General features: G+C 45.0%; 52 protein-coding genes and 7 pseudogenes (1 of these 59 running past the window's edge). 28 read left to right on the top strand and 31 right to left on the bottom strand.

Going from position 1 to position 57671, the window contains the following annotated elements:
• Nucleotides 1–98: the 3' end of a GDYXXLXY domain-containing protein gene (locus B4V02_RS00280; protein ID WP_208618718.1), read on the top strand. The gene continues 2227 nt to the left of window position 1, outside the view; 98 of the gene's 2325 nt are visible here — the last part of the coding sequence; the start codon falls outside the window, past its left edge; its stop codon occupies nucleotides 96–98.
• Between the two features lie 177 nt (nucleotides 99–275).
• On the opposite strand, the gene mmuM is transcribed toward B4V02_RS00280, so the two are convergent.
• Complete coding sequence (gene mmuM / locus B4V02_RS00275; RefSeq protein ID WP_094153339.1) at nucleotides 276–1223, bottom strand: homocysteine S-methyltransferase; 948 nt, start codon at nucleotides 1221–1223, stop codon at nucleotides 276–278.
• Nucleotides 1224–1515: 292 nt separating this feature from the next.
• Here mmuM and B4V02_RS00270 point away from each other — a divergent pair, with 292 nt between their 5' ends.
• Nucleotides 1516–2571, top strand: a complete 1056-nt coding sequence (locus tag B4V02_RS00270) for an AEC family transporter (RefSeq protein ID WP_007433092.1) — start codon at nucleotides 1516–1518, stop codon at nucleotides 2569–2571.
• Between the two features lie 17 nt (nucleotides 2572–2588).
• Nucleotides 2589–3608, top strand: coding sequence for a 2-hydroxyacid dehydrogenase (locus B4V02_RS00265; protein WP_094153338.1), 1020 nt, complete (start codon nucleotides 2589–2591; stop codon nucleotides 3606–3608).
• Between the two features lie 50 nt (nucleotides 3609–3658).
• Here the strand turns inward: B4V02_RS00265 and B4V02_RS00260 are convergent, their stop codons facing one another.
• Together B4V02_RS00260 and B4V02_RS00255 are read right to left on the bottom strand one after the other, a co-directional pair.
• Nucleotides 3659–4396: a response regulator gene (locus B4V02_RS00260; RefSeq protein WP_094153337.1), complete on the bottom strand. Its 738-nt coding sequence runs from the start codon at nucleotides 4394–4396 to the stop codon at nucleotides 3659–3661.
• The gene (locus B4V02_RS00255; protein ID WP_208618696.1) at nucleotides 4393–6060 is read right to left on the bottom strand and encodes an ATP-binding protein; all 1668 of its coding nucleotides are present in this window, start codon (nucleotides 6058–6060) and stop codon (nucleotides 4393–4395) included. Before B4V02_RS00255 ends, B4V02_RS00260 begins: the two co-directional genes overlap by 4 nt.
• A gap of 122 nt (nucleotides 6061–6182) precedes the next feature.
• On the opposite strand from B4V02_RS00255, the gene B4V02_RS00250 reads away from it, so the two are divergent.
• Entirely contained in the window at nucleotides 6183–6365 is a 183-nt protein-coding gene (locus B4V02_RS00250; RefSeq protein ID WP_007433096.1) for a hypothetical protein, read from the top strand.
• 99 nt (nucleotides 6366–6464) lie between these two features.
• On the opposite strand, the gene B4V02_RS00245 is transcribed toward B4V02_RS00250, so the two are convergent.
• The 3 genes from B4V02_RS00245 to rlmN all read right to left on the bottom strand — a co-directional run bounded on the left by B4V02_RS00245 (nucleotide 6465) and on the right by rlmN (nucleotide 9316).
• Nucleotides 6465–7397, bottom strand: a complete 933-nt coding sequence (locus B4V02_RS00245; RefSeq protein WP_094153336.1) for a dihydroorotate dehydrogenase — start codon at nucleotides 7395–7397, stop codon at nucleotides 6465–6467.
• Entirely contained in the window at nucleotides 7378–8079 is a 702-nt protein-coding gene (locus B4V02_RS00240) for a dihydroorotate dehydrogenase electron transfer subunit (protein ID WP_094153335.1), read from the bottom strand. Before B4V02_RS00240 ends, B4V02_RS00245 begins: the two co-directional genes overlap by 20 nt.
• 139 nt (nucleotides 8080–8218) lie before the next feature.
• Nucleotides 8219–9316 carry a dual-specificity RNA methyltransferase RlmN gene (rlmN, locus tag B4V02_RS00235; protein ID WP_094153334.1) on the bottom strand — a complete coding sequence of 366 codons (1098 nt, stop codon included), beginning with the start codon at nucleotides 9314–9316 and terminating at the stop codon, nucleotides 8219–8221.
• A gap of 248 nt (nucleotides 9317–9564) precedes the next feature.
• On the opposite strand from rlmN, the gene B4V02_RS00225 reads away from it, so the two are divergent.
• Nucleotides 9565–10434 (top strand): AraC family transcriptional regulator, encoded by an 870-nt coding sequence (locus B4V02_RS00225; protein WP_094156907.1) that lies wholly within the window; start codon nucleotides 9565–9567, stop codon nucleotides 10432–10434.
• 266 nt (nucleotides 10435–10700) lie between these two features.
• On the opposite strand, the gene B4V02_RS00220 is transcribed toward B4V02_RS00225, so the two are convergent.
• A complete protein-coding gene (locus B4V02_RS00220; RefSeq protein WP_244188416.1) occupies nucleotides 10701–11429 on the bottom strand; it encodes a YheC/YheD family protein in 729 nt (242 codons plus the stop codon).
• Between the two features lie 272 nt (nucleotides 11430–11701).
• On the opposite strand from B4V02_RS00220, the gene B4V02_RS00215 reads away from it, so the two are divergent.
• The 4 genes from B4V02_RS00215 to B4V02_RS00200 all read left to right on the top strand — a co-directional run bounded on the left by B4V02_RS00215 (nucleotide 11702) and on the right by B4V02_RS00200 (nucleotide 14324).
• On the top strand, nucleotides 11702–12247 hold the full coding sequence (locus tag B4V02_RS00215) for a glutathione peroxidase (protein WP_094153332.1): 546 nt from the start codon (nucleotides 11702–11704) through the stop codon (nucleotides 12245–12247).
• Nucleotides 12248–12380: 133 nt separating this feature from the next.
• Nucleotides 12381–12959, top strand: coding sequence for a TetR/AcrR family transcriptional regulator (locus tag B4V02_RS00210; RefSeq protein WP_094153331.1), 579 nt, complete (start codon nucleotides 12381–12383; stop codon nucleotides 12957–12959).
• A 29-nt stretch (nucleotides 12960–12988) separates the two neighbouring features.
• On the top strand, nucleotides 12989–13729 hold the full coding sequence (locus B4V02_RS00205; RefSeq protein ID WP_094153330.1) for an SDR family oxidoreductase: 741 nt from the start codon (nucleotides 12989–12991) through the stop codon (nucleotides 13727–13729).
• 58 nt (nucleotides 13730–13787) lie between these two features.
• Complete coding sequence (locus tag B4V02_RS00200; protein WP_094153329.1) at nucleotides 13788–14324, top strand: Crp/Fnr family transcriptional regulator; 537 nt, start codon at nucleotides 13788–13790, stop codon at nucleotides 14322–14324.
• Here the strand turns inward: B4V02_RS00200 and B4V02_RS00195 are convergent.
• From B4V02_RS00195 to B4V02_RS00160, 8 genes are all read right to left on the bottom strand, one after another.
• On the bottom strand, nucleotides 14257–14778 hold the full coding sequence (locus B4V02_RS00195; RefSeq protein WP_094153328.1) for a DinB family protein: 522 nt from the start codon (nucleotides 14776–14778) through the stop codon (nucleotides 14257–14259). The genes B4V02_RS00200 and B4V02_RS00195 overlap by 68 nt on opposite strands.
• A 67-nt stretch (nucleotides 14779–14845) precedes the next feature.
• Entirely contained in the window at nucleotides 14846–15790 is a 945-nt protein-coding gene (locus B4V02_RS00190) for a helix-turn-helix transcriptional regulator (RefSeq protein WP_094153327.1), read from the bottom strand.
• Nucleotides 15791–15893: 103 nt separating this feature from the next.
• Nucleotides 15894–16634 (bottom strand): YheC/YheD family protein, encoded by a 741-nt coding sequence (locus tag B4V02_RS00185; protein ID WP_094153326.1) that lies wholly within the window; start codon nucleotides 16632–16634, stop codon nucleotides 15894–15896.
• A gap of 15 nt (nucleotides 16635–16649) precedes the next feature.
• Nucleotides 16650–17762: a 2-aminoethylphosphonate aminotransferase gene (locus tag B4V02_RS00180; protein ID WP_094153325.1), complete on the bottom strand. Its 1113-nt coding sequence runs from the start codon at nucleotides 17760–17762 to the stop codon at nucleotides 16650–16652.
• Complete coding sequence (gene aepY / locus B4V02_RS00175; RefSeq protein WP_094153324.1) at nucleotides 17759–18919, bottom strand: phosphonopyruvate decarboxylase; 1161 nt, start codon at nucleotides 18917–18919, stop codon at nucleotides 17759–17761. Before aepY ends, B4V02_RS00180 begins: the two co-directional genes overlap by 4 nt.
• Entirely contained in the window at nucleotides 18919–19818 is a 900-nt protein-coding gene (gene aepX / locus B4V02_RS00170; RefSeq protein WP_094153323.1) for a phosphoenolpyruvate mutase, read from the bottom strand. Before aepX ends, aepY begins: the two co-directional genes overlap by 1 nt.
• A gap of 42 nt (nucleotides 19819–19860) precedes the next feature.
• Nucleotides 19861–20589 (bottom strand): YheC/YheD family protein, encoded by a 729-nt coding sequence (locus tag B4V02_RS00165; RefSeq protein WP_094153322.1) that lies wholly within the window; start codon nucleotides 20587–20589, stop codon nucleotides 19861–19863.
• A 330-nt stretch (nucleotides 20590–20919) separates the two neighbouring features.
• Entirely contained in the window at nucleotides 20920–21588 is a 669-nt protein-coding gene (locus B4V02_RS00160; protein ID WP_094153321.1) for a hypothetical protein, read from the bottom strand.
• Between the two features lie 217 nt (nucleotides 21589–21805).
• Between B4V02_RS00160 and B4V02_RS00155 the strand changes: the two genes are divergently transcribed.
• Together B4V02_RS00155 and B4V02_RS00150 are read left to right on the top strand one after the other, a co-directional pair.
• Nucleotides 21806–22969 (top strand): glycosyl hydrolase family 28-related protein, encoded by a 1164-nt coding sequence (locus B4V02_RS00155; RefSeq protein WP_244188415.1) that lies wholly within the window; start codon nucleotides 21806–21808, stop codon nucleotides 22967–22969.
• Between the two features lie 111 nt (nucleotides 22970–23080).
• Complete coding sequence (locus B4V02_RS00150) at nucleotides 23081–23704, top strand: acetate uptake transporter (RefSeq protein WP_007433114.1); 624 nt, start codon at nucleotides 23081–23083, stop codon at nucleotides 23702–23704.
• A gap of 79 nt (nucleotides 23705–23783) precedes the next feature.
• On the opposite strand, the gene B4V02_RS00145 is transcribed toward B4V02_RS00150, so the two are convergent.
• The gene (locus B4V02_RS00145) at nucleotides 23784–24770 is read right to left on the bottom strand and encodes an aldo/keto reductase (RefSeq protein ID WP_094153319.1); all 987 of its coding nucleotides are present in this window, start codon (nucleotides 24768–24770) and stop codon (nucleotides 23784–23786) included.
• Nucleotides 24771–25055: 285 nt separating this feature from the next.
• Here B4V02_RS00145 and B4V02_RS00140 point away from each other — a divergent pair, with 285 nt between their 5' ends.
• Nucleotides 25056–26594: an FAD-dependent oxidoreductase gene (locus B4V02_RS00140; RefSeq protein WP_094153318.1), complete on the top strand. Its 1539-nt coding sequence runs from the start codon at nucleotides 25056–25058 to the stop codon at nucleotides 26592–26594.
• A gap of 143 nt (nucleotides 26595–26737) precedes the next feature.
• On the opposite strand, the gene B4V02_RS00135 is transcribed toward B4V02_RS00140, so the two are convergent.
• The 6 genes and pseudogenes from B4V02_RS00135 to B4V02_RS00115 form a co-directional block, all read right to left on the bottom strand.
• Nucleotides 26738–27367, bottom strand: coding sequence for a YfbR-like 5'-deoxynucleotidase (locus tag B4V02_RS00135; RefSeq protein WP_007433117.1), 630 nt, complete (start codon nucleotides 27365–27367; stop codon nucleotides 26738–26740).
• A gap of 258 nt (nucleotides 27368–27625) precedes the next feature.
• Complete coding sequence (locus B4V02_RS00130) at nucleotides 27626–28600, bottom strand: aldo/keto reductase family protein (RefSeq protein ID WP_094153317.1); 975 nt, start codon at nucleotides 28598–28600, stop codon at nucleotides 27626–27628.
• Between the two features lie 339 nt (nucleotides 28601–28939).
• Nucleotides 28940–29026: a putative holin-like toxin gene (locus tag B4V02_RS26350; protein WP_244188577.1), complete on the bottom strand. Its 87-nt coding sequence runs from the start codon at nucleotides 29024–29026 to the stop codon at nucleotides 28940–28942.
• Between the two features lie 52 nt (nucleotides 29027–29078).
• Nucleotides 29079–30038: a radical SAM protein gene (locus B4V02_RS00125; protein ID WP_094153316.1), complete on the bottom strand. Its 960-nt coding sequence runs from the start codon at nucleotides 30036–30038 to the stop codon at nucleotides 29079–29081.
• Nucleotides 30039–30169: 131 nt separating this feature from the next.
• Nucleotides 30170–31384, bottom strand: a complete 1215-nt coding sequence (locus B4V02_RS00120) for a spr1629 family repressor/antitoxin (protein WP_094153315.1) — start codon at nucleotides 31382–31384, stop codon at nucleotides 30170–30172.
• Nucleotides 31385–31423: 39 nt separating this feature from the next.
• Nucleotides 31424–31660 (bottom strand): annotated as a pseudogene (locus tag B4V02_RS00115) (spr1630 family ClpXP-sensitive toxin); the annotation flags it as partial.
• Between the two features lie 260 nt (nucleotides 31661–31920).
• On the opposite strand from B4V02_RS00115, the gene B4V02_RS00110 reads away from it, so the two are divergent.
• Both B4V02_RS00110 and B4V02_RS00105 read left to right on the top strand, forming a co-directional pair.
• Nucleotides 31921–32397 (top strand): DsrE/DsrF/DrsH-like family protein, encoded by a 477-nt coding sequence (locus B4V02_RS00110; protein ID WP_043891432.1) that lies wholly within the window; start codon nucleotides 31921–31923, stop codon nucleotides 32395–32397.
• 134 nt (nucleotides 32398–32531) lie between these two features.
• A complete protein-coding gene (locus B4V02_RS00105; RefSeq protein ID WP_094153314.1) occupies nucleotides 32532–34040 on the top strand; it encodes an aminotransferase class V-fold PLP-dependent enzyme in 1509 nt (502 codons plus the stop codon).
• Nucleotides 34041–34189: 149 nt separating this feature from the next.
• Here B4V02_RS00105 and B4V02_RS00100 read toward each other — a convergent pair whose 3' ends face one another.
• The gene (locus B4V02_RS00100; RefSeq protein WP_094153313.1) at nucleotides 34190–35242 is read right to left on the bottom strand and encodes an LLM class flavin-dependent oxidoreductase; all 1053 of its coding nucleotides are present in this window, start codon (nucleotides 35240–35242) and stop codon (nucleotides 34190–34192) included.
• A gap of 232 nt (nucleotides 35243–35474) precedes the next feature.
• On the opposite strand from B4V02_RS00100, the gene B4V02_RS00095 reads away from it, so the two are divergent.
• Nucleotides 35475–35909, top strand: a complete 435-nt coding sequence (locus B4V02_RS00095) for an Rrf2 family transcriptional regulator (RefSeq protein WP_094153312.1) — start codon at nucleotides 35475–35477, stop codon at nucleotides 35907–35909.
• A gap of 147 nt (nucleotides 35910–36056) precedes the next feature.
• The gene (locus tag B4V02_RS00090) at nucleotides 36057–36914 is read left to right on the top strand and encodes an SDR family oxidoreductase (protein ID WP_094153311.1); all 858 of its coding nucleotides are present in this window, start codon (nucleotides 36057–36059) and stop codon (nucleotides 36912–36914) included.
• Between the two features lie 116 nt (nucleotides 36915–37030).
• Here the strand turns inward: B4V02_RS00090 and B4V02_RS00085 are convergent, their stop codons facing one another.
• Together B4V02_RS00085 and B4V02_RS00080 are read right to left on the bottom strand one after the other, a co-directional pair.
• On the bottom strand, nucleotides 37031–37372 hold the full coding sequence (locus B4V02_RS00085) for a zinc ribbon domain-containing protein YjdM (RefSeq protein ID WP_007433126.1): 342 nt from the start codon (nucleotides 37370–37372) through the stop codon (nucleotides 37031–37033).
• Between the two features lie 113 nt (nucleotides 37373–37485).
• Nucleotides 37486–38028, bottom strand: a complete 543-nt coding sequence (locus B4V02_RS00080) for a hypothetical protein (protein WP_007433127.1) — start codon at nucleotides 38026–38028, stop codon at nucleotides 37486–37488.
• A 95-nt stretch (nucleotides 38029–38123) separates the two neighbouring features.
• Here B4V02_RS00080 and B4V02_RS00075 point away from each other — a divergent pair, with 95 nt between their 5' ends.
• Complete coding sequence (locus B4V02_RS00075) at nucleotides 38124–39038, top strand: phosphatidate cytidylyltransferase (protein WP_094153310.1); 915 nt, start codon at nucleotides 38124–38126, stop codon at nucleotides 39036–39038.
• A 186-nt stretch (nucleotides 39039–39224) separates the two neighbouring features.
• Here B4V02_RS00075 and B4V02_RS00070 read toward each other — a convergent pair whose 3' ends face one another.
• Both B4V02_RS00070 and B4V02_RS00065 read right to left on the bottom strand, forming a co-directional pair.
• Complete coding sequence (locus tag B4V02_RS00070; RefSeq protein ID WP_094153309.1) at nucleotides 39225–41225, bottom strand: PTS fructose transporter subunit IIABC; 2001 nt, start codon at nucleotides 41223–41225, stop codon at nucleotides 39225–39227.
• Between the two features lie 167 nt (nucleotides 41226–41392).
• The gene (locus B4V02_RS00065) at nucleotides 41393–43345 is read right to left on the bottom strand and encodes a BglG family transcription antiterminator (RefSeq protein WP_094153308.1); all 1953 of its coding nucleotides are present in this window, start codon (nucleotides 43343–43345) and stop codon (nucleotides 41393–41395) included.
• A 280-nt stretch (nucleotides 43346–43625) separates the two neighbouring features.
• Between B4V02_RS00065 and B4V02_RS26345 the strand changes: the two genes are divergently transcribed.
• From B4V02_RS26345 to B4V02_RS00055, 4 genes and pseudogenes are all read left to right on the top strand, one after another.
• Nucleotides 43626–43877: a hypothetical protein gene (locus B4V02_RS26345; protein ID WP_244188414.1), complete on the top strand. Its 252-nt coding sequence runs from the start codon at nucleotides 43626–43628 to the stop codon at nucleotides 43875–43877.
• Nucleotides 43832–43981, top strand: a pseudogene (locus B4V02_RS26340) (RDD family protein); the annotation flags it as partial. The gene B4V02_RS26345 and the pseudogene B4V02_RS26340, both read left to right, overlap by 46 nt.
• An 84-nt stretch (nucleotides 43982–44065) precedes the next feature.
• Nucleotides 44066–44728 (top strand): hypothetical protein, encoded by a 663-nt coding sequence (locus B4V02_RS26335; protein ID WP_244188578.1) that lies wholly within the window; start codon nucleotides 44066–44068, stop codon nucleotides 44726–44728.
• 285 nt (nucleotides 44729–45013) lie between these two features.
• Nucleotides 45014–46009: a CdaR family transcriptional regulator gene (locus B4V02_RS00055; protein ID WP_244188413.1), complete on the top strand. Its 996-nt coding sequence runs from the start codon at nucleotides 45014–45016 to the stop codon at nucleotides 46007–46009.
• 166 nt (nucleotides 46010–46175) lie between these two features.
• Here the strand turns inward: B4V02_RS00055 and B4V02_RS00050 are convergent, their stop codons facing one another.
• Entirely contained in the window at nucleotides 46176–47318 is a 1143-nt protein-coding gene (locus B4V02_RS00050) for a glycerate kinase family protein (protein WP_094153306.1), read from the bottom strand.
• Between the two features lie 21 nt (nucleotides 47319–47339).
• Entirely contained in the window at nucleotides 47340–48635 is a 1296-nt protein-coding gene (locus B4V02_RS00045; RefSeq protein WP_094153305.1) for a GntP family permease, read from the bottom strand.
• Between the two features lie 214 nt (nucleotides 48636–48849).
• On the opposite strand from B4V02_RS00045, the gene B4V02_RS00040 reads away from it, so the two are divergent.
• From B4V02_RS00040 to gnd, 4 genes and pseudogenes are all read left to right on the top strand, one after another.
• The gene (locus B4V02_RS00040) at nucleotides 48850–49581 is read left to right on the top strand and encodes a GntR family transcriptional regulator (RefSeq protein WP_094153304.1); all 732 of its coding nucleotides are present in this window, start codon (nucleotides 48850–48852) and stop codon (nucleotides 49579–49581) included.
• Nucleotides 49574–51112 (top strand): gluconokinase, encoded by a 1539-nt coding sequence (gntK, locus tag B4V02_RS00035; RefSeq protein ID WP_094153303.1) that lies wholly within the window; start codon nucleotides 49574–49576, stop codon nucleotides 51110–51112. Before B4V02_RS00040 ends, gntK begins: the two co-directional genes overlap by 8 nt.
• Nucleotides 51113–51138: 26 nt before the next feature.
• Nucleotides 51139–52484: pseudogene (locus B4V02_RS00030) on the top strand (GntP family permease).
• A 109-nt stretch (nucleotides 52485–52593) separates the two neighbouring features.
• Nucleotides 52594–53995 (top strand): annotated as a pseudogene (gene gnd / locus B4V02_RS00025) (decarboxylating NADP(+)-dependent phosphogluconate dehydrogenase).
• A gap of 87 nt (nucleotides 53996–54082) precedes the next feature.
• Here the strand turns inward: gnd and B4V02_RS00020 are convergent.
• Nucleotides 54083–54452 (bottom strand): annotated as a pseudogene (locus B4V02_RS00020) (DMT family transporter).
• Nucleotides 54452–55001 (bottom strand): annotated as a pseudogene (locus B4V02_RS27150) (TetR/AcrR family transcriptional regulator). The pseudogenes B4V02_RS00020 and B4V02_RS27150 overlap by 1 nt, the downstream one beginning before the upstream one ends.
• Before the next feature lie 228 nt (nucleotides 55002–55229).
• Between B4V02_RS27150 and B4V02_RS00010 the strand changes: the two are divergent.
• The 3 genes and pseudogenes from B4V02_RS00010 (at nucleotide 55230) to B4V02_RS26310 (ending at nucleotide 57663) form a co-directional block, all read left to right on the top strand.
• Nucleotides 55230–56673, top strand: a pseudogene (locus tag B4V02_RS00010) (DEAD/DEAH box helicase).
• Nucleotides 56674–56833: 160 nt separating this feature from the next.
• Nucleotides 56834–57187, top strand: a complete 354-nt coding sequence (locus B4V02_RS26315; protein ID WP_244188410.1) for a MerR family transcriptional regulator — start codon at nucleotides 56834–56836, stop codon at nucleotides 57185–57187.
• Entirely contained in the window at nucleotides 57151–57663 is a 513-nt protein-coding gene (locus tag B4V02_RS26310) for a class I SAM-dependent methyltransferase (protein WP_244188576.1), read from the top strand. Before B4V02_RS26315 ends, B4V02_RS26310 begins: the two co-directional genes overlap by 37 nt.
• Nucleotides 57664–57671 lie beyond the last annotated feature (8 nt).

The raw sequence follows: 57671 nt of genomic DNA, 5'->3' as shown, positions 1-57671 counted from the left end.
AAGGAACAGGACGTACTGTTGAGCAGAACGCTCGTTACGCCTATATTCGGGTCAGCCGCAATGGCGATGCATTGCTGGAGCGTCTGGCAGAAAGCTGACCTAATCGGCAAAAGCAGCGAAGGATGTCGGCCCCAAAAGTACTCATACTATAAAAAAGGCAGGCTGAGCCAAGCTTCTCCATTGCTGGAGTACAACTTGGTTCAGCCTGCTTGTTCTTTTCAGGCCAATCGAGGGAGCCTCCTTATGGACAGCCTTCCCCCTAGGCTCATCCCCGTTTATACCTCTCTCGACCATGCCACTATTTCTTTAATATCCTGTGGCTGAGTCCGGCAACAGCCGCCAATTAGACGTGCTCCTGCTTCATACCACTGGCGGGCACTCTGCCCGAACGTCTCTGCACAAGTATGGCCGTGCCATGTTTTGGTGATCGGGTCATATTCCTCCCCCAGATTGGGGTACACCACCACAGGCTTATCCGTATGGCTGCGTATTTCCTGAATAAGCGATGGAATGAATTTCGGCAAGGTGCAGTTGAGCCCTACAGCAGCCACCTGCTCGTGGTTATTCAGCCATTCAGCGCACGCAGCGGCAGACTCGCCATTGCTGATGTGCTGCCCGTCCTTTGCACTAAAGCTGATCCAGGCATATGTGCCGGGAAACTCCTTCAGCAATCGGGCAATGGCCTTGGCTTCAACCAGACAGGGTATCGTTTCACAAGCCAAAATATCTGCCCCGGCCTCAATAAGAGCCTTCATTCGCGGTCTGTGAAACTCGACAAGCTGCTCTTCGCTCAGCTTGTAATCACCGCGATATTCGGAGCCATCCGCCAAAAACGCCCCATAGGGTCCGACAGAAGCCGCGACCAGCGGCTTGGGACGATGCTGCTGATGGGCCGCAGTCGCAGCTTCGGCCCAAAATTCATCCCGTGCCTGCACAGCAATCCGCACCGATGACTGAATCAGCTCCAGCGCCTCATTTTCGCTCAACCCCCGTTGAACATAGCCTTCGACGGTGGCCTGGTAGCTCGCCGTAATCGCACAGTCTGCGCCAGCTTCAAAATAATCCTTATGTACGCGTTTGATCGCCTCCGGGTGCTCATGGAGTATTTTGGCTGACCATAAGCTATCGTTCAGATCATGCCCTTGACGTTCCAGCTCGGTCGCCATTGCGCCATCCAGCACGATCAGCGGATATTCGTCCAGTATATGTTGTATCGGATTCATGTAGCCCCTCCTGCTCGTCTGTTCTATTTAACCTACTAATTAAGTGGGATTTAATGATTTATATTATAGCATGTATGTTGATGAGTACCGCTTATTTGCCCATCTGATGTAACGTATTAATTTTTTAAATTAGTTTCATAAGTTAAATTAATTAGATATTGTTCTTTTTTTCACAAAGTTTTTTTACTATAAAGGTGCAAACCAACAACTTTGGCCAAAAGATCAGGGAATTGCATCGTCACATTTTGCATCGTCATCCATGTGAAAAAAGGTACAAGAGAGGGTTTTAACTATGTCTTTACTAGAAATGATTACAGCGACCTTAACAGATAACAATATTGTCAGTTCTATCGCTTCCACCGTTTTTATTATCCTGCTTGGTTTCTTTTGCCGCAAGAAGGGGATTTTTACCGCAGCCGTAGGAAAGCTGTTATCCAAGGTTGTTCTAACCGTGGCTCTACCAGCACTAGCCTTTAATTCCTTCATGCAGGATATCAATCCTACAATGTTAAAACAAGGCATGAATGTTTTAGTATGGGGAATTCTAATCTATATTATTCTCATCTTTATTTCGAAGCCTTTCTTCCTAAGTTACAACAAGGATAAACAAGATGTTTTGCGGGTGTTGACTATTTTCGGTTCTACTACTTTTTTCGGAATTCCGATTGTCGGGGCCATTTACGGTCCTACCGGAGTTATGTACAGTTCCATTTTTAATATAGGCTACCGTATTTTCTTATACTCCTATGGCTATATCAAAATGAGCGGCTTAAAAATGGAGCTTAAAAACCTCAAAACCATGTTTTTGAATCCGATTGTTATCGCCACTTTTCTAGGCTTGTTTGTTTGGTTGTTTCAGGGTTATTTGCCACAGATGAGCGTAGCTACAGAGGATGGGGCCATTCAGCAGTTCGCTTTTCTAAGAATTGATCAAACCGCTGTCTGGTTGTTCAAGCCCATGACCTACCTTGCCGGACTAGCTTCTCCGTTAGCCTGGTTATCGATTGGCTCGACATTGGGAGAGATCAGCTTCAAGTCGGCAGCTACGGACAAGACGTCTTGGTATTACAGCGTCGTTAAGGTTTGGCTTGTACCCATTGTTAACATCGTTTTGCTGGCATTGCTAACTGTATCTCATATTCTATCGGTCGATACTGTCGCTTTATCTACTATTGTCATTATGATGGCTACTCCTACAGCTACCGTAGCCGCAGCCTATGCGATCAGTTTTGATAAGGAAGCCGTTCTGACTTCCAATGCGTCGCTTCTATCAACTATAACTTCTGTCGTCATGATTCCAGTGTGGATCATTACGCTCAATATCATTGATAAAATTGGCATTTTCTAAATCAGGGGGACAACAACATGTTAAAAATCATTTGCTACGGCGTCCGTTCTTATGAGAAACCATATTTCCATGACCTCAATAAATACAACTTCCAGCTCACGCTGGTAGAAGAGCTGTTAACCTCCAGCAACGCGGAATTGGCACAGCATCACGATGCTGTTTTGTTAAGAGGAAACTGCGCTGCGAATCGAGAGAATCTCACGAAATTCAAGGCATACGGTATTCAATATGTTTTCACCAGAACAGTGGGAATCAACCACATTGATTTGGATGCCTGCAGCGAATTCGGAATGAAGGTCGCACGCGTCCCATCCTACTCTCCGAATGCCATTGCCGAGCTCTCCTTAACTCTGGCTATGATGCTGTTCCGTCACACTGCCTATATGACTACCAAAAGCTCGTTCAAAAATTTCATTGTGGACGAGCATACATTCAGCAAAGAGATCCATAACTGTAAAGTTGGGATTATCGGGGTCGGTCGCATTGGTCTGACGGAAGCCAAATTGTTTAAAGGATTAGGAGCTTCTGTTATCGGCTATGATGTGTACCAATCTGACGTGGCCAAGGAAGTCATTCCATTCACAACCTTAGATGAACTACTCGCAGAGAGTGATGTCGTCAGTGTGCATGTTCCTTATCTGCCGGGACAGAACGACAAAATGATTAACGCCAGCTTTTTAGAAAAAATGAAAAAGGGATCTATTCTTATCAATACCTCACGTGGAGAATTACAAGATAACCAAGCTATTTTGGACGCTTTGCTGAGCAACCATCTGGAAGGGTTCGCTACGGATGTCTTCCCTAAAGAGGATGAATTATTTTTCAGATCATTTGACCCGTGGCAAATGCTCCCGGATCCAACGATCCAGAAGCTTGTGGAGCTATATCCAAGGGTCTTGGTAACGCCTCATGCTGGCTCGAATACCGTTACAGCGTTATCCAACATGATTGAAACCAGCTACGACAACTTCCATGATATACTTACAACTCATTTTTCGGACAATCTGGTCCCACTTCCTGTTCTCTCTATGAAATAATTAGAAAGCTCGCATTCTGGCTGGATAAAAAAAGAGCCGTCATTTCCAGATTACAATGGAAATGGCGGTTCATTTAAATTTGGATTCAACTGATAAAGCATTAGCGGCCTGCCAACCTTGTGGTATTCTATGGATTCAATCAGGAATCCATCATCCACCAGGAACTGAATATATTTTTTCACCGTAATACGGGACAAGTCCACTTCTCTGGCTAAGGTTTCGACGGAAAATGGTCCGTTCAGCTCTTTGATGCTCTTCAGTATCGTGGTCATGGTCAGTTTGGACAAATTTTTGGACAGGTTTTTCGATAGATTTTGGGATGGATGTTCAGGAGGTTCTTTCTTCTCCATACCCGTATGCTCTTCTTTATTAAAATAATGATCAATGACAGCTTGATTAATTCCGTTCCCTTCCTCCATCACCGTGGCCAAACGCTGGATTTTCTCAACAGCCAGCTTAAATCGTTCGAATGTAAAGGGTTTAATTAAATAGTCCGCAACTCCATAAAAAACAGCTTCCTTCACCGTTTGAATATCTTTTGCAGCCGTAATTAAAATAACGGACGCATGATACTGATGCTCCTGCATATGTGATAATAAAGTTAATCCGCTTTTTCCGGGTAAATAAACGTCCAGCAATACCAGATCCGGTGTCCATTTTTGAAGACAATCCTGTGCTTTCTTGACGGTATCCACCTTGCATACCACATCCAGGTTGTCCATGCGCTCAATAAACTGTTGATTGAGCTCAGCCACCATCGGATCATCCTCAACAATCAGAACTTTCATTCATTTGTCACCTCCAATATACAGGGCAACTCTACATAAATACTTGTTCCCAGGCCAGGTTGGCTGTCAATCTCAATGATGCCCTGATGCTTGTCCACCATGGTTTTAACCAGATTCAAGCCGTAACCTCTGTCTTCTCCTTTGGTTGAGAAGCCATGCTGGAATATTCTTTTTTGCATCTCAGAATCAATCCCCATACCGTTATCTTTCACTTTCAGAATGAACACATTTCCTTCACACTCATAGTTCAATTTCAACTCAATTCTACCGGGCTGATTTTTTTGTAAGATCGAGTCTATTGCATTGTCCATAAAATTGCCCAGTATGTGGATGACATTATGAACAATGTCCTGCATCTCTACATTAGAGACATCTGAGCTTTCTTCAAGAAGAACCGCAATATTCTGTTCTCGTGCTTCGTTGATCTTACCCATAATAAAACCTGCTAATGCCGGAACTTTAATTCTCTCGGTCAGAAAGCCTACCTCATTTTGATACCGGTGATTTAGCTGCTGAATATACTGACTGACCTCTGCATATTGCCTCATCTCAATCAGTCCGGATATCACATGCATTTTGTTCATAAATTCATGAGTCTGTCCGCGAAGGGAGTTAATATAATATTTGGTACCACTTAACTGGTTGCTAAGATGAATCATCTCGGATTGGTCGCGCAGCGTTGCAACTGCCCCAAAAAACTCATTGTCAACATATATAGGTGTTACTGTCGCAATGACTTCTATACCATTCACATAAAATGAGCGATCCTTGATCTTCTTCTTGTCATCAAACACTCTCTTGAAGAGCACATTATAAAAGCTGGTATCTACCTGCTCGCCAATCGGGGCCTTCATATCCTGGTTTGCCAGTTGATACTTGGCCTGAGCTTCCTTGTTCATGAGCATAATTTTCTTGTCAGCCGAAATGGCTATAATTCCTTCAGCGACCTCATTTTCAATAATTTCTTTTTCGCGTAATTGTGCTGCTATCTCTTGCGGTTCAAGCCCAAATAAAATCGTTTTGATTTTTTGAGCCAAAAAGATCGCGCCCAGAACTCCACTAAAGAGCCCCAGCATCAGTCCTCCAAAAATGGTATACTGCGCCTGCATCAAATCATGATTTAGGGTTCTCATGGTCAGTCCTACACATACAATGCCAATGATCTCATTCTGTTTATTAAATATCGGCGCAAAGTATCGGTAACCTTTGCCCAAAATACCTATATTCTCAGAAAAGTGCCCCTGGCCGGATAGCGTTCTTCTGGCATCATTCAAATCAGAGAACGGTTTGCCAACCATCGTTTCATTGGGATGGGACAGCCGAATTAAATCGCGGTTCAGAATGACAACAAAATCCACATTCACGTTATTCATTACGCGAAGCGAATAGTCCTGAATCTGCTTCACAGGAACTCCCTGCTCGACATTTCGAATAACATCGCTGTCACTTGCAATCACCTTGGCAATACCCGAAAGTTTTTCCTTCGTATTATCAAAATGCTTGTCAATTACGAAACTACGAATAAGAAGCAAGGATATAATTAAGGAAATAATGATAACTAAAACAACCAAAATAATAATCATGAACTGTAGCGAAACTTTGAACTGTCGTCTCGGTTTCGACTTACCTTTTAACCGCAACCCCATCACCAGCTTCTTTCTCAAGCTCTAAAAAACCTCCAATGACAACAAACGCAGCCTTTGTCTGAAATAAAACAATATGCTGAATAAGGAAGAATCAATTCTCCATAATAAGGACGTATACCTAACGAAATGGAGGATATCGGATGATTGACAATCTCGAAAGTAATTACAACTGCGCCAATGCAGGGCAGGATCTTCACCAGCTCAAGCAGGAACTCGCTGCACTTCAGGAACAAGGTGGCAATGACCAAGCATCCAAGGAAGCCATCCATCGGCTGGAAAATCAAATTTCATTCATCTTGAACAAGTGCGATATAAACCACTAATTGAGCTTGGCTGTTTCGGTAAAATAAAATACAAAACCGGCTTGCCCAGGGAGACAAGTCGGCTTTGTATGCTTGAGTTTATACAAACGGGTACGAAATTCACAGGATTCCTCGTATCTCATCCAACGACTGCACCTTTTCCCGCTGCATCCATTGTTCAAGACCATATACAAGCTCAGACCCTGCGTGTAGGTGGACAAAATTATACGTTCCCACCTGGATTGCCGCTGCCCCTGCCATGATGAATTCAATAATGTCCTCCACAGAACTGATGCCGCCCATCCCGATCACCGGAATCGACACCGCCTGCGCCACCTGATGAACCATGCGTAAGGCAATCGGCTTGATAGCCGGGCCGGAAAGACCTGCATACGTGTTGGCGAAGACACTCCGGCGCCGACGTATATCAATTTTCATCGCAGAAAATGTATTGATCAGCGAAACCCCGTCCGCGCCTTCTTCCTCGCACATAACCGCCATCTGTGTAATGTTCTCTGCATTGGGAGACAGCTTGACGACCAGTGGAAGCGCCGTAACGTTGCGCACCTGCCGCACGACATCCCGCGCCACCTCCGTCTGGATGCCGAATTGCATCCCGCCCTGCTTGACGTTGGGACATGAAATATTCAATTCCAGCATATCGACGCCCCTGCGATTCATCGTGCGGCGTTTCTGTGCATTTTCCGTAATCATAGCTGCAGCCTGAACGTATTCCTCCAGATTGGAGCCGCCCACGTTGGCAATAACAGCCGTGTTCCAGCGAGTCATATCATCCAGCTCATCCTTCAAAAAGGCGGCAACCCCCGGATTCTCCAGCCCCACACTATTGAGCATGCCGGATGCTGTCTCATGTATTCGTGATCCCATATTGCCAGCCTTCGGATGAAGGGTCAGTCCCTTGCCGACGATGCCGCCCAATAATTCAGGAGAATAAAATTCGGCATATTCACGTCCAAAGCCAAACGTACCGGAAGCCATAATGATCGGGTTCTTGAACGCTACACCCGCAATATTACACGCCATGGAGATCATCAAACTCCACCTCCTCTACCGGGAATACAGGCCCTTCCTTACATACCCTGCGATTGCCTTCACGGGTACGCATCGTACAGCCCAAACATGCACCAATGCCACAGGCCATGTGTCTTTCTGTTGAAATATATAAACGGGACGATGTCCCCTCTGTTTTCATCGCGAGCGCTTGTAGCATTGGAGTCGGCCCGCAGGAAAACATATTCACGTAGTGAGCCGGATCGACCTGTTCAATGATGCTTCCTCCGACCTTGACTTGCACAGATGCCGCCACAGCTTCGAATGCCTCAACCCCGAAGGCTTGCTGTACAAACCCCAGATAAACGTGCGCATGCGGATAATGCTTCGCAGCCAGCAGCAATGGAGCTGTCCCCATTCCACCGCCAACTAAAGCCAGGCTTCCCTCCACCTGCGGAAAACCATTGCCGAACGGCCCTTCCAGCTGAATCTCCTGACCCGGCTGTAGCTGGGAAAACAGGCTTGTCCCCTCTCCAACAACCCGGTATAAAAAGGAAATGTAATCTTCCCCGATATCATAAATGCTAATAGGTCTGGGTAACAGTGGATAATTCCTCCCGCTGCGCAGCATGTAGAACTGCCCCATTCTTCCTCTAAAATTGCCCTCAATTTTCATCACATAGATGCCCGGAACAAGCGCCACATTCGAAATTACGTTAGCCATATAACCCCTCCACTAACCACTCACTATAACGTAAAAGCAGCAACTATTACGTGACTATTTTCACATTTCCAGATGATGTTTTGTCCTCAAGTTTGTGGTACAAAAAAGCGTACTCCTGTGAGAGAGTACGCTTGTATATTTAACTAATGGCTTCGCGTTCCGAATTGCGACTGCCTTGGGCATCCTTGCGAATTTGCTTGCTGCGCAGCTGTCCGCAGGCTGCGTCAATGTCGACTCCATGCTCCAGCCGAACACTACAGCTAATGCCCTGCTTTTTCAATACATCATAGAAGCCGGTAATGGATTCCGACTCACTCCGCTGGTATTGGCTATGCTCATCCACCGGATTGTACGGAATCAGGTTTACATTTGCCAAATTGCGACGGTGGCCTACCAGCTCAGCCAGTTCCAGCGCATGCTCTTTACCATCATTAACGTCCTTCAGCAAAATGTATTCCAGCGTGATTCGACGGTTCGTTTTGTCCAGATAATAATCAATCGCCTGCATGAGCTTCTCAATCGGAATCGCCCGGTTGATCTTCATAATACGGGTACGAATCTCGTTATTCGGCGCATGGAGAGAAATCGCCAAATTGACATGCAGATCGGAATCTGCAAATTCAATGATTTTATCGGCAAGTCCACTGGTGGATACGGTAATATGCCGTGGGCCAATCGCCAGCCCTTTATGATCCTTAATGACCCGGATAAAGTCGGACAGGTTCACGAAGTTATCAAACGGCTCACCAATCCCCATCACAACGACGTGACTGACCCGATCGCCCGGACGTTCCTTGTCCAGATACAGCTGCACCTTCATGATTTGCTCTACAATTTCACCGCTGGACAGGTCACGGCTCTTCTTCAACAATCCGCTCGCACAGAAGCTGCATCCAATGTTACAGCCCACCTGTGTCGTCACACATACAGACAGTCCAAACTTATGACTCATCAATACAGTCTCTATCAAATTACCATCCTGCAGCCGGAACAAAAACTTGACTGTCCCGTCCGCCGACTGCTGCTTCACATGCTCTTCCAATGTTTCTATGGAAAAATGCTCTTCCAGCAGGCGAACGCAGTTCTCATGAACCTCCGTCATCGCTGCAAAATCGGTAATCCGCTTCCGGTACAATGCGTCCCATACCTGCAACGCACGAGATTTCTTATGTCCATGCTCCATGAGCCATGCTGTCAATTGGTCTAGCGTTAATCCATAAATGGATTCCTTTTTCATGTTCGATCCTCTTTTCAAAGCAATAAAATTCGTATTTCTATATATAAGTCCTAGCCATCACGACTCGTCTCAACTATCATTGCATCATAGCATGTTTGAACGCTCTGCGCTATTCAAACGCTTCTTCTATTGTCCCAAATTTTAATTATGAACACAAGGGGGCAGGCTGATGGTATCCTGTTCCACAAAAGCACGCAATGACAGGATTACAGACACTATCAATGATATGATTACGACCAAGGAAGGTGATACGGTTGGAATGGTTGCTTCGGATCAAGAACGCGCTCGATCTGATGGAAGAAAGGATGCAGCAGCCCCTGGATATCGATGAAATTGCAAAAGCGGCCTACTCGTCCCCCTTTCATTTTCAACGGATGTTCTATATGCTGACCGGTGTCACGGTAGCAGAATATATGCGCAAACGTCGATTGACCCTGGCTGCTCAGGAATTGAGTCTTTCTACCACCAAAGTGCTGGATGTTGCGTTCAAATACGGGTATGATTCCCCCGAATCTTTTTCTAAAGCGTTCCGCAAGGTACACGGTATTTCTCCCACTGAGGCCAGAAGCCCAGGGGTTAACCTGAAAGCCTTCCCACGCATCACCTTCCATCTATCGTTGAAGGGAGATCAGGAAATGGATTACAAAATTGTAGAGAAAGCGGCCTTTACGGTCATTGGCAAGTCCATTCAAGTCACCACTAAAAACGGTGAAAATATGCGAGAAATTCCGAAATTCTGGGACCAGCTTAACGCAGATGGCACATCTGACCGCATTCATGCCCTGGGAACAGGCGACGATATACTCGGGATATGTCTGGACATGAAGCACGGAGAGGAGACGTTTAGCTACCTGATTGCCGCAGAAGGCAGTGAGGATGTAGCAGCCTCTAGCGGACTAGAAGCCAGAACCATTCCGGCTGCAACCTGGGCTGTATTTACCTCTATCGGCCCTATGCCTCACTCGATTCAAAAGGTATGGCAAAGAATTTTCCAGGAATGGTTCCCTGCCAGCAACTATGAGCATTCAGGCGGCCCCGAGCTGGAAGTCTATACCATGGGGGATTCCCGTGCAGAGGATTACCGCTGCGAGGTTTGGATTCCGATTATGAAAAAGTAAACAAACGAACCGACTACGTATCGTAGTCGGTTCAATCCTTTTTACCCCCTACTCTGGCTTAATGCGCCTCGGATAGCGGCGATAAGGACAGATGGTCGACGTAATAAGCAAAGGTTAAAAATCAAATTATGTAGTTTCATCACATTTCGCCAATAGGCCATCATACCCTGATAAAACAGAACCAGCCTAACACTTTATCTGTTTTATCTATGTGCTTCGACTGGTTTTGTATTTATAAGGTTCAAACGCACTTGAGCAGCTTTATACTAATGCTGAATCCGACGTTTGTTTCTCAAAATATTGCGAATCATCTTATGATTGGGGAGCTGCTTGAACAACTTATGCCCGGGGTGCGGATTAGCCTCGATAATCCAGATTTGACCACTCTTCTCAATAGCAAGATCAATACCCAACTCGCGAAACGGATGATTTTTATCTATCGTGTCGGCAACCATTTTAGAAAGTTCGATAACCTGATCCAGAGTCTCTTTCATTTTCGTTCTGTCATGTTTAAAGACCTTTAAAAGTACTTTGGACAACGGTGCCGCATGTCCTCCTTTACGGTAATTGGTAACCACTTTTCGGGGTGCGGCAACACGGCCGGTTATTCCTGAAATGACCCATTCTGATTCCGGCTTCTGCATATATACTCTGGCATCAAAAATAGAACCTTGGTATTTCGCCAACCGAAGTCCTTGCTGTACCAAATAACGACGATGAGGCCTCCGGTGGATTCTGATCGCTCTTCTCACCGCGTGGGATCTGACAATTCTGCGGCTGGAGCCGCACCGAATCTCATACCTCCTCCCCAGCTTTTTGGCCCGTATAACTCCAGTCCCTCCGCTTCCATAATTGGGCTTAATGTAAACCGTCCGATATTCATCCAGCATACGCAAAGTTCTTGCATTGCTAATCCATTTGGTCTCCGGTAAATGAGAACTTAAAACGGGATGTTGTCGCATTTCCTTATATTGAATCATCTTTCCAATGGGCACGAGTATCCCTCTATTCTGTAGGGTTTTTGTACGCATTACATGAATATGCATCCATATTCTATCTTGGTAACGGCGAATGCCACAATTTGCTATAAAAGAGGCATATCCCTCTCTATCCTATCTTCTTTTGATTCAAGAGAGAGATGAGCAGTGTGTTCATTACATGACGCAATTATTGCATTTACCTATAAACCCGATTCCATTTATATATTAGACCAATATTAGCTTCGGATATATGATGTATTTAAAATACCGTGAGGAGGAATATTAACATGTCCATTTATGATTTCCAGGCAACCACCATTTACGGGAAACCAGTTGAATTCTCAGAGTATAGAGGAAAGGTTCTGCTCATCGTAAATACAGCCAGCAAATGTAGCTTCTCCAGCCAATTTGCTGATCTGCAAAAGCTCTACGAAAGCCGGAAGGGACAAGGTTTTGAAATTCTCGCGTTTCCATGTAATCAATTCAATGAAAAAGAGCCGGGCAGCCACTCGGAATTGCAAGAAGTCTACCAAAATGAACATGGCATAACGTTCCCACTATTTGAGAAAACGGACGTCAGAGGTCCTTCTTCCCTCCCATTATTTCAGTATCTGACGCAGCAGGCACCCTTTCAAGGCTTCGATCCCCAGACCAAGGAAGGCCGATTCATGGATAGCTTTCTTCGGGATAAGCATCCAGAAATATACGCTGACGACGGGATCAAGTGGAACTTCTCCAAATTTCTGATTGATCGTGATGGTCATGTAAGAGGAAGGTTTGAAGTAACGACAGAGCTCTCTACCATAGAAGCGGTCATCCAATCGCTGATATAACTTCCCGGTTTGCTCCTTTGAATGATTTCAGAAAAGAGTATCAAATGACAAATATTATTTTTTGTCATTTGATACTCTTTGTGTTATCCTGATTGCAAGGAGGTGAATTACACGGCAAACAGGTCGTGGCTTTATGGAAAAAACCTCAGATGTATTGACTAAAAAACAGATTCTTGTCGCGACAGAAGAAACACTCAGGCGGTTTGGTATAGCCAAAACCTCCGTAACTGATGTTGCTAAAGTATTAGGTGTGAGTCATGGCAGCATCTACCGACATTTTAATAGCAAAGCTGAACTCCTCGAAGGTGTGACCGAAAAATGGCTGATTGAAAAGATTATCGCTCCACTGTCGGAGGTGTACCTGGATTCATCTTTAACAGGCGCAGCCCTTTTAAAACGATATATACAGACTTTAGTCGAACTCAAGCATTACTACGCCCGTGATGACGAGGAAATGTTCCAGATGTATACCCGGGTCACCGAGCAAAGGGCTGATTTCATCGAGCAGCATATAGACCATATTGTTAAGCAGCTCGCTGACATCATTACACGGGAAGGCATCACATCGGATCAGCCAGCACAACTGGCTCGTACTCTTTTCCATGCTACAGCACGTTTTCATCACCCTGCTCATGCTTACGAATGGAAGAATCCTAAAATAGATCAGGAGTTTTCGGATGTGTGGGCGCTTTTGGAACATGGAATCTCATAAAAAATAGTTGGAAGGAAGGTTGAACACACATGAAGCATTTGGACGGAAAAACAGCGATTGTCACCGGGGCATCGAGAGGGATTGGACGTGTCATTGCGGAGCAACTGGCGGAGCTCGGCGCTCATGTAGTCATTAATTATGCCAGCAGCCCCGATAAAGCCCAACAGGTCGTAGAAGGTATTATTCAAAAAGGCGGCAAAGCTATCGCGATCCACGCCGATCTGGGCAAGATGAGTGATATTGAAGCATTATTTACGAATACCATTGCTGAATTTGGCAGATTAGATATTCTGGTTAACAATGCCGGACTGATGATTACCAAGCCGCTTGCTGACGTGACAGAAGCCGATTTTGACAAACAATTTGCACTGAATGTAAAAGGCACCTTCTTTGCTTGCCAGCAGGCCATGATGCACATGGAGAACTACGGAAGAATCGTGAACCTGTCCACGTCCGTAATTGGACAAATGTTCCCGGCCTATAGCGTATACGCAGGCACCAAAGGCGCCGTTGAACAATTTACCCGCCAACTTGCCAAGGAGTTCGGAAATAAACATATTACGATTAATGCCGTGGCTCCCGGCCCTGTAAATACCGAGCTTTTTCAAGTAGGGAAAACCGAGCAGCAGATCGAAGGTATGAAAAAAATGAATGCATTTGGCCGTCTCGGTGAACCCGAGGATATCGCGGATGTGATTGAGTTCCTGGTCAGCGCCAAATCACAATGGGTTACCGGGCAGACGATCCGCGTCAACGGCGGATTTATCTAAAAAGCTTGATTCGCAGGATGCAAAATGTAGGTATACGGAAAGGAGGCTGCACACGTTCATGATATTACACAAAGGCGAAACCCTATTTCGACAAGGGGAATCTGGCCCTCTGTATCGGCTGCAGAGCGGCTTGTTAAAAATCGTCCGAGTCCACGAGGATGGCTCGCAAATTTTAGTCAACGTTATTGTACCCGATGAAATCATCCCGCATCACTCCCTAATCAGCCCCAATCCTTATTATGGTACAGCGATGGCGCTGGTGACCAGTGAGATTGAGGTTCTATCACAGAAGGAATGGTATCAGTCGCTAGAGCAAGACCCGGCGCAATGCCGGGCTATCGCTTTGCAACTGCAGGATAAGCTGCGCATGATGCAGCAACGAATCGACCAGCTGACCGAAGTTTCACCTGCCGAAAAGCTGCGTAAACTTCAGCGCTGGTTCCACTCCTATATTGCACCCGCCACGTTAACGGACGTGCTGACACAAGAGGAAATCGGACAATTTATCGGGCTGCGCCGGGAAACGATTAACCGGCTATTGCGTGCTTCAAACGCTCCTTCTGCAAAAGATGATGCCGATAATGCATTTCGATGAGTATAAACCACTCCCTGGCATTCAACGCACCAAATCTGGGGTGAGAGACGGTATACCCCTCTGAAGATTCGCGGAGGACGGGTTCAACCTCTCTCATTTGGCGCACCACAGCCTGTAATCCCTCCACGATGTCTTCTTTGCTCGACGGTTGCGGAGGAGTGTACTGCGGAGATGGCGGGACCTGGATACGCACGGGCGGAAAGCCTCCCAGATCAAAAATGGCTGTGCCCGCTTCTGTTTTAACCCCTGTTTCCCCGTTTGGTTTGAGACAAATCTCAATATTTTTAAGTTGCATATGAAGGGCCGAATTTACCAAGTGAACGTACATTTGCCCAAGTGACCATTCGCCCTCCTGCGGTGTATACTGCAATTGCTCCAGGCTAAAGCTGTCCAATTCAAGGAGATAGTGTTGTACCGTTTCTTCAAAACGCTGTAAAGTTTCAGTTGTATTCATATCCTTAAATACACTCCCTTTTCTTCAAGTAGCTTTACTATACACAAATGCTACTGACAGCATCATGTCAGTAGCATTTCAACATTTTTTCAACTTCTGCACGTACTCGCTTCCGAAGAGTCTCAGGCTCCAATACGACCATATCTGCGCCCCATCCAAGTATCCACTGCAGTAATTCTTCCGGCTGCCTTACGCGGAAGAGTACATGTAATCCATCTGCATGCTCCTCCATGGTCTCCATATAAAAATTCTTCGCTTCCTTCACTTTATCTGCGATATGTGGGTGGGCTAATATACGAACATATACATGACGGTCATCGATTTGCTTGTAATCCTGCAGATTAAAATCGACAGGATGCTCAAACCTGTCCTCCAGCACAGTCAGCTCGTCCATACGGGACAAGCGGAAGTGGCGGAGCTGCTGCCGCAGTTCGCATTGCCCAATCAAAACCCAGGAACCATGCATCAGTACAAGACCGTAGGGTGCGACCACACGCACACTTTGACGATTCCCATCGGCCTCTGGCATTCTTTTGGAGTAGCCGAAGCGTACCTTTTGTTTTTCCAATATAGCAAAACGCAGCTTTTCCAAATAGTTTTTTTCTCTATGATCTACTTCTTTCCCCCCTGCAAAGAGCCTGATGGTTGTACGCACCCGCGAAACCTCCCTGCGAATGCTCTCAGGTAAAATAGCTTCTATCTTCCTGCGTGAGGTTTGCGCCTTGCTGCCGTATTCTGTATCAAATTTTTGCTCGACAAAATCTGTTCCTATTAGCAATGCTACGGCCTCTTCCACGTTAAAGCTCACTGGGGGCAGGAAGTAGCCCTCCATTAAGGAATATCCGATGCCCGGCGCTCCCACAATCGGTACACCCGATTCGCTCAAAGCCTGTATATCCCGATAGATGGTTCTTACACTCGTTTCAAATATGGCCGCCAAATCCTCAGCCCGTAAAACATCCTTGCGTTGCAGCTCTAGTACAATCGCTAGCAGACGATCTGTTTTTTTCATACCAGGACACCTCTCTGGAAGATTCAATATGGACTTATGACTAATATAAAAGAGCAATAAGGGCAGTACAACCACTGCGGCTTATTGCTCAGTTCTTTTTGCGTCAACCGTTTTGGTAATCCGTAATGCGGTGATACATCGTTTTATCCATCAGCTTACGGAAATGGGATCTTGCCGGAAAAAGATTAGCTTCAATAATCCCAATATGTCCTTTCCGGTCTATTCCAATGTCCAGTCCATATATACGGTGCCCCGGGAAAAAAGCGCTTAGTCTCTTCGCGGAACGGATGGAAACACGATCAATATGGGACTCTAATTTACTGGCAGACAGGTGTCGAACGGAAGATTGTCGAATGCCGGATTTAAAATGGAGTAATTTCCCCTTACTCCGTGTATTATTGGAAACAATATAGCCTTTGCCTGCAACTTTGATAACCTTTCCTGTGACTACCCATACAGATGAGTCAGTTCTCCGTTGAATGATGACTCTCATATCAAAAGGACGATTGTTGATGGTCGGACGGGTGATTCTGCGTTGAACCATATAACTGGCGTTCCCGATTTTTCTTCTAATATAACGATACGTATTGGTTCTGCCCCGTACTAAAACTTTTATATTCTCGTAATGTACAATGTACTTATGGTGTCCTAACCATGAGACCTGAAAGATCCCCTGACCACGACTCCCCCACACCGGTTTCACGATCACATGCCCGTACTTGGAGAGCAGTTTCGAAAAATGATGTCTGTCCAGGAGCTTCGTTTCGGGGACGTAAGACCTCAGAGACGCGTGCCTTCTCAATAATAAATACTTGTACCACTTATCTTTTGCTGCTGATGCCATGGGACTCCACCTTTCTCATCTGCATTTTATGCTACTGAGATAGCGTTCAAGCAATTCCAAAAATAACTCCATCTCCTTATACGTGATATCACCTATATTGGCAATCCGGAACGTATTTAGTTTCTCAAGCTTGCCGGGATAAATCATAATGCCTTTACTGTAAAAATAATTATGCATCGATTGAAAATCATAGCCTGCATATTGAGGTTCAAGAATGGAAGTAATGATTTTGGAATGATGCTCTTCGGGAATGATATAGGTTAGACCTAAGCGGGCTAACCCGTTAATTAAAGTTTTCCAGGATGTCGCATACCTTTCGTACCTTTGATCCACCCCCTCTTGCTTTAATTCCTCAATCGCTTGTTTAAGTGCATATAAGGTTTGGACTGGAGGCGTAAACCGCATCTGCCCATGTTCCACAAAATAATTGTATTGAGCATACAAATTCAAATAATAGCTTCTTGGTTTTTGATCTTTCAAATTCTCCAATTTGCTTTTCTCAGCTATCACAAATGAAACCCCGGCCATTCCCTGTAAGTTTTTGTTGGAGCTTGCCGCCAGGTAGGCAATGTTCATTTCCTTTAATTGAATTGGAATGGCAGCAAATGAGCTCATGGCATCCACGATCATGTCGATTTGATTCCTTTTGCATAGTTCTCCGATATCCTTCACCTTGTTAAGCAGGCCAGTTGTCGTCTCGTGATGTACGACGGCCAGATGGGAGACGGCGCGTTCGGAAGATTGGATATACCTTTCTAATTCAGCCAAATCAATGGCATCGTCGGGAGGACTTTTGAATTCAAAGTACTCCACTCCATAAGCCTTCGCTATCTCGCACATCCGTTTTCCATAGGCTCCATTGCTGACAATGATCACTGCTTCGTGATTCGGGACCGAACTTATGATGGACTCCACCGCTGCAGTACCCGATCCGCCAAACAATACGGTCGCATAATGATCCGGGTCTGCGACCAGCCGGGTAAGCTCTGTAGAAATATACTCCATGATCTGGCCAAACTCGGCTTCGCGAGGACAAATATCTGGAACCACCTGTGAGTATTTCACACTTTCTGTCGTCGTTGCTGGACCAGGGGTAAGCAAAATGTTTTTCTTGACGGGGGAACTCATGAATCACCTGCCTCCTTGCCCTTCAAAGAACTGTTATGAATAAAACGCTGCAGACGTTCTTTTACTTCATGAGGCTTCACATGCGGACGAGCAAGCTGATCCTTGGAATACTTGGATATTTTCAGGTACAAAAACGTAAGTTCTCTATTCGCTTTCCATTCCTGTAAAGAGGCTTTCAGTTCCTCAAGACTGTGAACATGAATCGACTTCGTATACCCGCTGGAAGCCGCAATGTCTATAAAATCGACATTATGGGATACCGTGCTTTGCCCGCCTGTTGATTCATGAGCGTTATTATCAAGCAGAATATGAATCATATTGGACGGATGGTAATACCCGTTGGTTGCCAGACTCCCCATACGCATCAACAGAGATCCGTCTCCGTCAATCACGACGATATCCTTGCCTGGTTGGCTCAGAGCCAAACCAAGTCCCAAGGAACCAATACATCCCATAGAGCCCACCATGTACAGGTTGTTAGGTGCATCTTCAATTTCATACAGCTCACGTCCGGTTTTACCAGTTGTTGCGAGCTGTACGGTATGGTCGTCTTTCATGGAGTTAATCGCAGCCAACGCATCATACCGTGTAGGCATTTGATGGTCCGCATGACCATGCTGCCGGATCTGATTTAGATGAATGGAGGTTTGTAGTTTTTTTAATGGCTCTTTGTCAAAAGTCCCTTTCTTAACGACAAAAAAGAACGAGCGACGCCGGGCAATGTGCTCATTAGCCTGGATCAGCTGATTTTGGGCCTCCTCTAAATCCTTGGAGAGATATTGCCATTCCACACCCATCACATCCAACATTTGCGTTGTAATCCGGCCCATCAGTTCATGCTGAGGTTCGTCAGGTATCCCCGGTTCTCCGCGCAGGCTGACAAATCCAAGCAGCGGAATACGAAATGGGTAGGTAAGAGAGGTCAATGGCGAAATAGCGTTGGTCAGCCCTGAATTTTGCATAAGGACTACCGACTTCTTCCCCCCTATATAAGCCCCGGATGCAATGGCGACCGCATCCCCCTCGTTAGCCGCTGCAACATAATCGCATTCATTTATCGCATAATTGATCAGGCTTTTCAAAAAGGAGCATGGAACACCGCTAAAAAAGGTAAATCCTAATTTTTTCAGCTCTTCTCCTAACAATTTCGTGTCCATTATACATGCTCACCCGAATCCGGCTCTGACGACGGGAGGTATTGCCGTTCCGCAGCCTGCAGCTCCTCGACCCCTTGGAGCCGGAATACTTCTTCGATGGTTGCAACGTCCTTTTCAATATGAACAAGGCTTTCATCCCGATAAATTTGGTCAGATAATTGTTGCATGGCTTGAATGGATGCCCTCAAATTATGGTTTGCCCAAATCACAAGGCTAATCCCCAGCTCCTGAAACCTGGCGGTTGGAGTCGTATAGTATTTGGTAGGCACGATCACTACCGGCAATCTTCCGGCCCATTCCTTCATGAACGCTTCAATCTCTGCGGCGTCTGTTCTTTTGCTGTGTATTAATACGGCATCGGCTCCTGCCTTCCGGTACGCCTCCGCCCGCTGCAGTGCCGCTTCAAGCCCTTTCCCGGCAATAAATGCCTCTACTCTGGCCACCACTGTAAAGTCCTCATCGATTTGCGTGTCTTTCATCGCTTTTATTTTCCCGGAAAACTCCTCGATATCAGCCAGAGCCTGCCCTTGACCGTTAATGAACGAATTCATTTTGGGGAACCGCTTATCTTCGATGCATACCCCTGCAATAGAATGCTGCTCCAGTTTCTTCACCAGCCGCCTTGCATTATTGAAGTTGCCGTACCCCGTATCTCCATCCAGCAAAATTGGAATGGACGTAGCATCACTCATGAATTCCAATACATCCAAAACCTGCGTCCAGGAGGCCTCGTTGCTGTCCCTTACTCCCATCGCTGCAGAGATGGATAATCCGCTGGCCCAAATTCCTTTAAACCCCGCCTCCTCCACAATTTTGGCTGACAGACCATTATGGGCTTCCATAATAAACTCCAGTTTTCTGGAATTAATTAAATCTCTAAGCTGCCTTGTTTTTTTCATTGAAACTTTCTCCTTCTCCCCTAGAAATAACGTACAAGGAATCTACTTCCAAATAAGACTCTTGTTTCTCATGATTGTGTTGATCATAGAAGGATCGGGAAGCTGAGTAAATAGCATGTGTCCGGGATGTGAATTGGCCTCGATAATCCAAATATGGCCTTTTTTATCTATGGCAATATCGACCCCCAATTCACGAACCGGATACCGTTTATTAATCGTTTTGGCAATGATGACGGATAGTTTGGAGATTTTACGAAAATAGGCATCCGCTTTCGCGTGGTTGTGCTTAAAAAGGCTGAAAAGCACTCGGTGCAAAGATGCTGCATGCCCTCCTTTAAGATAATTGGTAACATACTTATGGGGTGCCGCGACACGGGCGGCCGCGCCGGAAATAACCCATTTCCTCCCTGGTTTCTGTAAGTAGATCCTGGTGTCAAAAATCGATCCGTGGTACTTAGCTAACCGCAGCCCCTTCTGTACTAAATACATGTGTCTGGATTTCTGGTATGACTTGATTGCCTTTAAGACATAACGAGATCTTACAATCTTTCGCCTTGATCCCCTACGAACCTCATATCCTTTCTTCAATCTCTTGACCCGGATAATCCCGCTGCCACCACTCCCGTGATTGGGTTTTATGAAGACCGATGAATAGGTATTCAGCATCCGCGCGGTCCTCGAGTCTGTAAACCAGTGGGTTTCAGGTAAATGCGGACGCAAAACGGGATGTTGCAACATTTCTTTATGCTTTTTCATTTTTCCAATGGGCACTAGTCATCCCTCTTATCTTTTTTGGTTTTTTGCGCATACCGTATGCATATGCACCCAAATCCCCTTCTGCGTGGGCCGCTGCCTCTGGTCCAAAACTAAGATTTATGTGACAAACAAGCACGTACCACCTGTTATAAATACGAAAAATCGAAGGAAACAGCCTTTCGAACAGGCTCGGGGTCCGGGCTACAGAAGATAGGCTGTCACCAAATAACAAAAGATCCACTACCGAAAAGGTAGCGGATCTTTTGTTTCCAACAATCGCTGGTGACACAGTCTGTGCTCGTGCCAGGTGATATATGGCTCATGGCCGAATAGCTGCTTGTCTAATTATCGGTCTCCCGGGACAGGTTTTGGCGTTCTCCCCGCTATTTTCTCCAGCATCCAGACAAGAACCCCCACTGCAATGCTAGCGATGACCGCCATAATCACGGAGCTGCCAGCATGCAGCAGCAGCACAGGAACCCACAGCAGTCCGAGCGAACGATGCACAGTCCGCATCCACTTGTTGCGAACCTTGTTAATAAAGAAGCCATATCCGGCGATCGCCAATAGAATGGCAAAGCTAGCAAGCCCGGTGTAGGTTTTACTATCTTGAAGCTTGGTCACCAAAAAATAAACCCCGTGAACGGCAACAAGAATCAAGGTCGCCCAGCCCAGCAGTTTATGCATGGCGTGTAACAGCTTCCCGGCCTTTCTCACCAGCATCGATGGCGATCTCAACTTCTTCTTAAACCAGAACCAGGAGAAAGCTGCCGCTCCAACGAATACAGAGATCGTACCTAAGGTCTTGAATATTTCTCCGTTGCCCCCATGTCGCTCTCCTCCGGGAGGGCGGCTCATTTGCCCTGCAGGCACGTTGCCTACGCCGCCTTCTGGCGGTCGAGGTCCAGGTCCGCCACCGGAAACCGAAGACATGTAGTAATAGTAGAGGACGAGCAAAGCTGCTACCGCAACTGCGATCACGGCCGGAATCCAAACGGTCTTTTTCGTTTTCATTAGTTATACATCCTCCCCAGGAAAATTGCCTTGATTGTACCCGGTCAAGCTGAAAAGAAAATTAAAGCCAGCTGAAAGTATAACTTTTTCGCAAGTACACTTCGTTGCCAAAAAGATTCGACGAAAATACTTGAAATAAAACCCATTTTGTCCGAAAATATATAAAGGGTAATTCTGTAATTACTTCAACTAATTTCATCGGAAAATCAGGCTTTGCTTGCTGCTCGCAGCCATCATTACATTCGTTATCCAAAGTCCTACCGGTGATATTCGTGTGGCCCAGGCGGCCGACAATGTCATTAATGCTACGGATTTTGGAGTTAAAGCCAACTCGAACTCCTCACAGTCCAGGGAAATTCAGAATGCGTTGAAGTATTTTTATGACCGGGGAATGGAGGGGACGGTTTATTTCCCCAAAGGCACATATTTGGTTGACGAATCTATTCGTTTATATACCGGGGTTCGTCTGAACGGTGACGGGATGGGCAAAACCATTTTCAAAAAGACAGGCTCTAAAAGCCAATATGTCATTGGGAATCCGATTTTACGAAACAATTCTGAACGGCTAGACGTGAAGCTATCCAATCTCACCATTGACGCAGACCGTACGAACCGTGAAGCCCGTGGCGAAAGTCAGGTAGGCGGTATTCTGATAGATGTGGCTGTCTCCCACCTTACGCTGGATCGCGTGGAGGTTCGCGACACCACCATCGGCGCGTTGCTTCGCAGAACGAGAGATTCCGAGATTACGAACAGCCGCTTTGACCGAAATAACGGACATGCCATTGCCACCGGGCACGAGAGCTTTCCGGCAGGCGAGTTCCGAAACGTCAAAATTACGAATAACCAGATTACCAATTCCGGTGGCGGCAGTGGAATCAATCTGTCACGCGCAACCTATACAACGGTCACCGGAAACCAAATTTTCAACAAGGCTCACCAATCTGACGGTTATGCAGGCATTCGTATCCCTAACAATGGAGCCCATAATACCGTAAACAATAATGTAATTGAAAATTATCCGCGGGGAATCTTTGTACTAACTGGCGCAACAGACAATAATATATACAAAAACACAGTAAAGAATGCATCCCTGCAAGGTTTACTGGTCGAATCAGACGGCAATACCTTCACAGACAATGAGTTTTTCCAAACCAATTCTTCGCTTAAGCCTGATGCGGTCATCCGCCTTTCCAATGCAAACAACAACAAAATTATTAGCAACGAGATGACCACGCACTCCAAGTTCTCCAGTATAGGAATACGTGTGACCAATTCCAACTCCAATGAAATTAGGGATAACATCACAGATACTTCGGGTAAACCGATCAGCATCGAGGGTGGACGCAACAACGTCAATACAGGTAACCGCAATCGATAAGAGAATTATGTACTATGCGAGTACGTCCATTTCCGTTACAATATGTCAGTGTGATTCTGGCATCGGCAGATTGACGCGTATTTGAACATTATTGGAGGCTTGTATTTTTTTATGCAAAACGAATCTCATTCCAACGTAAAAATCATAACGGCCGATCCGAGTGCGATCGGTCTGTTTGGCTTGGCTATTGTCACGCTTGTGGCTTCGTCTCAAAAGCTCGGCCTCACTGAGGGCTTGAGCTTTATCATCCCCTGGGCTATTTTCCTCGGTGCCTTCGCACAACTGTTTGCCTGCATTCAGGATGCAAAGCATAACAACACCTTTGGAATGACGGCGTTTGGTGCTTATGCCTTCTTCTGGTTCGCCGTAGCAGGTAGCTGGATGATTAAAATGGGCGTATTCGGTCCAGAGCTGGCGTCCGCTGTAGATGGCAAGCAGCTTGGTTTTGCCTTTGCGGGTTACCTTATCTTTACGCTGTTCATGACCATTGGAGCGATGGAGACGCATAAGGTCCTGTTCTTTATCTTTGTCCTGATTGATTTCCTGTTCCTGGGTCTTAGCTTTGATGCATTCGGCGTTGCTCCAGAGGTGTTCCATACCCTTGCAGCTTATGCAGAAATGGGCATTGCTTTGCTCTCACTGTATGGTACAGGAGCCGCAGTTCTGAATGCGCATTTTGGCCGTACGTTCCTGCCTGTAGGGCGTCCCTTCGGTATTTTCAAGCCACGCCCTTAGCTGTATATGTAAGCCCCGCAAAGCCGCCCTTTCGCGCCGATCCGCGTTAAGGACGGCTTCTCGGGTTATAATGCTGGAATTATTCGGCTTGCCAATTCGGCATGCGCTCTGCCGCATAACGAAGCCCGGCCGCCATTCCCTTGGGAATGATCGCATTAATATTTTCCATTTCCTCCGTAGATAAAGCGATATCGACTGCCCCTGCGTTTTCTTCCAGATAAGCTACCCGCTTGGTGCCTGGAATCGGTACAATTCCCTCTTGTGCAAGCAGCCATGCCAAGGCCAGTTGAGAGGGCTTGACCCCTTTTTGAGCAGCGAGATCCTTAATATGCTGCACGAGATCGAGATTCTTCTGGAAATTCTCAGGCTGAAAGCGTGGCACGGTGCGACGGAAATCATCTTCTGCAAAATCTTCAAACCTCTGAATTTGCCCGCTCAAAAAGCCGCGTCCCAGCGGACTGTACGCCACAAATTCAATTCCCAGTTCCTTGCAAGCGGGTATAACCTCATCTTCCGCTTCCCGGCTCCATAAGGAGTATTCCGTTTGCAGGGCCGTGATCGGGTGAACCTTGTGAGCACGCCGAATGAGTGCAGGAGAAGCCTCGGACAGCCCCAAATAGCGGACCTTTCCTGCCTGAACCAAGTCACTCATCGCGCCAACCGTTTCCTCGATAGGTACATTCGGATCGACACGGTGCTGGTAGTACAAATCAATGACATCTACGCCCAGTCTTTGCAGGCTGCGGTCACATGCCTGTTTTACATATTCAGGACGGCCGCTGACACCCAGAAATGCCCCATCCTCTCCGCGCATAATGGAGAATTTGGTAGCCAATACCACCTCATCCCGGTGGCTCTGCAGGACTTGACTGATCAGTTTTTCATTTTTCCCCACACCGTAGATATCCGCTGTATCCCAGAAGTTGATCCCCAGCTCCAGCGCACGATGCAGCGTTCTGATCGACTCCTGATCATTCAGCTCACCGTAATATTCGGACATTCCCATGCAGCCCAGACCCAGCGCAGATACTTGAAGGTCACTTCTACCCAGTTGTTTCTTTTTCAACTTCCATCACTCCTATATTGAAAGAATAGTCTTCGGCCTTTCTAATCACCATCACGTTACATCCAATATGTTACTACTTAAAGTTAACTTGAAGTCAAGTTGCCTCGTTGCACGCTCTTTATCAAATTATTCAGGTGAATTTTTGATTTTCAGGAATGGAAGCCAACGCTAAAAAAGCCTGGAAGGTACAGGCCAATTTATCATAAAGAGAGTCGGTTAGCGAATATAAAATCCTGAAATGGCAACAATACACATAAAGTGTAATCAAAGGGGTCGGTTGTAAAAATGATGCATAATGAATCTCATACAAAATTTCCGCAATTTCCAGAGTCGTATTGGTTAGCTTCAACTGACATCCCCAGTTTTCCCAAGCTTAGTGGGGATATTCAGGTGGATGTTGCCATTATAGGTGCGGGGATTACCGGAATTACCACTGCTTATTTACTTTCTAAAAAAGGACTAAACGTCGCAGTCATCGACGCAGGGCGGATGCTTCATGGAACAACGGGCCATACTACCGCCAAAATAACCGCGCAGCATGATTTGATCTACGGCGAGTTTCTTTCACATTTTGGCAAAGAGCAAACCCGGCTCTATTACGAAGCCAACCACGATGCTCTTCAATTCATTAAACAAACGGTAGAGGAATACAATATCGATTGTCAATTTACAGAAGAAGATGCCTACGTTTATACATGTACAGATACGTATGTGGAGAAAATCGCCGCCGAATATAAAGCCTACGAAGAATTGGGCATCCCGGGAAGTTATGTCGAGCAAACGCCTCTGCCGTTTTCAACTAAAGCAGCTATTATGATGAAAAACCAGGCCCAGTTTAATCCGGTTCCTTTCTTAAGGTATTTGGCAAATCAAGTCATTCGTCAGGGCGGGAAAATTTATGAGCAAACCACCGTTACAGGTGTGGAAAAAGGAAGCCCTGCCATCGTTAAAACCAATGACGGAAAGAAAATCACGTGCAACCATGTCGTATCCTCCTCGCATTTTCCATTCAATGATTTAAACGGTCTTTATTTTGCGCGATTGTATGCCGAACGTTCTTATGTACTAGCGGTCAAGAGCGATAAGATCTATCCGGGTGGTATGTACCTAAGTGCGGAAACCCCAAAACGTTCGCTCCGCTCGGTATTGATAAACGGAGAACCGATGGTCCTTGTCGGTGGAGAAGGCCACAAAACGGGCCAAGGAATCTGCACCTTCCAGTACTATGAAGCTTTAGAAAAGTTCGCAGAGCAAACATTTGGATTAAAGGAAATCATGTATCGCTGGTCAGCCCAAGACTTGTATACGCTAGACAAGCTCCCCTATATCGGGCAGGAAGTATCCACTATCCCTAACATCCTTGTTGCTACGGGTTATAAAAAATGGGGGATGACCACAAGTGTCGCAGCGGCTTTATTAAATACGAAACTGATTACCGGAGAGGGAAGCCCGTACCAGGATCTTTTCTCACCTGCAAGGTTTCATGCGGACCCTGACATTAAAACATTTGTGACTCAAAATGCGAATGTGGCTAAACACTTGATTGCTGGGAAGTTGGAAATGATCCACAAAAAAGCCGAAGAACTACAGCACGACGAAGGAGCGGTCGTCCAGGTGAATGGCAAAAGGGCGGGAGCTTACCGAGACCTGCAAGGAGCATTGCACCTAGTGGACACAACTTGCACCCATATGGGCTGCGAAGTCGAGTGGAACGAGGCGGAAAGAACATGGGATTGCCCGTGCCATGGCTCCCGCTATTCCTATCAAGGCGAAGTAATCGAAGGACCAACCAAAAAATCGCTTGGCAAAGTTGAATTCGAATAGCACCATCAACCCAAGAGAGCAATAAGAACAGTTCAATCACTGTCCCTTATTGTTCTTTTTTCGTAACTGCATTTCAAGCAGAAATGAACATCATTATGTATGAACAGAAGCACTGCCAGGGGCTTCTGAGTAGAGAGAGTCTATTAAAGAGCTAGCGCTTCTTCCGTAATCTTTTTAATATCAATGGATGAAGGTGTTTCTTCCTTTACCATATCCGGCAGGATATTTTCCAAAAAATAATCAACGCATTTTAATTGAATATTTTTGATTTTTACAAGTGCATTACGATACATCACTATAAATTCTTTTTCAGTATTTCCCCGCTGAAGTTCAGCAAACGCTTCGTACACCTGATCCATCTTATCCGCAACTTCAAGGATTAAACCTTCTACAGAATCATCTTTACCTTCACGTAACTGTTTGCGAAAAATAGCTTTAAAATCCTCCGGAATGTTCTCTTCAATAAAATACTCGATCATACCTTCTTCGACCTGCTGGATTAATAACCGAAGTTCCTTGGAGGAGTGCTTAACAGGCGTTTTAATGTCTCCAATAAAAATCTCCCCGTAATCGTGACTGCTTGTGATCTCGTAAAGCTTTTTCCAGTCAATGCTTACACCATTTCTCTCTTCAATATCAGCCAACGTTTTGGCATACTGCACCACTTTCCATGAATGAGCAGATACGCTGTGTTCTTCAAATTTAAACTTGCCTGGACAACGAATAATTCTTTCCAGCTCGTTAAGCGATCGAAAATACGTGTGAATTCCCATCGATGCATCCATCCTTTAAAATGTATGAGATAGTGGATATAAACCAACTATAAACCTCAACTATTAAGAGCAGATTATCGCAATATCAAGTTAAGTCACACATAGGATTATCCTTTTTCCAAATATTTGAGCATTTTCGTTCCTGCATGTACAATAAAATAACTTAGCCTCGGGGATTTACGCTATGCTTGAAGCAAGTTAAAAAAACCCGCCCTTCTCTGTCACAGACAGGAAAAGCGGGGTTTTGGGTTGACACACTTAACGCAAAGGCTCAAATCCCTCTACTTGCTTCAGAATCCGTTCGATTTCATCACAAATCTCCGGCTGAAGCGTCACCTCAACTGCTTTCACATTTTCTTCGATTTGTGCTGGTTTGGTGGCACCGATCAGGGCTGCGCTAATCCCCGGTTCTCTCAGAATCCAGGCAAGCGCAAGCTGTGACAGGTTGATACCCTGATCCTTCGCCAGCTTATCCAGCTCCTGGACACAATTCAGAACAGCATCGTTCATGTAGCTGCTGATGACATGGTTGACGGAGGCATCAGCCCCGCGGCTGCCTGTCGGTACGGGCTGTCCCGGTTTATATTTGCCCGTGAGAATACCTTGGGCCAAGGGTGAAAATACAATTTGCCCGATCCCCATCTGGCTGGATACGGGGAGCACCTCATGTTCGATATAACGCTCGAACATGTTATAGATCGGCTGATTGGCAATCAGCGGGCGCAGATTCAGTCTTTTTCCAATGCCATAGGCATCTGTGAGCTGGGCGGCACTCCATTCACTGACCGCAGCGTACAGGATCTTGCCTTGGGCCTGAAGGTCATCAAGCGCCCGCAGCGTCTCTTCCAAAGGAGTGTTATGATCATACCGATGACAGAAGTAAATGTCGATATAATCCGTGCCGAGGCGCTTCAGACTCGCCTCACATTGCTCCATAATGTGCTTGCGTGACAGTCCCCTGTCATTAGGGCCGGAATCCATAGGAAAATAAACCTTGGTAGAAAGCACATAGCTTTCTCTTCGATAAGGCTTCAAGGCGGCTCCCATAGCCTTTTCACCTTCTCCCCGATTATACGCATTCGCGGTATCAAAGAAATTGATTCCAAGCTCAACGGCTTTGGCAATACAGGCATGAGCTGCTTCCTGCTCCGCGGCTGTACCGTACGTTAACCAACTCCCCAGACCGATTTCACTAATCTTAAGACCACTGTTGCCGACATTTCTATATTTCATATCTACTCCTTCTTTCGTAAGAGGATAACATGTATATATTCACGACATGTAAACCCTTTCATTAAACCATATTATAATAGATTTATGGAGTTATATGAAGAGGAAGAACTGACTTCGTTGGGCTGGTTGACCTCGAATCTATAATTAAGATGGTTGCCTCATTTCACTTTTCCGCATTGTAAATGCTGATAAAGCTGTGATAAAATATAGCCAAGAAGTATATAATAAAAAAAGAGCAAGGATGCGTAAACATCCCTACTCTTTGGCAACAGCCGCTTTTAAGGGCGGTCGGCTGTGGTTTAGATCGGAGAAATAGATCTCACCTTTGGACGGGGCGATCTATTTCTTTTTGTTTTGGTTCAATGCAATAACAATTGTGACGATTAATCCGATTAACGTCACTAGGAACGTACCGAACATCATCATTAATGTCAGCTGTATGAACCCCACAGACTCGATGACTTACATCTTTCCTTTCTCAGATCCCTTTCGGGAAAAGCGCATCATATGCAGGACAAGGCAGCTTGTCGAGAAACTCCTGAAGCGGCTTAGGTCTATGTGTGTAAATATCCTTTAAGGACGTTCCGTTGTAAATATTACCGATGACCACAGGATGGCATAGCTCACAGATCAGGATATCACCGTTCCCGTGAAGATGAAGCTGCTTCTTACCATCAACACAGTTGGAAAAATAAACGCCCGGTTGCTCCTTAAAGCCCAGCGCTTCTGCAAAACGGTCCATGCAGGTGAAATACAGCACGGTATCTTCCTTTTTATGGGCAATTAGATCATGAACGGAACGGACAAGTGCCTCCTTGGTGGAAATGGCGTTCCAGTTGGTATGATCCATCACGATGCTGTTTTGGATTTCATGGATGCGTACACCGAGTTCATATACCATTTCACTAATGGCTTGCATGTTGTTCTGTGTTTCCTCAAACAGCAAAGTCTCCAGTACTGTTTCCAGCTTGGCTTCGGTACACAACCGGATATTTTGAACGATTGTCTCATACATGCGAGGATGAACATGATAATAGGCTGAATATTTTTCGGCGTCCGTGAAGTTGAAGGAAATATGAATGTTGGAAAGCCCTGCGTCGCGCAGTCTCTCAATCCGTTCAGGACTGAGCAAGCTGGCATTGGTATTGAGCTGGGTAGCGATTCCCTTGCTCGAACAGTGAGCCACAATGTCCAGACAGTCCTGATACTTCAAGGTCACTTCACCCCCGGACAGTCGCACACGTTTTAACGTTGGAATGTCATCAATAATACCAATGACCTCCTTGCTGCTGATGCATTGCCCGTCGTTTCGCTGATATGCGCAGCAATAATCACACTTGAAGTTGCAATTGGAGGTGACCCCGACCTCCAGTCCCTCCAGCTCGTAGATGCCCGGCTTTTCCAGTTCAAGTGCTTTATATTTGTTCTCTATACTCACTTTCTTATGATCCTCCCGATCTCAGGCTTGTGTCTTGAATACCCTTGAGATTATACAGAATGAGAGCAGCTCAGAGATATGACATTGCTAACGGTAAGGAGTAAGAGAGTTCAATCTTTAAAAAGTCATAGTTACACTTGCTTAGCTACATCAGAGATACGCTTAGATATATCCGTGACATTTTGTAGACCGAAATCCAGACTTTTCACCAAATATTTATTAAAAAAGTCAGGATCAATCCCGGTCATATGATAAAAGAAGGATATTTCAGTTTTCCAATCCTTCTCGACCATTTGACGAATGTCCACGATGCCCTTTTTAGAAACAAGGTCAATAATTGTTTTAATCTTCATTGGTTTTTGAATCGGGATTAATTCATCGAGCGGCTCAATTTTCAAATAACCTTTTCGATGCAAGGTAGCATAGAAGTTCCGATGATCTTTGGGTTTAAGGTTCCCCAAATGAGCCGCCCTGTATCCCAACACTTGCAGCGAAGTCTTCCATTTCTTCTTCAACTCCAAGTAATTATCTGGATTTGTGATATGGACAACATTTTTCAAATCAAGTGCGAATTCATCTTCTGGTAATAAAAATGCCTGGGCAAACATATTCGCTTCATTCTCAATAATTTTGTGTTCTTTTCGATTTAAATTAACAAACTCAAGGCGATAATGAAGCAGTAAATGTCCCAGTTCATGTGCTATATCAAAGTTCCTTCGAACGGCTGATCGTTTCATATTCCCTAATATGATATAAGGTCGATCGTTTCGAGTCCAGAGACTATAAGCATCAATTTCCTCACCCATTGCCTTCTCAAAAACAAATACTCCACTTTTTTCAATCAGAAACATAAGATTCTCGTTTGTATCTTGCCCTAGACCAAGTCTTTTTCGTGCCAAATGAGCGACTTTATCGATTTGAGCCGTTCTATCGTCATCTGAATGGTTTAGATATTCGATAACTTCATCCCTTAAACTGATAATTTTGAGGGTAGGGAGGCTAACTTTGGCTGTGATATAGCTAACAAAAGCATCTAAATATTCAACATGCTTCGCTTCTGCCTGCGTTTTCGAGATAACATTCAAAACTTTTGACCGATAAGCGATGTTCATTACGTTTACGTTGGCAGGTATCATGTTCCGTGCAAGCATGTCTTTAGTATAAAAATATTTACTTTTCACGTTAAAAATCCGCTTTAACTCATTCACGACTTGCATTTTAGGAGATGTATACGCATTCTCGTACTGCCAGACTGCTTGCTCTGTAACACCTAACATTTCGGAGAGCTGCTTTCTCGAATATCCATGCATGATCCGCAGGTTGGTCAAATTTTCACCAATGAACATGCTGCTCCCTCCTTATTTGACTAACACAATCTTGTTTGTCTAGTTGTGTTGCTCTTCTTCCAGGATCCCGATATCGAATGCTGCTGGATCCATAATATCCTCATTCATTTCTGGCGCAATTACTTCGCGATCCTCTTCCGTTAAATCAGCTCCGGAAATAAGGCTTGAGAGATCTTCTATCAGATAAGCAATATTATCATCAGGATTAGGCAAATAATGCATTATTTCAGATATCTGATACGCCTCATCAAGTGCATATGTGAGTATATGGAACTCATATTTTAATCGAAGTTCGAACCTAATGAAATGATTTTTTGTGATTTTTTTAAAGTCGAACTATCTATTTATTAAATTTTTATAGGGTCAATTAGATGGCTCTTTAAATTATTCTCACTTTTTCCACACATCATTCAATTGTATAAAGGAGGAATTTTAAAAATACACACTCCACAAATGTGAACGATATGTGAACTGGGCATAGTTCTCATTTCCAAATCCATACTGAATGTATCCAGAAGTAAATGGAGGCGGATAATGTGGACAAAAGGATGAATCTGCTCATGTTCAGCGGCGATTATGATAAAGCGATGGCTGGACTGATTTTGGCCAATACAGCTCGGGAGCTGGATGTAGAGGTTACCATGTTTTTTGCGTTCTGGGGGTTATTTCTGGTTCGTGATCCCGAGAAGATGACGCTTGAGGACAAGACGATATACGAGAAAATCATGGGCTGGATGACTCCGAAGGGACCTGAGGCCCTGCCGCTGTCCAAGATGAATTTTAGCGGTCTGGGCAAGCTGATGCTGACGGAAATGATCGAAGATAACGAAGCCCCGAAGCTCATTCATTTCTTGAAGGGAGCGCGGAAGAAAAACGTCAAATTTTATGCCTGCAAGCTATCGGTGGAAATTATGGGGTTCAAACCGGAGGAGTTCATCCCTGAGCTGGAAATTATCGAGGCCAAAACCTATCTAAAAGATGCACTCGAATCCGATATGCAGCTGTTTATATAAGATAAACGCACGCCTTGCCCGATTTTTGGACGAGGCTTTTATTTTGTCTAAATGATGACATCCGCCTATTTTTTTTAACCTATTCAGGCCTACCTACGTACCCTAAGAAGACAGAACGACTTAGGAGGCGCCGTATGCTCATGGCTCGAATTGGAAGCAGTAGTTGTAGGTATCAGCCTTCTAACGAGGCTTATTTCCAGAGGTATCGCGACAATACGATCGGATATCACCAGACCTTTGAATCTCCATACGGACAAAAAAAGCTGATTTATGCGGATTGGACAGCCAGCGGCCGTCTGTATGGGCCCATCGAGTCGAAAATAGTTAATGATTTGGGCCCTTTTGTGGCGAACACTCATACGGAGTCTAATTTGACAGGCACCCTGATGACCCAAGCCTATGAAGAGGCAAAACGAATCATTAAGAACCACGTTCATGCCGACGAACACGATATCATTATGTTTGCCGGGTCCGGTATGACCGGTGCGGTGAATAAACTTCAACGGTTGTTAGGATTGAAAATACATGAGAAATTAAAGCACCTCTATCCAATCGCTGAAAAAGAACGTCCCGTTATTTTTGTTACGCATATGGAGCATCACTCCAATCATATCTCCTGGGCGGAAACCATCGGAGACGTCGTGTGTGTCCCTCCGGGTCCCGGCGGTATCGTCGATCCAGTTCAGCTCGAACGGCTGCTGCATCAATTCCGGCATCGGCCTATGAAGATTGGCGCTTTTACGGCCTGCTCTAATGTTACAGGTTTTGAAGCACCCATGTACCAGCTATCCCGCAAAATGCATGAACATGGCGGCGTCTGTTTTATTGATTTTTCTGCAAGCGCTCCTTACACCGAGATCAACATGCATCCCCCTGAACCCCTTGAAAAATTGGACGGAATTGTATTTTCACCACACAAATTCCTCGGTGGTCCCGGTACAAGCGGCGTTTTAATTATGGATTCAAGACTCTGCTTTAATAATGCTCCAGATCAGCCCGGAGGCGGCACAGTAAGCTGGACCAACCCTTGGGGTGGGTACGAGTATAAACATAATATCGAAGCACGCGAGGATGGAGGGACACCTCCCTTTTTGCAGGCCGTTCGAACGGCGCTCTGCATTCGGCTGAAGGAACAAATGGGATGCACCCGTATGTTGGAGCGTAAAAAGGAGCTAACCTCATTATTGCTAAAAGGCTTGGGCACCATACCAGGCCTGCACATTTTGGGTGGAAGCAGCCAAGATCGGCTGGGAATCGTTTCTTTCGTTGTCGACCATATTCACTATAACCTGATTGTAAAATTACTGAATGATCGGTTTGGAATTCAGGTCCGGGGCGGCTGCTCTTGTGCAGGAACCTACGGACACTATTTGCTGGGTATCGACCAACAAACCTCTATTCAAATGACAAGCCTAATCCATGCAGGAGATTTATCGCAAAAACCAGGCTGGGTGCGCCTGTCCCTCCATCCTATGATGACGAATCAGGAAGTCTCCTATCTCATATCTTCCATACGAGAAATTGTAGAAAACATCATGACCTGGCAAAAAGATTATATCTATCAACCAGACACGAACGAATGGCGATCTATGAAACAATCTAAAAAAATAGACATCCACAAATGGTTCAATTTTAGCGATTAAGAGACTCCTGTCCTGAGACGGCCTTCAATTGGGCTGGGATAATCGAATACTTCGGAAAACAGGCTATATGATTTTTGAATAAAAAGAAAGGAGCGACCTAATCACCAGGGTCTGCTCCTTTTGTTCTTATCAATATAGCGTAAAATCGCTCATTTGCTCTCGGATTCCCACTTGGATATCTCTTCGCGCACCCGTGGCGCTACCTCTGTTCCCAGCAGCTCAATAGCTCTCATGACATCTTCATGCGGCATTGTTCCGACGGGTACGTGCAGCATAAAGCGTGTAATGCCTACCTGTTTGCGCAGGTGAATGATTTTCTTGGCAACTGTATCGGAATCGCCTACATACAGCGCGCCCTCAAAGCTGCGTGCGGCATCGAAGCTGGAACGGGTGTAAGGACCCCAACCACGCTCACGCCCAAGTACATTCATGACTTGCTGGGTAGAAGGGAAAAACTTGTCTGCTGCAAGCTCGGTGCTTTCCGCAATAAAACCATGCGAGTGGGATGCAACTGGAAGCAGCGATGCGTCATGGCCTGCGTGCTTAGCCGCTTTTTTATACAACTCGACCAATGGTGCAAAATGCATAGGGCTGCCTCCAATAATGGCAAGCACCAACGGCAATCCGAGCAAGCCGGCACGGGCTACAGATTCCTGATTGCCCCCGCTGCCAATCCATACGGGCAACGGATTTTGAACCGGACGCGGGTACACGCCCAAATTGTTGATTGCGGGCCGATGTCCGCCTTTCCAGGTGACTTTTTCGGATTCGCGTATTTTCAATAACAGCTCCAGGCTTTCATCGAACAACTCATCGTAGTTGTCCAAATCATATCCAAACAACGGGAACGATTCGATAAAAGACCCCCGTCCTGCCATAATTTCAGCCCGTCCATTCGAGATGCCATCCAGTGTAGCGAAATCCTGAAACACCCGCACCGGATCATCCGATGACAGCACCGTGACTGCACTGGTTAGTCGAATCCGCTGGGTCTGTGCTGCTGCCGCAGCCAGTATAACAGCTGGTGCAGATGCTGCATAATCTTTGCGATGATGCTCCCCTACACCATACACATCCAGCCCTACCTGATCTGCAAGCACAATTTCCTCCACAACCTCACGGATTCGTTGTGCGTGACTAATGACCTCACCGGTTTGGGGATCCGGCGTTGTTTCCACAAACGAGCTTATACCTATCTCCACTGGTCCTGCCTCCTATTTTCATGTTTCGTTCTCATTCGGCTGCTTGCAAAGCAAACCATTTTAAAAACCGATATCTTTATATTGAACTATTTCTGTTTATTTTTCAAGCTTTCCTTTTCTGGGTCTGGATTCAGTGAACAGGAACGTCAATAGGAGCTCATGCCAATGTGTATATCGGTATTGACATTGCGACGAGAAGTAACTAATATGGTTACAACGGTGGTGAACAGTTATGAAACAAATCAGTAGTCGCTTCTCGATAGCAGTCCATATCCTTACGTTGATTGCTATTATGCCGGGAGAATGTACAGGAGACTTCATTGCAGACAGCGTAAATACAAATCCCGTCGTGATCCGAAGAATTATGGGCATGCTGAAGAAAGCCGGTCTGATTGACATCCGGTCTGGTATAGGTGGTGCTTCTCTTTTGAAGGAGCCGGAATCCATTACTTTACTGGATGTATATCATGCGGTTGAGGTTATTGATAAGGGACATTTATTTAATTTTCATAAGGACCCGAGTCCACTCTGTCCTGTAGGCAAAACCATCGAGGCCTCCCTCTTGGGAGAATTGGCTGAAGCTCAGGCGGCTATGGAACAGCGATTGAAACGCGTCACGATTCAAAAGATGCTAAATCAAGTTCATGTTGAAGCTCATGTTAATTAAAGCTCAGATAGAGCTTTTTTTAAAAACCTCGTTGTAACCACTTGTGTTATAACAAATATTTTTTTAGTACTTGTGAAAATTCGATATAAATTGAATGGAGTTCTGCCATTCATTTTTATATACATATTCAATTGGAGGAATGGAAAAATGAAAATATTGGTAACTGGCGCAACTGGACAATTTGGATCTATAGTCGTGGATACACTGTTAAAAACAGTACCTGCTGCAAGCCTTGCGGTAAGTGTACGCAATCCTGAGAAAGCTGAACACCTTCGCACACAAGGCGTTGACGTACGTCACGGTGACTTCGACAAACCTGAGACTTTGGATCAGGCATTCGCTGGTGTGGATCGTTTGCTGATCGTCTCCGCGGACGGGGATAACGCGACACGGATTCGTCAGCACCAAAATGCTGTCGATGCAGCCAAAAAAGCCGGGGTAAGCTTCATTAGTTACACGAGTGTTGCTAAGGCAGACCGTAATGCCCTCTCCCTTGCCGAGGTTCATCGTGCGGCGGAAAAAGCTATTCGCGAGACTGGCATTCCGTATTCCTTCCTTCGCAACAACTGGTATGTTGAAAACGAAGCAGGCAGCATACAAGGCGTATTGCATGGTGCACCTTGGCTTAGTGCTGCAGGCAGCGCTCGGATAAGCTGGGCTTCACGCAGTGATTATGCCCAAGCTGCTGCTGCTGTTCTCGCTGGAGAAGGACATGAAAACACGGTCTACGAACTCTCTGGTAAACCTCGCACACAAGCCGAGCTTGCAGCCATCACGGCCGAAGTAATAGGCAAAGAAGTGAAGGTCGTCGATGTGGACGACGCTTCATTAGGCGAGGCTTTGCGTGCTGCAGGACTGCCTGATTTTGTGGTCACCATGCTTGTTGATTTGCAGGGGCCGATCCGCGAAGGCTCCCTTGATGTGGAAAGCGATGATCTGGAAAAATTGCTAGGGCGCCCGGCTCAGCCTTTAAGTGATTCTGTCAAAGCTATTATTGGCCAATAATTAACGAATAACGACGAGGATTTCATACAAATATGAAAAAACCACCGGATTACTAGGCTCTCAAGCCTGTTTCCGGTGGTTTTTCCTGTCTCATGTTTACTTGAGACGTTGATTGTTTAGTTCTTTTTTACAAATTCCGATTTTAATTTCATCGCTCCGAAACCGTCAATTTTGCAATCAATATCATGATCGCCTTCCACCAGACGGATATTCTTCACTTTGGTGCCGATTTTCAAAACAGATGAGCTTCCTTTAACCTTAAGATCTTTAATAACGGTTACAGAGTCACCATCCTGCAGAACGTTACCATTTGCATCTTTCACGACCTTTACATCTTCATTGCTTACGGTTTCTGACTCGGATGACCACTCATGAGCGCATTCCGGGCAGATGAAGAGACTACGATCCTCGTAAGTGTACTCTGAATTACATTCAGGGCAATTTGGCAAATTAGACATGTTAGTATGTACTCCATTCATTTTTAATTCTATACAAGTATATTGGATAATCAACAATGAATCCACTCATGGATGAAATTAGGCGGCGTAAGTGGACGTCTCAGAGTCGCTGCTCAGACTTGAGGCTCATACTCGCTCAATTTCCCTTCGTAGATCAAATGGAATCGGTCACTTTGCCGAAAATCGTCTGGCGTAATAAGGGCGGGCAACTTGTTCCATATTTTTATGCCGGATCGCTGTAAAATTTCCGCGACGAATTGCGAACAAAAATAAGAATTGCTGAACTCGACTGGTTCTTTGAGTGCAACACCAATCAACCCCAGTAAGTTATACATATATTTTTGGCGACTTCGGATAAAGACGTGTAAGACCCGCTTCATTTTTTCGACTTCACGATCGGTTACCTGAAGCTCGTAGATGACACATGTTGTATTCGGAAATCTGCTGTATGTACCTGTCTTAATATCCTCTTTTACGAAACCGCCATCCAGAGGATTATTGGGAGTCTTTCTCCCGAAGCTGTATAACTCCGAAAGTTCACGGTCGAAGGAAATGGAGGCGTGATTGTATGGCGCTCTTGTATAGCTTTTAATGACTCTCGTAAGAAACGTTCCCGTATTGGTAAGCAAGATAAAGACGGATTGATCAGCTACCATTTACTAAATTTCCCCTTATCAAGTTTGAATTATTCCTTCATAATAACATAGGAATCCTTTAATGGAATCCTATTTCGCGATAAGTTGGTGAAGGCATGGACAGTTCGCTATTAACGTTAATTCTCATTTTTACAGCCTTATTGGTCATCCATCTGATTTATATAGTGGTAGTCAAAACACAGCCCGACAAAGACTATGCAGCTATTGGACTTCGCATCAAGACCTGGTGGGGCATGTTCTTGATCTTTTGCTTGGCAACTCTTTTCAATCCGATCGTTTCACTGCTTTCCTTGATGGCGCTCACTTTTTTTGCGCTAAAAGAATACTTTTCCATGATCAGATCCAGAAAAGCCGATCGCAGATTGTTTCTATGGGCGTACTTGGCTATTCCTGTACAGTTTTATTGGATTTATATCGGGTGGTACGGGATGTTTATTGTCTTTATCCCCATCTATGTGTTCTTGCTGCTGCCGCTCCCGCGATTGATCAATAAAGGAACGGTTGGTTTCCTGCGCAGTGTCAGCTCGACCCAATGGGGGCTCATGCTGATGGTTTTCGGGCTGAGTCACCTGGCCTATTTTCAGTTTGCTACGCCGCAATACGGAGCGAAACTTGTACTTTTTCTAGTGGTTCTGACGCAACTCAATGATGTCGCGCACTATCTGGCATCACTCTATTTCGGGAAGCGGAAAATTGTCCCGACATCCAACCCCAATTTAACTTGGGAAGGCTTTGCATTCGCTTTTCCCGTAACCATAGCGGCTTCCTATCTAATCTATCCCTACCTGACGCCGTTTGACCTGAAATTTGGAATTATTTTCGGCATGCTGATCAGCTTGAGCGGTTTCTTCGGCAGCTTAACGGTCTCCGTGCTGAAGCGAGATTTATTAATCGGCGATGATGACAAGTTCGATGCTCTGAAAAAAAGCTACTTAAGCCGAGTGGATAGCTTGACCTACACCTCGCCTGTCTTTTTTCATGTGCTTCGTTATTTTTTTGACTTTATGTAGCAATATCTTACTATGAAAAGGGCAGTCTAGCCTCACCTGAGGATAGACTGCTGTGGCAAAGTGACACGCCCTATTACGCCGCCAGCATACAGGAAGCTTTTCTCGGCATCTACGATGTAAATCAAGCCTGCATCGGCATGGTGCACATCAGCCTCTCTTCTTTGTATCGGCTTCTTAATGCACCGATTAATGCACCTGATCCAGCAATTGATATGCTTCTTCCTTCGTTGTGACGGCCAGAAGCGCTTCTCTAAAATGATCATCCATCAGCTTGCGGGACAGCATTTGCAGTACTTTCAGGTGCGTATTGTCCTTGCTATTGCGCGGTACAGCAATCATGAAGATCAATTTCGCCTCACTACCATCGAGACTTTCCCAGTCAACGCCACTCCGCTTGATGCCAAAAACCACGCTTGGCTTTAAGACAGCTTCCGATTTGCCATGTGGGATGGCAATATTCATTCCGATACCTGTGGAGCTTTCTTGCTCTCGGGCCAATATGACCTCTTTAAGATCACTGGCAGAGCTTACGATTCCCGTTCCCACAAGTGCTCCGATCATTTCATCAATGACAGCATCCTTTGTCGTTCCTTCCAGATTGAGGTTAATCAGATCCATCGTTACAATATCCGTCAGCTTCTCAATGTGGACAGCTTGTGAAGGTACTTCTGACCCATGATTTATAGCGGCTGTTGAAGCCGATAACTCCGCAGCAGTTGTAGTAGTTGCAGATGGTTCGGCTACTGCCGCGGAATTTCCAGATTTCACTTCTCCAGCAACGGCCGTATCTACAGTCGCAATATCTTTTTTCAGCAGGCTTACCATGACAACCGTTACGGCTACGCCGATAATAACGGCGATAAAGAACATAAACACATGATCAACTGCACCAAGCACGGCTACAATCGGCCCACCGTGAGCTACCCTATCGCCTACATTCCCCAGCATGGCGATGACTGAACCGACCATGGATCCTACCATGATACTGGGAATAACACGGAGTGGATCTTGCGCCGCGAATGGAATGGCACCTTCGGTAATGCCGAACAGACCCATCGTAAATGTTGCTTTCCCGGCCTCGCGTTCCGACGGTGCAAATTTACGTTTGTTGATCATCGCTGCAAGTCCCATCGCAATCGGTGGAATACAAATCGCAACGGCGATTGGACCCATAATTTCATAATTTCCTTCGCCAATCATGGCTGAGCCAAATAAGAAGGCCACTTTATTCACCGGACCGCCCATATCAAAGGAGATCATCGCCCCCAAGATCAGCGCCAGCAGAATCGAGCTTGTGCCTTGCATACCTGCAAGCCAACCTGTTAAAGATTCAAACAATTGCGCAATTGGAGCACCGATTACAAACACAAAGATTAATCCCACAATCAAGGATGACAATACGGGAATAATAATAATAGGCATGATCGGCTGTAACGCCCGGCCAACCTTTATTTTCCGAATCCCCAGTGCAACATAACCCGCCAGAAAACCGGCAATAATTCCACCGATAAATCCGGCCCCCGCCTCACTTCCATAAAAACTGCCGTTCGCAGCAATAAATCCGCCAATCATACCCGGTGCAAGCCCCGGTCTATCGGCAATGCTCATCGCGATAAATCCAGCGAGGATCGGTACCATAAAGGTAAACGAAGCCGAGCCGATATCCTGAATCGTCTTCCAAAACGAACCGTCCGGTATAACCAGACCGCCAGGTGTCTTCTCACCGCCAATCGTCAGTGCAATGGCAATGAGCAAGCCTCCGATGACGATGAAGGGCACCATATAGGACACACCATTCATCAAGTGGCGGTAGATTGGGTTTTGCTTCGGTTTTTTCTCCTCTGTACTACCTTCGGCAGAACGTGACTGTGCCTCGTACACAGGCACATCGCCTTTCATCACCCGCTGGATCAACTCTTCCGGACGACGGATACCATCCTGTACACCAACGACCAGCAGTTTCTTGCCAACGAACCGGTCTTCTACCACCGTCTTATCTGCTGCAATAATAATGCCATCCGCTTCACGGATCTCCTGCTCCGTTAATTGATTTTCGACTCCAATGGAGCCTTGTGTCTCGACCTTCATCTCGATGCCCAGTTTCGCTGCTGCCTTTTGCAGATTCTCAGCTGCCATATACGTATGTGCAATTCCGTTAGGACATGAGGTAATCGCCAATATTTTCATAGTCATTCCCCTTCTCTGTGATGTTTCCGCTTACATTGATAGTATAAACGTCTATTTGGCTGTTATTGATCGAACTTTTTACCGGAACTTTCGGAAAAACGGATTTATAAGGACAAAAAGCAGGACTTATATAAGTCCTGCTCCAGAGCACAGCTTTTGGTATTCACTTATCCTTTTAGCTTCCCTAATAATCTCATCGCATCAGTCTCCTTGGACAATGCATGCACCATAGCCGGCTGCTCACTGATCAGGGATAATTCCTTAAACAACTGTCGCATCTCTTCGCGTCTATCCTGTTTAACCGCAAGCAGGAACACAAGCTCTACTTTCTCGGTTCCCCAGGTGAGTGGCTGCCTCAAGGTAGCGACTACAATAGCTGACTGTCTGATCCACTCCGAGCCGCCATGCGGGATGGCAACACCTCCACCAATCGTGGTAGCGGACATTTTTTCTCGCGCCAGCACACTTTCCACATAACCTTCCTCGACATATCCCTTGTTCTCCAGTATTCGCGCCAGCTTGGAGATAATTTGTTCGGGGCGTTGCACTTCCTGCTGGGGAAAGACCAGAAAAGGCGTCGTATACCTGAAAAATACAGATTCATCTGCCACCCTGTGTTCCGGCTCATCCAATCGTCTGATCACCTGCTCCAGCTGACGCTCGTCCTTGGCATCCAGCAATGGAGAGACGAGAATGTGGGGAACTTTTATGTCCGGGAGAGCTACGGTTGTAATGACAAGCTCCACCTCATGGGCTGCCAGATAGTCTTGAACTTCCGCTTTCGATATCGTGGTTTCCACATGCACAGACGGAAATTTGCGTTCCACCTTTGTACGCAGCAGCTGGGACATGCCAATGCCCATGTGACATACGATGACTGCTCTTTGAGGATGACTGTCCCTCTGATGAAGCCGCTCCACAGAGGCTTGGAAATGCAGGGTTAAATACGCTGCTTCCTCTTCGGGAAATGATAATCGGATCATTCTCCCTACCTCTTCCAGTGCAATAATGACCCGGTCGAACATGTAGGGGTACATCTTCTTGATCTCGGCCAGCATGGGATTGGACACAGTCAGACCATATTGAAGACGGTTCAGGGTCGTATATAAATGAATCTTCAACCCGTTTAGCAGCATCTTGTCCTTGTCAAAAGCAATCATATTCAGCTCTGACATCCGCTGGATCAGCTGCTCAACCAATGCAGGCAAAAGCGGATGGCTGTCTGCCAGATCGCTCTGCTTTCCCTTCCTTTTCTCCTGCTGGTAACGGAACTTCCCGCTAAGCAGATGCAGGGTTAAATAAGCCGTCTCTTCCCGAGAAAAAGGCACGGCAAACAGCTTTTGCAGCTGCTGTAAAAAAGACGTAGCCCATGTAAATTCAGCTTTTTCCTGCAAAAAGGCAATGTCCTGCCCGGAGAGCGAGATGGGCTGTCCGAGCTTGGTTCGTTTGACCATTAACAGGATATGCAGCATTAGACCTTCGAAAGCTTCATCAGTGAAGCTGAGCTCATGACGTTTTTGAAATGTTTTTAGTTCATGATGTATGGTTGCAATCTCGTGCGGTTCAAACTGTTTGCGCATCATTTGTCCTGTTAACTCAGGACTATCTATCAGTTGGTTCAGCCGTGCCAAAGCTATCCGCTTGTTTTTCTCGGAGCCTTGAATCGTCAATCCTACGCGCTGCTTGGTAATCAAGGCAAGATCAAGGCTGTGCAGCCAGTCCTCGATCTTCTCCATATCTCTACGGATCACCGTTTTATTCACATAATACTGGGAGGCCAGATCCTGTATGGTTACAGGCTTGGCAGCCATCAAGAGACGATAGGCGAGATGCAGCACCCTTTCCTCATCCGACTCATGTTGGACTCTACTCTCGTCCGCATACAGTCGATGGAACAAATCTATCCGCTCCAATTCATCCATCTCCAGATAAATGCCGCGTCCCGGCCTTCTCACCAGATTGGCGCTGGAATGCTTGACTATATATTCTTCAATTACCTTCAGATCGTTGCGGATCGTCTTTTCAGAGCACTCAGTCCGATCCGCCAAATCCTGCACTAACCATAACCGCCCCGGTTCAGTTAACAACCTGCGAAAAATTTCTGTTTGCCTTTTGTTCATTCCAATCTCCCATCTTCCAAAATAAAGAATGTCTAGGGCGTTTCCTGCTATATCTATCTTAGGCTTTCTGTCGACATTTAAGTATACTCCAAGTAGTACATTTTAAGCATCGTAGTCCCCATGTTTATTCTTTAATTTCATTCACAAGGGATATTTATATTATTTTAATGGTTTATAGGATGTTTTCCTAAACATGGAATAGAAATTAACCGTTAATATAAGGGGCGTGTTTTAAATGATTGAATATTAAAAAGAGGTGTATTTTTTGGAGAACCAGCACATGTCACAGAATCCGCAGGAAACATCAAGACAGATGTACATTCGCCATGGCCAAAACGATGGGGAAACAAACAGGATGGCAGAGATATCAAAAACCTATGGTTCGTCTATTTTGTTTAGGCGTTGGGGAGCAACGGTATTTGATTTTATATTCTTTGTGATCGGTTATATTGGCTTGTTTATCTCTGTCATTCAAATAACGGATAGATGGTTTTTGCCTTTGGCGATTGCAACCCGTTTATCCTGCTTATAGCTTTTTTCTGCTATTATTTGCTTTTGGAAGGTTATACAGGCTATACGCTGGGTAAGTTCGTTTTTCGTATTAAGGTGGTTAACGGGGAAGAAAGGCCTCCTGGTTTTCATAAATCGCTAATTCGCACTTTGCTTAGATTGATTGAAACCAACCCTGTTCTAATGGGTTCGTTACCTGCTGTTATCAGCGTGTTAGTAACTGCAACAGGACAACGAATTGGTGATCTAGCCGCAGGTACATATGTTGTAAAGGTACGGGATTTAGAGCCGATTAGCAAAAAGACACTGAAACGTTCGCTGTTGATATTTTTTATCGCAATGGTGATCTTGGGAGGCTCGTTTGTTAATGCTATTTATATATGGCTGCATAATTATCAACCTCCTGAAGCTCCAGTGAGCAGGGCAGAACAGAACTTTATAAGTAAAGATGGTCGGTTTCAAATCTCAGCTCCGCTAGACTGGTCAACAGACCCGGACCGTGAAAAAATGACTGATATTGCGATATTTAATCCGTACATTCAAAAGTCCGTTGCAGTAGTGTCCAATTCGAAAAAGGAACTGGGCAATGTAACTCTCCAGCACTACGCAGAGAAAATTCAATACAACATGACCAAAGAGTTTAACCTTTCTACTGTAGGACCTTCCTCTAACACAACGATTCATGGATATCCTGCCATTGAGTTTACGATTAAAGGACAGAAAGATGTGAACCATTATGTCACCCATGTAGCGATTATTGAGACCGAAAATGATTATTATCAGGTGCTGGGATATACGCCCGCATCTAAATATAGTCGTTTTAAGAAAGAGCTGCATGATATTACCTACAGCTTCAGCGAGGTTCGCCATTAGACTGCGCAGCTGGTGAAAGATAGGAACGACTCGAAAAACAGGGACTCTTGGGAGTAGCCTGCTTTTTGGGTATAATTCTATAATTCCCTCTCCGTATACGTAAACGGTTGCATTTCTGTGATAAAATAGGCTGACATGTACGGCAACACGCTTTATTATGTTGTTCAGATGCACAATCAAATGAAAACTATTTCACAAGTATAATCCGTCACATCACTATGTATAGGGAGGAACCGCGAACTGTTCCAGATCTCCGAAAAACAAGCCCAAGACATCGTAGATAAAATGATGAAGGATATTCCATACAATATCAATATTATGAACGAACGAGGCATCATCATTGGCAGCGGAGAGAGTGAACGAGTCGGGACTGTTCATCAAGGAGCCGTTCAGGCGCTCGAAACCGGAAAAATGATTGAAGTATGGCAGGATGGTCACTACGAGAAACAAGGGACCAATGAGCCGATTGTCATTCATCATGAGCGGGTCGGCGTCATTGGCATCACGGGAAACCCCGATGAAGTGCGCCCTTTTTGCAACATCGTCAAAACTACGGTATCCCTCCTGATCGAACAAAGGATCTCCCTGGAGCATCTGGCTCACGAAGCCAACCGCAAAAAATCCATGCTGGAAATGCTGTTGCATCATCAAGGGGCCTACACTCAAAAAATAAAAAAAGAAGCGGCTCAATATCACATTGATCTGCTTCTAAAAACTTCGGCAGTATATGTAAAGCATCTCCCTGCTGACCCGGTTTATGTAGCCGAGCTGTCGAAAATATTCATGCAGCATCCATCCTTTCATATGGAGGAAGACAGCTATCTCATCCTGATCCAGAATCAGGATGAGATAGACAAACTGCTGAAGCCACTTGTACGCAGCTATCCTGATGTGCTGATTGCCATCAGCAGACAAGAGCATAACATTGCAGAATGTTATTTACAGGCCAAGTCAACCATGAATGTTTTGCTGGCTCTGCGACCGCCTGTGCGGATGATTTCCTTTGCAGAAGTCGAATTTCTGGTCAAGCTGAGCCAATCCAGCCTGACGAACACGATTCATCTGGTCAGCAAGCTGGAAGATACCGTGGATTTGCTGGATACGCTGCGCAGCTTTATTAACCATAACGGCAGTGTCTCCTTTACTGCAGACGAATTAAATATCCATCGCAACACCCTGCAATACCGCCTAAAGCGGATTCATACCTTAACGGGTAAAGATCCCCGGAATCTCCTTCAGCTTTTTGAGCTTACACACGGCTTATTGGCACTGTACCAATGAACGGCTGTATTATGCCAGATCATTCTGCGGTAAACGCCTATTTCCCTCGCCGCCACTCCCGGATTTTATTCAATCTGTCTCAGTATTAAGGGGAAAAATCCGGGAACGCGGACGAGCGCTCCATTTCTAACGCATTCGTGCTATAATCCGCCTTCTAATTCATTGGCTACTCGCTGAATTGAAGCACCCTTGCAATATTCTCGCATGTGCGCTCTACATTTTGCGGCCCTTCGACCAGCAGCTTACCCAGTTCCGAGGCTCCCGGCACGATGCCAAACACCGCATCTATTCCTTCCTGGTATAACGTGTCGATCCCTTCCCCGACATAGCCAGCGACCGCAATGACCTTTTTGCCGGATTGTTTGGCCGCCTGGGCTACTCCATACGGAGTCTTCCCGAATTTGGTCTGAAAATCAATGCCGCCTTCCCCCGTAAAAACGATGTCCGCTTTCGCCAGCTTCTGCTTTAATCCGGTGTATTCGATCACAATCTCAATGCCTTTTTGCAGCGACGCCTGAGTAAAAATCAGCAGGCCCGCACCCAATCCTCCAGCCGCGCCTGCACCTGGAAGATCGCGCACATCCTTGCCCAGCTGCCGCTTCACCACATCTGCATAGTGGGCGAGATTGGCATCCAATTGCTGCACCATTTCCGGGGTTGCCCCTTTTTGCGGACCGAATACATGAGATGCCCCATGCTCTCCGCACAGCGGATTCGTCACATCACAGGCTACAATCAATTGCACCTGCTGCAAGCGAGCATCCAGTGATGAAATATCAATACTGGCCAGTTCTCCCAGACTGCCGCCTCCGCGAGGGAGAGTGTTTCCTTTGGCATCCAGAAATCTGACACCAAGTGCTTCGGCCATGCCTGTCCCGCCGTCATTCGTCGCGCTTCCACCAATTCCTATAATAATCTTTCGAATCCCCTGATTCAGACACTCACGGATTAACTCACCCGTACCGTAAGTTGTTGTCTTTAGCGGGTTTTTGTTGTCCTTATTGACCAGATGGATTCCGCTGGCGGATGCCATCTCGATTGCCGCAGTGGTGCCGTCTCCCAGCAAGCCGTATGCAGCAGTTACAGGTTCTCCAAGCGGTCCGGTCACCTCGAGATAACGAAGCTGCCCACCTGTCGCATCCACCAGGGACTGCACCGTTCCTTCACCACCGTCCGCCATTGGAATGTGGACATAATTCGCCGTCGGATAGACCTTGCGCAGTCCTTTCTCCATTGCGATACACACTTCTTTAGCCGTCATGCTTTCTTTAAAGGAATCCGGTGCCAGCACAAATGTCTTCTCTCTCATCTTCTCACCCCATCATCAATATTAAAGTAAAAATCCATACATCAGTGTCGCTACAATGGCCATTGTTCCACCGACAATAGCTTCGTAAGGAATAAGTCCCATCCGTTGTTTAATGCTCATTTTCATGCTGTCTGCCGTAACGTGAAAATAGTTGCCTTGTGGCAAGGAATCGATAACCGTTGCCCCTGTATGCACCATCACAGCTGCGGCGAGCGGGGCCGTCCCCATATTCAGAATCGCTTCCCCAAACGAGCCTGTCGCCAAAATGACTCCCGTCGAGGTCGACGCTGTCGCAGCCGCCATCAGAATCCCTGCGAGCGGTGCCAACAATGTGCCGGAAACTCCCGAAGCTTCAATCAGGCCAACCACCTGCGCAGACAAATCCGACGCTGAGATCAGACCTGCAATCCCGCCTGCACCGATCAAAATCAGCACGGTCGCCGTCATTTTATTTAAGCCAGAGGCTGAATATTTCAAAATATTGCGTCCTTGCCCCATTGCCAGCATACCCACAATCCCGGCAATCGGCAAAATGTACATCGCATCGACTTTGAAACTCGACAGTGCTTCAATGCCGGAGATGGACCCAATCGGGTTAATCATCAGCAAAATAACAGCCACCAACGGAGCTACAATTGCCCGTCCCAGCGCCGGGTACTTCGAAGTATCCACATCACTGTCCATAGTATCCTGATCGGATACCTTTACACCTTTAGTTTTCAACAGAGACGCCACCAGAACGGTCATCAATAAGCCACATATCGCAGGGACCACACCTGCCAGCATCACGTGGCTCAAATCAAGGTTGAAGCCGCGCGCCGCCGCAATCGTATTGGGATTCGGAGAAATAATGTTCCCCGCTTTTCCCCCTCCAGATAAGGCCAGCAGGAGCGCCAGCTTGGAAATCCCCATTTTGTTCCCGACCGACAGCGCAATAGGTGCCACGATCAGCACAGCGACCGGAATAAATACGCCCACCGCCGTAATAATCATCGTCGCCAAAGCCAGTGCGAGAATTGCTTTGCTGCCGCCAAACTTCTTCACAATAGCCTGCGCAATCGTCTCCGCCGCCCCGGATTCCATCATCACACCCGCCAATACACCTGCAGCAAGTACACGAATGACCGTCCCCATCACACTTTGCGTACCGCTAATCAATACACTAATGGTCTGCTCCAAATTGGCTCCGCCCAATAAAGCGCCTACAATGGCTCCCAAAAACAAAGCATAAACCGGATTCAGCTTTCTCAATATCAAAATAATTGCAATAGCCAGCCCCGCCAGAGCTCCTATCCAACTGATCGTCAATCCTTCCATCTGCCTAACCCCCGGGCAATTTTTGATTACGCTTTCATTATATCGATTGCGGAACGTAAAAAATATTGAAGAACAGACGAAATTGATTGTGCATTTGCACATATGTGCTTCTTTTTTCCATTTGGACACACGCGATGGATACGCTTGCAAAATTAAAAATTTAGATTATAATACTTGTATACAAGTATACTTGAATAATCAAGAAGGTGAATTTATGGTCGAATCAAGGGAATTCCTATATCCCTCCAAATGGCTTTTAAAAGCCTCTGCTGGTGATCGTGTAACATGCGAGCTTAGAATGCGTATTATTTCTGGCGCAATTGAAAGCGGTACCATATTATCAGAAAATAAATTAGCTGCAGATTTTGCTGTAAGTCGCTCACCCATTCGTGAAGCGTTAAAAATACTGGCATCCGAAAATATCATCCGATTAGAAAGAATGGGTGCAGTTGTTATTGGTTTATCAGAAAAAGAAATAGAAGAAATTTATGATGTCCGTCTACTCATAGAATCGTTTGTATTTGAACGGCTTGTAAAGATGGACACTAATGATTTAGCAATGGAACTTAGTAAAATACTGGAAATGATGAAAGTCGCAATTAAATATAGTGATGCTGATGAGTTTTCATATCAAGATGTCTTGTTCCATGAAACGATTATTCGTGCAGTTAATCATTCATACATCCTGATGATCTGGAATAATTTAAAGCCCGTTATGGAAAGCCTCATCCTTTTGTCGATGCGTATGCGTTTCAAAGAAAAGTATGAAGACTTTACACGGGTTGTAAGAAATCATGAGCTTTATATTGAAGCGATCAAGGGAAAAGATAGAGACCTCATGATCAAGTCTTTACATGAAAACTTTGATGATGTTCAAGGTAAAGTAGAAGACTTATGGATGTCACAACAAATGCTGTCTAAAGGGGTAGTGCAACAAAATGACTAACTATATGTTAGGTATAGATATCGGGACCACAAGTACGAAAGCAGTTTTATTTAGTGAAAAAGGCGAAGTCATCCAACAAGAAAATATTGGGTATCCGCTTTATACACCGGATATAGCGACAGCAGAACAAAACCCGGAAGAGATTTTTCAAGCAGTCCTACAAGCCATTTCGAACATAATGAAACATCACTCACAAAAAAAGCTGTCGTTTGTTTCATTTAGCAGTGCCATGCATAGTGTCATTGCGATGGATGAAAATGACCTGCCGCTTACGTCTTGTATCACTTGGGCAGATAATCGAAGTGAAGCATGGGCACATAAAATAAAAGACGAATTGAATGGCCAAGAAGTCTATAAACGAACAGGAACACCAATTCACCCCATGTCGCCATTAACTAAAATAGCTTGGATTGTGAATGATCTTCCTGAAATCGCTGTCAAGGTTAAAAAATATATTGGAATTAAAGAATATATTTTCAAAAAGTTCTTTGATCAGTATGTTGTTGATTATTCCCTGGCTTCAGCCATGGGCATGATGAATCTCGAAAACCTGGATTGGGATGAAGAAGCATTAAAAATTGCTGGTATAACACCTTCTCATTTATCTGAGCTCGTACCAACAACCCAGATATTTACCAACTGTAATTCAGATTTAGCAAAAGAGATGGGTATCGATCCACAGACATCATTTGTCATTGGAGCCAGCGATGGAGTCCTTTCTAATCTGGGTGTGAATGCCATACGAAAAGGCGAAGTTGCCGTCACAATTGGGACAAGCGGTGCCATTCGAACCATTATAGACAAGCCGCAAACAGACGAAAAGGGAAGAATATTTTGTTATGCCTTAACAGAAAAGCACTGGGTAATTGGCGGGCCGGTAAACAATGGCGGGATGGTCCTGCGCTGGATTCGTGACGAACTTGCCTCATCAGAAGTAGAAACAGCGAAAAGACTAGGAATTGATCCATATGATGTATTAACCCAGATTGCTGAACGTGTAAGACCAGGATCTGATGGATTGTTATTCCACCCATATCTCGCTGGTGAACGTGCGCCCTTATGGAATCCAGACGTACGTGGCTCATTCTTCGGTTTAACGATGTCACATAAGAAAGAACATATGATTCGCGCAGCCCTGGAAGGAGTCATTTACAATTTGTACACCGTATTTTTAGCATTAACCGAATGCATGGACGGTCCTGTGACCCGAATTCAAGCTACAGGAGGCTTCGCAAGGTCAGATGTTTGGCGGCAAATGATGTCTGATATATTCGCATCTGAAGTCGTCGTTCCAGAAAGCTACGAAAGTTCTTGTCTAGGAGCTTGTATTTTAGGCTTGTATGCCACCGGAAAAATCCAATCATTTGAAGTCGTTTCTGAAATGGTTGGCAGCACCAACAAACATACACCAAAAGAAGAAGCAACAAAGGAGTATAGGAAATTGCTGCCGATTTTCATTAACCTATCCAGAGTATTAGAAGACGATTATACACGGATTGCCAATTATCAAAGAGGCTTAATAAAACACTAAAAAGTTAAAATCAGGGGGTAATTACAATGCCATTAATCGTTGTAGCGATTGGAATTTTAGCACTATTAGTTTTAATCATGGGCTTCAAATTAAACACCTTTATTTCATTAATCATTGTATCGTTCGGTGTGGCTTTAGCACTTGGAATGCCATTAGAGGAAATTGTCAAAACCATTGAAGCCGGATTAGGCGGAACACTTGGTCACTTAGCGTTAATCTTTGGACTTGGAGCGATGTTAGGTAAGTTGATCGCTGATTCTGGTGGTGCTCAAAGAATTGCCATGACCCTCGTTAACAAATTTGGTGAAAAAAATATTCAATGGGCGGTCGTAGCTGCTTCATTCATTATTGGTGTGGCGTTATTTTTTGAAGTAGGACTAGTATTGTTAATTCCAATCGTATTTGCCATTTCAAAAGAATTAAAGGTTTCTATCTTATATCTCGGTATTTCGATGATTGCAGCTTTATCCGTAACACACGGTTTCTTGCCTCCACACCCAGGACCGACAGTTATTGCTCGTGAATATGGCGCGAACCTTGGTGAGGTTTTACTTTACGGTTTCATTATTGCCATTCCAACAGTTATTTTAGCTGGACCTGTTTTTACCAAACTTGCCAAAAAACTCGTACCTGCATCATTTACGAAAACCGGTAATATTGCCTCTTTAGGTGAACAAAAAGTATTTAAGTCCGAGGAAACTCCTGGATTTGGTATCAGTGTATTTACTGCAATGCTTCCTGTTATTTTAATGTCTATTGCTACGATTATTACTTTGCTTCAAAAAACAATGGGGGTTGAAGATAATAGTTTTCTAGCAGCGATCCGTTTTATTGGTGATGCATCAACTTCCATGTTGATTTCCTTGCTGGTTGCTGTCTATACCATGGGAATAGCAAGAAAATTCCAATCAAAAACGTAATGGCATCTTGTACAACTGCTATTACTCATATTGGGATGATGCTCTTAATCATTGGGGGAGGCGGAGCCTTCAAACAAGTACTGATTAATGGCGGCGTAGGTGACTATGTAGCCGAATTATTCAATGGAACTACATTATCACCAATCTTGCTTGCCTGGATCATCGCTGCAATCTTACGTATTTCCTTAGGTTCTGCAACTGTTGCAGCTTTAACAACCGCTGGTTTAGTTATTCCGATGTTGGGACAAACCGACGTTAATCTTGCTTTAGTTGTGCTTGCAACGGGAGCGGGTAGTTTAATAGCTTCACATGTTAACGATGCTGGTTTCTGGATGTTTAAAGAGTATTTTGGTTTAAGCATGAAAGAAACATTTGCAACATGGACATTGCTTGAGACAATCATTTCTGTAGCCGGATTAGGATTTATTTTAGTACTTAGTTTATTCGTATAAACCATGATTTCCGGGCGGTAGATCCCCCGCTTATCTTTTCTTAGAATCCTCTAAGTCTATAAGTGTGGATTTACTGCCTATTCATTTCAAATAAAAGGAGCAGGAAGAAATGTTCAATACAATTGGTGTCATCGGTTTAGGGGTAATGGGCAGTAATATCGCTTTAAACATGGCTGGTAAAGGTGAGCAAGTGGCTGTCTATAATTATACGAGGGATTTAACCGATAATCTTGTAAACAAAAATGAAGGTCAATCCATCCATCCCTACTACGAAATTCAAGATTTTGTTTACTCCTTAGAAACCCCAAGAAAAATCTTCCTTATGGTAACAGCGGGCAAACCGGTCGATTCGGTGATAGATACATTACTACCCTTTCTTGAAGCAGGCGATGTGATCATGGACGGTGGGAACTCCCATTACAAAGATACGGAACGTAGATATGATGAATTGAAGTCAAAAGGAATCGGTTATTTAGGAATCGGTATTTCCGGCGGTGAAGTTGGGGCTTTAAAAGGACCTTCGATCATGCCTGGTGGAGATAAAGACGTATATGAAAAGGCATCTCCTATTCTAACAAAAATTGCAGCCCAAGTGGACGGAGACCCTTGCTGTGTTTATATGGGTCCAAAAGGATCCGGTCACTTTGTAAAAATGGTACATAACGGAATCGAGTATGCAGATATGCAATTAATCGCAGAAACCTATACATTTTTAAGAAAAAAGTTATGTTTATCAGTGAATGAAATTGCTGACATCTTTGAAATATGGAATCAAGGGGAACTGAAAAGCTATTTACTCCAAATCACAGCAGAGATTTTACGGAAAAAAGATGAAATAACAGGCTTGCCACTAGTCGATGTGATTCTTGATAAAACAGGGCAAAAAGGCACAGGTAAATGGACAAGCATTCAAGCAATTGATCATGGGATCCCAGCATCCATTATTACAGAGTCATTGTTTGCCCGTTACATCTCCTCTTTAAAAGAGGACGGGTTTATGCAGAAAATATCCTGACAGGCCCAGAGATTGGTCAGCGGAGTTTAGATAAAGATTTGTGGATTGAGTACATTAGACAAGCTTTTTATATGGGTAAAATTTGTGCCTACACTCAAGGATTTATACAATATAAAATGACTTCTGAACTTTACGGATGGGAGTTGCCTTTAAAAGATATTGCCCTTATTTTCCGTGGTGGTTGCATCATTCGCGCAGAATTTTTAAACGTAATAAGCGAAACATATCAAGAACAGCCGATCTGGCTAATCTATTAATCGCCCCATATTTCGCTGAAAAGGTTAAAGAATATCAAACAGGATTGCGAAAAGTTGTCTGTGAGGGCATTAATTCGGGTACTTCGTTTCCATGTTTAAGTGCTTCACTTACTTATTACGATAGTTACCGGACAGGCATTTCAAATGCTAACCTTTTGCAAGCACAAAGAGATTATTTTGGTGCCCACACTTATGAACGAAATGATTTGGCAGGATTCTTTCATACAAACTGGCAGTGATCGATAGTCGTAGTAATCTCCAGAGCCCTAGTGAAGTGGTTCTTTCCTTCATTAGGGCTCTCCTTTTGAATACATTTTCCTATTATCTCATCTTTGAACGATTGAACTAGTTGCTTCTGTGTACCTTTTGCCTCACCGTGTCCTGCACCAACAGGTTCAATACCACCACGCCAATAACAATTAAAGCAATACCTACGACACTCCCTGTATTGATTTTTTCCTTCCAAATCAATACTGAAATCAGCGTTGTCGCAACGGCTCCTACACCTGACCAGATGGCATAAGTCATATTTAACGGTAGCGTCTTAAGGGATAGAGAGATAAAGAAGAAAGAGATAACAAACGCAACAATCGTGAATAGAGTCGGATACAGTCTGGTAAATCCTTCTGAAGCCTTAAGCATTGAAGTTCCAATCAGTTCACCAACAATAGAAATCGCCAAGAAAAGATAAGCCATTATTCATTCTCCTTTATATATGTTTTCAATTCTTCCATCATTTTTTGCCTCAATTCTTCATTGGGAGGAGCAAGCCCAAACATTTCCGCAAACCACAAACCGTCTATAACCAATCGAACCATCGTAGAACGAACCGGATCTAATTCATCGTTTTCGATTTTATTTTGGATGTTCGCATACTCATCCTGAAGTAGTTCTAGCATTTGAGGGTTAGTAAAATGAGCTGCAGAGAGAGCGGTATACAGGTCATTTTCGCCATGGTTTCCAGACAATGATGTATTCATATAAGCACGAGTCCATCTTCCTTTGGAATGCATGTCATTTTCTGCCCGCTCATTAAATTCGGTGACAAAGCTGGTCGATAGTTGTTCAACCATGCCAGAATCAGCGCATCTTTATTCGGAAAATGGTAAAGCAATCCTCCTTTACTGATCCCTGCCTTCTTAGCACGGCTTCTAAAGTTAATTTTTCTACTCCTTCTTCATGCACAATCAGTGAGGCGGCTTTAAGGATTAGTTCTCTTTTTAACTCTTTTTTATTAGTATTCATTTTTCATCACCCACTTTATTATACCGTCCAGACGGTTTTATTTCAAGTCGATTAAGTTATGGGTTTAGTATATAGTCAAAAATGCTGCAATGATGTATTCATACATATAGGAAGTCATGGGATCAAATCATTTCCATAGAGTATACTATACGAGTATAAGTTAGATGCACAATGAAATCCTATGGGTATAGGTATAGGTATTCAAATACAGCGCAGAAGAGGTTGAAAATGAGTCAGAGGCATTTTACAGATTATCCATTAAGTGAAGAAATCGTGAGAGCGCTGAATAGCCTGGGCTATGAGACGCCAACAAAAGTTCAGACGGGAAGTCATCCCAGTTGCCCTTGTGAAGAAGGACCTTGTCGTCAAATCACAGACAGGTAGCGGCAAAACAGCGGCATATGGTATTCCACTTTGCGAGTTAGTAGATTGGAATGAGAATAAGCCTCAAGCTTTAATCTTAACGCCAACCCGTGAACTCGCATTGCAGGTCAAAGAAGACATCACCAATATTGGACGCTTTAAGCGGATAAAGTGACGTCTCTTTATGGGAAGCATCCTTTTCATATACAGAAGGCTGAGTTAAAACAAAGAACGCATATAGTTGTAGGTACGCCAGGGCGTGTATTGGACCATATTGAGCGAGGCACGCTATCGCTAGAACGGATGGCCTATCTTGTTATTGATGAGGCTGATGAGATGCTGAATATGGCTTTATTGAGCAAGTTCAGTCAATCATTCAGGCGCTGCCTAGCGACAGGGTTACGATGTTATTTTCCGCTACTTTTCCTGACGATGTGGACCAACTGTCACGCAAGTATATGGATCATCCTGTTAACATTGAAATTAAAGCGACCGGTATCACGACAGCCACCATTGACCACTCTCTTATTCAGGTGATGGAGACGGACAAGCTGTTGCTGCTTCAAAATCTGCTCATTGTTGAGAATCCTGACAGCTGTATTATTTTCTGTCGCACGCAGGAGAATGTCGATATATTATTCAGGGAATTGGCCGATCTCGATTATCCATGTGATCGCATTCATGGGGGTATGGAGCAAGAAGAAAGATTCGAGGTGATGAATGCGTTCCGAAGGGGGCAATTTCGTTACTTGATTGCGACAGATGTAGCCGCCCGGGCATCGATATCACGAATATCACCCATGTCATTAATTACGATGTTCCCCTTGAGAAGGAGAGCTATGTTCATCGCACCGGACGTACGGGACGTGCAGGCAAGACGGGTAAAGCAATTACCATAGTCACTCCGAAGGATAGCAAACGATTAGCCGATATTGAAGCATATATTGGATTTGCGATTTCACCGGTAAAAGCCCCCTCAGAGGAGGCTATCGATCGCTGTAGAGAAGATTTTGAACAGAAGCTACATGTTAAAATTAAACTGAAAAAAGATAAGCGCGAGCAATTAAACCAACAGATTATGAAACTTAACTTCAATGGCGGCAAGAAGAAGAAACTTAGAGCCGTAGACTTTGTTGGGACAATCGCTAAGCTTGACGGGGTGACAGCAGACGATATAGGGATTATTACAATTTTCGATCATGTAACAGACGTTGAAATTCTGAATGGCAAGGGACCACTTGTACTTGAGATTATGAAAAATACGACCGTAAAAGGTAAGCTGTTAAAGGTGCGCAAGGGGAATAAATAGAAGCTTCATGACAAAAAAAGGGCTAGAGGAGGGAACTGTTAAACCAACAAAAATCCTTTAGGGAAATTAAGATAAGAACTGAGGAGAGACCATGCCATCCCGAGAGCAGAAAAATGAGTATTTTACTACGGGTCAGATATCAAAGCAAACAGGTCTTACCGTGAGAACATTAAGATATTATGATCAGATAGGTTTGTTAAAGCCTTCGAATTACGGTCAAGCTTCACAACGGATGTATAACAAGCTGGATTTGATTAAGCTGCAAAAGATACAAACGTTAAAGTATCTCGGTTTAACGCTTATTGATATTAAACAAATGGTAACGGAAAGCCACATTCAGGAACAGGATCTGCGAAGCTCATTAAAAATGCAACGAGAGATCATTTTACAAAAGACAGCTCATCTGCAATTCGTTTTTAAAGCTATAGACGAAGCTATAGAAAAGTTAATTCATACAGGGAAGAACACGTGGATTGGATGGCACTGGCTGAGCTTATTCATGCGGTACACATAGAGAAGGATTGGGTGGAGCAGTACCACACGGCAAATCGGTTACAAACTAGAATTGAATTATATGAAAAATGCGGCGTGAATAAACAGGGATGGCATCGATGGTTTTTTGAACATTTAGGCAATCGATCGAATATCAGAATTTTAGAAATAGGTTGTGGAGATGGAACTTTATGGTCTAGGAATGCGGACAGAATATCTGAATCATGGAAAATAACACTCACCGATCTTTCACCCGGTATGTTGGAAGAAGCTCGCAAAAATATCCGTGACACGACAGGGCAAATCAAATTCGTTGTAGCCGACGTTCAGTCGATTCCTTTTCACAACGAAGAATTCGATATCGTGATCGCCAATCACATGCTGTATCATGTGCCGGATATTCCAAAGGCAGTCTCCGAAATATACCGTGTGATGAAACCAAAGGCACTTTTCTATGCATCCACGATGAGTAAAAGCACTTGCATGAAATTGACCTGATCGCACAA

It is taken from the genome of Paenibacillus kribbensis (assembly GCF_002240415.1).
Classification (GTDB): domain Bacteria; phylum Bacillota; class Bacilli; order Paenibacillales; family Paenibacillaceae; genus Paenibacillus; species Paenibacillus kribbensis.
This window is presented reverse-complemented; position numbering and strand designations above follow the sequence as displayed.

What these genes read in the sequence shown, in the direction of transcription:
- mmuM (WP_094153339.1), bottom strand. Translation starts at nt 1,223, where the DNA reads ATGAATCCGATACAACATATACTGGACGAATATCCGCTGATCGTGCTG.
- B4V02_RS00270 (WP_007433092.1), top strand. Translation starts at nt 1,516, where the DNA reads ATGTCTTTACTAGAAATGATTACAGCGACCTTAACAGATAACAATATT.
- B4V02_RS00265 (WP_094153338.1), top strand. Translation starts at nt 2,589, where the DNA reads ATGTTAAAAATCATTTGCTACGGCGTCCGTTCTTATGAGAAACCATAT.
- B4V02_RS00260 (WP_094153337.1), bottom strand. Translation starts at nt 4,396, where the DNA reads ATGAAAGTTCTGATTGTTGAGGATGATCCGATGGTGGCTGAGCTCAAT.
- B4V02_RS00250 (WP_007433096.1), top strand. Translation starts at nt 6,183, where the DNA reads ATGATTGACAATCTCGAAAGTAATTACAACTGCGCCAATGCAGGGCAG.
- B4V02_RS00245 (WP_094153336.1), bottom strand. Translation starts at nt 7,397, where the DNA reads ATGATCTCCATGGCGTGTAATATTGCGGGTGTAGCGTTCAAGAACCCG.
- B4V02_RS00240 (WP_094153335.1), bottom strand. Translation starts at nt 8,079, where the DNA reads ATGGCTAACGTAATTTCGAATGTGGCGCTTGTTCCGGGCATCTATGTG.
- rlmN (WP_094153334.1), bottom strand. Translation starts at nt 9,316, where the DNA reads ATGAAAAAGGAATCCATTTATGGATTAACGCTAGACCAATTGACAGCA.
- B4V02_RS00215 (WP_094153332.1), top strand. Translation starts at nt 11,702, where the DNA reads ATGTCCATTTATGATTTCCAGGCAACCACCATTTACGGGAAACCAGTT.
- B4V02_RS00210 (WP_094153331.1), top strand. Translation starts at nt 12,381, where the DNA reads ATGGAAAAAACCTCAGATGTATTGACTAAAAAACAGATTCTTGTCGCG.
- B4V02_RS00205 (WP_094153330.1), top strand. Translation starts at nt 12,989, where the DNA reads ATGAAGCATTTGGACGGAAAAACAGCGATTGTCACCGGGGCATCGAGA.
- B4V02_RS00200 (WP_094153329.1), top strand. Translation starts at nt 13,788, where the DNA reads ATGATATTACACAAAGGCGAAACCCTATTTCGACAAGGGGAATCTGGC.
- B4V02_RS00195 (WP_094153328.1), bottom strand. Translation starts at nt 14,778, where the DNA reads ATGAATACAACTGAAACTTTACAGCGTTTTGAAGAAACGGTACAACAC.
- B4V02_RS00190 (WP_094153327.1), bottom strand. Translation starts at nt 15,790, where the DNA reads ATGAAAAAAACAGATCGTCTGCTAGCGATTGTACTAGAGCTGCAACGC.
- B4V02_RS00185 (WP_094153326.1), bottom strand. Translation starts at nt 16,634, where the DNA reads ATGGCATCAGCAGCAAAAGATAAGTGGTACAAGTATTTATTATTGAGA.
- B4V02_RS00180 (WP_094153325.1), bottom strand. Translation starts at nt 17,762, where the DNA reads ATGAGTTCCCCCGTCAAGAAAAACATTTTGCTTACCCCTGGTCCAGCA.
- aepY (WP_094153324.1), bottom strand. Translation starts at nt 18,919, where the DNA reads ATGGACACGAAATTGTTAGGAGAAGAGCTGAAAAAATTAGGATTTACC.
- aepX (WP_094153323.1), bottom strand. Translation starts at nt 19,818, where the DNA reads ATGAAAAAAACAAGGCAGCTTAGAGATTTAATTAATTCCAGAAAACTG.
- B4V02_RS00160 (WP_094153321.1), bottom strand. Translation starts at nt 21,588, where the DNA reads ATGAAAACGAAAAAGACCGTTTGGATTCCGGCCGTGATCGCAGTTGCG.
- B4V02_RS00150 (WP_007433114.1), top strand. Translation starts at nt 23,081, where the DNA reads ATGCAAAACGAATCTCATTCCAACGTAAAAATCATAACGGCCGATCCG.
- B4V02_RS00140 (WP_094153318.1), top strand. Translation starts at nt 25,056, where the DNA reads ATGATGCATAATGAATCTCATACAAAATTTCCGCAATTTCCAGAGTCG.
- B4V02_RS00135 (WP_007433117.1), bottom strand. Translation starts at nt 27,367, where the DNA reads ATGGGAATTCACACGTATTTTCGATCGCTTAACGAGCTGGAAAGAATT.
- B4V02_RS00130 (WP_094153317.1), bottom strand. Translation starts at nt 28,600, where the DNA reads ATGAAATATAGAAATGTCGGCAACAGTGGTCTTAAGATTAGTGAAATC.
- B4V02_RS26350 (WP_244188577.1), bottom strand. Translation starts at nt 29,026, where the DNA reads ATGATGATGTTCGGTACGTTCCTAGTGACGTTAATCGGATTAATCGTC.
- B4V02_RS00120 (WP_094153315.1), bottom strand. Translation starts at nt 31,384, where the DNA reads ATGTTCATTGGTGAAAATTTGACCAACCTGCGGATCATGCATGGATAT.
- B4V02_RS00105 (WP_094153314.1), top strand. Translation starts at nt 32,532, where the DNA reads ATGCTCATGGCTCGAATTGGAAGCAGTAGTTGTAGGTATCAGCCTTCT.
- B4V02_RS00095 (WP_094153312.1), top strand. Translation starts at nt 35,475, where the DNA reads ATGAAACAAATCAGTAGTCGCTTCTCGATAGCAGTCCATATCCTTACG.
- B4V02_RS00090 (WP_094153311.1), top strand. Translation starts at nt 36,057, where the DNA reads ATGAAAATATTGGTAACTGGCGCAACTGGACAATTTGGATCTATAGTC.
- B4V02_RS00085 (WP_007433126.1), bottom strand. Translation starts at nt 37,372, where the DNA reads ATGTCTAATTTGCCAAATTGCCCTGAATGTAATTCAGAGTACACTTAC.
- B4V02_RS00080 (WP_007433127.1), bottom strand. Translation starts at nt 38,028, where the DNA reads ATGGTAGCTGATCAATCCGTCTTTATCTTGCTTACCAATACGGGAACG.
- B4V02_RS00075 (WP_094153310.1), top strand. Translation starts at nt 38,124, where the DNA reads ATGGACAGTTCGCTATTAACGTTAATTCTCATTTTTACAGCCTTATTG.
- B4V02_RS00070 (WP_094153309.1), bottom strand. Translation starts at nt 41,225, where the DNA reads ATGAAAATATTGGCGATTACCTCATGTCCTAACGGAATTGCACATACG.
- B4V02_RS00065 (WP_094153308.1), bottom strand. Translation starts at nt 43,345, where the DNA reads ATGAACAAAAGGCAAACAGAAATTTTTCGCAGGTTGTTAACTGAACCG.
- B4V02_RS26345 (WP_244188414.1), top strand. Translation starts at nt 43,626, where the DNA reads ATGTCACAGAATCCGCAGGAAACATCAAGACAGATGTACATTCGCCAT.
- B4V02_RS00055 (WP_244188413.1), top strand. Translation starts at nt 45,014, where the DNA reads ATGATGAAGGATATTCCATACAATATCAATATTATGAACGAACGAGGC.
- B4V02_RS00050 (WP_094153306.1), bottom strand. Translation starts at nt 47,318, where the DNA reads ATGAGAGAGAAGACATTTGTGCTGGCACCGGATTCCTTTAAAGAAAGC.
- B4V02_RS00045 (WP_094153305.1), bottom strand. Translation starts at nt 48,635, where the DNA reads ATGGAAGGATTGACGATCAGTTGGATAGGAGCTCTGGCGGGGCTGGCT.
- B4V02_RS00040 (WP_094153304.1), top strand. Translation starts at nt 48,850, where the DNA reads ATGGTCGAATCAAGGGAATTCCTATATCCCTCCAAATGGCTTTTAAAA.
- gntK (WP_094153303.1), top strand. Translation starts at nt 49,574, where the DNA reads ATGACTAACTATATGTTAGGTATAGATATCGGGACCACAAGTACGAAA.
- B4V02_RS26310 (WP_244188576.1), top strand. Translation starts at nt 57,151, where the DNA reads ATGGCACTGGCTGAGCTTATTCATGCGGTACACATAGAGAAGGATTGG.